This window comes from Pseudarthrobacter sp. rb (genome assembly GCF_056389225.1).
Genome location: NZ_JBWJAR010000002.1, coordinates 156,349 through 211,661 on the forward strand (window position 1 = coordinate 156,349; position 55,313 = coordinate 211,661).

General features: G+C 66.4%; 56 protein-coding genes and 1 pseudogene (1 of these 57 running past the window's edge). 29 read left to right on the forward strand and 28 right to left on the reverse strand.

Going from position 1 to position 55,313, the window contains the following annotated elements; all coding sequences use genetic code 11:
* Nucleotides 1–141: 141 nt before the first annotated feature.
* Nucleotides 142–1,023 (reverse strand): KPN_02809 family neutral zinc metallopeptidase, encoded by an 882-nt coding sequence (gene ypfJ, locus ACWRN3_RS03380; RefSeq protein WP_255172184.1) that lies wholly within the window; start codon nt 1,021–1,023, stop codon nt 142–144.
* 57 nt (nt 1,024–1,080) lie between these two features.
* Between ypfJ and ACWRN3_RS03385 the strand changes: the two genes are divergently transcribed.
* Both ACWRN3_RS03385 and ACWRN3_RS03390 read left to right on the forward strand, forming a co-directional pair.
* Nucleotides 1,081–2,487, forward strand: coding sequence for a class I adenylate-forming enzyme family protein (locus ACWRN3_RS03385; RefSeq protein WP_476739870.1), 1,407 nt, complete (start codon nt 1,081–1,083; stop codon nt 2,485–2,487).
* Nucleotides 2,450–3,655, forward strand: a complete 1,206-nt coding sequence (locus ACWRN3_RS03390) for a thiolase family protein (RefSeq protein ID WP_476739871.1) — start codon at nt 2,450–2,452, stop codon at nt 3,653–3,655. The genes ACWRN3_RS03385 and ACWRN3_RS03390 overlap by 38 nt, the downstream gene beginning before the upstream one ends.
* Nucleotides 3,656–3,677: 22 nt before the next feature.
* Here ACWRN3_RS03390 and ACWRN3_RS03395 read toward each other — a convergent pair whose 3' ends face one another.
* The 4 genes from ACWRN3_RS03395 to ACWRN3_RS03410 all read right to left on the reverse strand — a co-directional run bounded on the left by ACWRN3_RS03395 (nt 3,678) and on the right by ACWRN3_RS03410 (nt 5,989).
* A complete protein-coding gene (locus ACWRN3_RS03395) occupies nt 3,678–4,301 on the reverse strand; it encodes an energy-coupling factor transporter transmembrane component T family protein (protein WP_476739872.1) in 624 nt (207 codons plus the stop codon).
* Complete coding sequence (locus tag ACWRN3_RS03400) at nt 4,298–5,029, reverse strand: energy-coupling factor ABC transporter ATP-binding protein (protein ID WP_255172188.1); 732 nt, start codon at nt 5,027–5,029, stop codon at nt 4,298–4,300. Before ACWRN3_RS03400 ends, ACWRN3_RS03395 begins: the two co-directional genes overlap by 4 nt.
* Nucleotides 5,030–5,038: 9 nt before the next feature.
* Nucleotides 5,039–5,683: a biotin transporter BioY gene (locus ACWRN3_RS03405; protein ID WP_476739873.1), complete on the reverse strand. Its 645-nt coding sequence runs from the start codon at nt 5,681–5,683 to the stop codon at nt 5,039–5,041.
* 138 nt (nt 5,684–5,821) lie between these two features.
* Entirely contained in the window at nt 5,822–5,989 is a 168-nt protein-coding gene (locus tag ACWRN3_RS03410; protein WP_255172190.1) for a hypothetical protein, read from the reverse strand.
* Between the two features lie 279 nt (nt 5,990–6,268).
* On the opposite strand from ACWRN3_RS03410, the gene ACWRN3_RS03415 reads away from it, so the two are divergent.
* The 4 genes from ACWRN3_RS03415 (at nt 6,269) to ACWRN3_RS03430 (ending at nt 9,087) form a co-directional block, all read left to right on the forward strand.
* Nucleotides 6,269–7,267, forward strand: a complete 999-nt coding sequence (locus tag ACWRN3_RS03415; protein ID WP_476739874.1) for a Vgb family protein — start codon at nt 6,269–6,271, stop codon at nt 7,265–7,267.
* Nucleotides 7,268–7,304: 37 nt separating this feature from the next.
* The gene (locus ACWRN3_RS03420; protein ID WP_476739875.1) at nt 7,305–7,814 is read left to right on the forward strand and encodes a DEAD/DEAH box helicase family protein; all 510 of its coding nucleotides are present in this window, start codon (nt 7,305–7,307) and stop codon (nt 7,812–7,814) included.
* A 78-nt stretch (nt 7,815–7,892) separates the two neighbouring features.
* The gene (locus ACWRN3_RS03425; RefSeq protein ID WP_255172193.1) at nt 7,893–8,456 is read left to right on the forward strand and encodes a dihydrofolate reductase family protein; all 564 of its coding nucleotides are present in this window, start codon (nt 7,893–7,895) and stop codon (nt 8,454–8,456) included.
* Between the two features lie 100 nt (nt 8,457–8,556).
* The gene (locus tag ACWRN3_RS03430; protein WP_369693220.1) at nt 8,557–9,087 is read left to right on the forward strand and encodes a GNAT family N-acetyltransferase; all 531 of its coding nucleotides are present in this window, start codon (nt 8,557–8,559) and stop codon (nt 9,085–9,087) included.
* Here ACWRN3_RS03430 and ACWRN3_RS03435 read toward each other — a convergent pair.
* Nucleotides 9,035–9,172 (reverse strand): annotated as a pseudogene (locus ACWRN3_RS03435) (three-helix bundle dimerization domain-containing protein); the annotation flags it as partial. The gene ACWRN3_RS03430 and the pseudogene ACWRN3_RS03435 overlap by 53 nt on opposite strands.
* Before the next feature lie 182 nt (nt 9,173–9,354).
* Between ACWRN3_RS03435 and ACWRN3_RS03440 the strand changes: the two are divergent.
* On the forward strand, nt 9,355–9,792 hold the full coding sequence (locus ACWRN3_RS03440) for a VOC family protein (protein WP_476739876.1): 438 nt from the start codon (nt 9,355–9,357) through the stop codon (nt 9,790–9,792).
* A gap of 96 nt (nt 9,793–9,888) precedes the next feature.
* On the forward strand, nt 9,889–10,902 hold the full coding sequence (locus tag ACWRN3_RS03445) for a DUF808 domain-containing protein (RefSeq protein ID WP_476739877.1): 1,014 nt from the start codon (nt 9,889–9,891) through the stop codon (nt 10,900–10,902).
* A 24-nt stretch (nt 10,903–10,926) separates the two neighbouring features.
* Here ACWRN3_RS03445 and ACWRN3_RS03450 read toward each other — a convergent pair whose 3' ends face one another.
* A complete protein-coding gene (locus ACWRN3_RS03450) occupies nt 10,927–11,991 on the reverse strand; it encodes a spore photoproduct lyase family protein (protein ID WP_476739878.1) in 1,065 nt (354 codons plus the stop codon).
* 211 nt (nt 11,992–12,202) lie between these two features.
* Here ACWRN3_RS03450 and ACWRN3_RS03455 point away from each other — a divergent pair, with 211 nt between their 5' ends.
* Nucleotides 12,203–13,801, forward strand: coding sequence for an ABC-F family ATP-binding cassette domain-containing protein (locus tag ACWRN3_RS03455; protein WP_159632029.1), 1,599 nt, complete (start codon nt 12,203–12,205; stop codon nt 13,799–13,801).
* Here ACWRN3_RS03455 and ACWRN3_RS03460 read toward each other — a convergent pair.
* Genes ACWRN3_RS03460 through ACWRN3_RS03475 form a run of 4 tightly spaced genes read right to left on the reverse strand, consistent with a single transcriptional unit; the run spans nt 13,798 to nt 15,848 of the window.
* A complete protein-coding gene (locus ACWRN3_RS03460; RefSeq protein ID WP_255172198.1) occupies nt 13,798–14,274 on the reverse strand; it encodes a YbaK/EbsC family protein in 477 nt (158 codons plus the stop codon). The genes ACWRN3_RS03455 and ACWRN3_RS03460 overlap by 4 nt on opposite strands.
* A gap of 3 nt (nt 14,275–14,277) precedes the next feature.
* Complete coding sequence (locus ACWRN3_RS03465; protein ID WP_476739879.1) at nt 14,278–15,156, reverse strand: SURF1 family cytochrome oxidase biogenesis protein; 879 nt, start codon at nt 15,154–15,156, stop codon at nt 14,278–14,280.
* Nucleotides 15,157–15,420, reverse strand: a complete 264-nt coding sequence (locus ACWRN3_RS03470) for a hypothetical protein (RefSeq protein WP_255172200.1) — start codon at nt 15,418–15,420, stop codon at nt 15,157–15,159.
* Nucleotides 15,417–15,848, reverse strand: coding sequence for a DUF3099 domain-containing protein (locus ACWRN3_RS03475; protein WP_255172201.1), 432 nt, complete (start codon nt 15,846–15,848; stop codon nt 15,417–15,419). The genes ACWRN3_RS03470 and ACWRN3_RS03475 overlap by 4 nt, the downstream gene beginning before the upstream one ends.
* A gap of 151 nt (nt 15,849–15,999) precedes the next feature.
* Here ACWRN3_RS03475 and ACWRN3_RS03480 point away from each other — a divergent pair, with 151 nt between their 5' ends.
* Both ACWRN3_RS03480 and ACWRN3_RS03485 read left to right on the forward strand, forming a co-directional pair.
* Nucleotides 16,000–16,725 carry a beta-ketoacyl-ACP reductase gene (locus ACWRN3_RS03480; RefSeq protein ID WP_159632026.1) on the forward strand — a complete coding sequence of 242 codons (726 nt, stop codon included), beginning with the start codon at nt 16,000–16,002 and terminating at the stop codon, nt 16,723–16,725.
* A 140-nt stretch (nt 16,726–16,865) separates the two neighbouring features.
* A complete protein-coding gene (locus ACWRN3_RS03485; RefSeq protein WP_476739880.1) occupies nt 16,866–17,630 on the forward strand; it encodes an SDR family oxidoreductase in 765 nt (254 codons plus the stop codon).
* A 78-nt stretch (nt 17,631–17,708) separates the two neighbouring features.
* On the opposite strand, the gene serB is transcribed toward ACWRN3_RS03485, so the two are convergent.
* Nucleotides 17,709–18,602, reverse strand: coding sequence for a phosphoserine phosphatase SerB (serB, locus tag ACWRN3_RS03490; RefSeq protein ID WP_476739881.1), 894 nt, complete (start codon nt 18,600–18,602; stop codon nt 17,709–17,711).
* Nucleotides 18,603–18,727: 125 nt separating this feature from the next.
* Here serB and ACWRN3_RS03495 point away from each other — a divergent pair, with 125 nt between their 5' ends.
* The 5 genes from ACWRN3_RS03495 to ACWRN3_RS03515 all read left to right on the forward strand — a co-directional run bounded on the left by ACWRN3_RS03495 (nt 18,728) and on the right by ACWRN3_RS03515 (nt 22,763).
* Nucleotides 18,728–19,513 (forward strand): ABC transporter ATP-binding protein, encoded by a 786-nt coding sequence (locus ACWRN3_RS03495; RefSeq protein ID WP_159632023.1) that lies wholly within the window; start codon nt 18,728–18,730, stop codon nt 19,511–19,513.
* Between the two features lie 19 nt (nt 19,514–19,532).
* A complete protein-coding gene (locus ACWRN3_RS03500) occupies nt 19,533–20,318 on the forward strand; it encodes a sulfite exporter TauE/SafE family protein (protein WP_255172205.1) in 786 nt (261 codons plus the stop codon).
* Nucleotides 20,319–20,325: 7 nt separating this feature from the next.
* A complete protein-coding gene (locus ACWRN3_RS03505) occupies nt 20,326–21,135 on the forward strand; it encodes a TrmH family RNA methyltransferase (RefSeq protein ID WP_255172206.1) in 810 nt (269 codons plus the stop codon).
* Between the two features lie 175 nt (nt 21,136–21,310).
* A complete protein-coding gene (locus ACWRN3_RS03510) occupies nt 21,311–21,568 on the forward strand; it encodes a type B 50S ribosomal protein L31 (protein ID WP_018761303.1) in 258 nt (85 codons plus the stop codon).
* 88 nt (nt 21,569–21,656) lie between these two features.
* A complete protein-coding gene (locus ACWRN3_RS03515) occupies nt 21,657–22,763 on the forward strand; it encodes a lipoate--protein ligase family protein (protein WP_476739882.1) in 1,107 nt (368 codons plus the stop codon).
* Between the two features lie 48 nt (nt 22,764–22,811).
* Here ACWRN3_RS03515 and pepN read toward each other — a convergent pair whose 3' ends face one another.
* Both pepN and ACWRN3_RS03525 read right to left on the reverse strand, forming a co-directional pair.
* Complete coding sequence (gene pepN / locus ACWRN3_RS03520; RefSeq protein ID WP_476739883.1) at nt 22,812–25,490, reverse strand: aminopeptidase N; 2,679 nt, start codon at nt 25,488–25,490, stop codon at nt 22,812–22,814.
* Between the two features lie 33 nt (nt 25,491–25,523).
* The gene (locus ACWRN3_RS03525) at nt 25,524–26,582 is read right to left on the reverse strand and encodes a YeiH family protein (protein WP_476739884.1); all 1,059 of its coding nucleotides are present in this window, start codon (nt 26,580–26,582) and stop codon (nt 25,524–25,526) included.
* A gap of 113 nt (nt 26,583–26,695) precedes the next feature.
* On the opposite strand from ACWRN3_RS03525, the gene ACWRN3_RS03530 reads away from it, so the two are divergent.
* The 3 genes from ACWRN3_RS03530 to ACWRN3_RS03540 all read left to right on the forward strand — a co-directional run bounded on the left by ACWRN3_RS03530 (nt 26,696) and on the right by ACWRN3_RS03540 (nt 30,102).
* A complete protein-coding gene (locus ACWRN3_RS03530) occupies nt 26,696–28,252 on the forward strand; it encodes a circularly permuted type 2 ATP-grasp protein (protein WP_476739885.1) in 1,557 nt (518 codons plus the stop codon).
* Nucleotides 28,253–28,327: 75 nt separating this feature from the next.
* Complete coding sequence (locus tag ACWRN3_RS03535; RefSeq protein ID WP_141160461.1) at nt 28,328–29,254, forward strand: alpha-E domain-containing protein; 927 nt, start codon at nt 28,328–28,330, stop codon at nt 29,252–29,254.
* Nucleotides 29,251–30,102, forward strand: coding sequence for a transglutaminase family protein (locus tag ACWRN3_RS03540; RefSeq protein WP_324641945.1), 852 nt, complete (start codon nt 29,251–29,253; stop codon nt 30,100–30,102). The genes ACWRN3_RS03535 and ACWRN3_RS03540 overlap by 4 nt, the downstream gene beginning before the upstream one ends.
* Before the next feature lie 46 nt (nt 30,103–30,148).
* Here the strand turns inward: ACWRN3_RS03540 and ACWRN3_RS03545 are convergent, their stop codons facing one another.
* The 3 genes from ACWRN3_RS03545 to glgC all read right to left on the reverse strand — a co-directional run bounded on the left by ACWRN3_RS03545 (nt 30,149) and on the right by glgC (nt 33,584).
* Entirely contained in the window at nt 30,149–30,616 is a 468-nt protein-coding gene (locus ACWRN3_RS03545) for a pyridoxamine 5'-phosphate oxidase family protein (protein ID WP_255172211.1), read from the reverse strand.
* 18 nt (nt 30,617–30,634) lie between these two features.
* A complete protein-coding gene (locus tag ACWRN3_RS03550; RefSeq protein WP_324641946.1) occupies nt 30,635–32,086 on the reverse strand; it encodes an SDR family NAD(P)-dependent oxidoreductase in 1,452 nt (483 codons plus the stop codon).
* Nucleotides 32,087–32,174: 88 nt separating this feature from the next.
* Nucleotides 32,175–33,584, reverse strand: a complete 1,410-nt coding sequence (gene glgC / locus ACWRN3_RS03555; RefSeq protein ID WP_324641947.1) for a glucose-1-phosphate adenylyltransferase — start codon at nt 33,582–33,584, stop codon at nt 32,175–32,177.
* Nucleotides 33,585–33,686: 102 nt separating this feature from the next.
* Here glgC and glgA point away from each other — a divergent pair, with 102 nt between their 5' ends.
* Entirely contained in the window at nt 33,687–34,892 is a 1,206-nt protein-coding gene (gene glgA / locus ACWRN3_RS03560; protein ID WP_476739886.1) for a glycogen synthase, read from the forward strand.
* 89 nt (nt 34,893–34,981) lie between these two features.
* On the opposite strand, the gene ACWRN3_RS03565 is transcribed toward glgA, so the two are convergent.
* Together ACWRN3_RS03565 and ACWRN3_RS03570 are read right to left on the reverse strand one after the other, a co-directional pair.
* Entirely contained in the window at nt 34,982–37,093 is a 2,112-nt protein-coding gene (locus ACWRN3_RS03565) for an acyl-CoA dehydrogenase family protein (protein ID WP_476739887.1), read from the reverse strand.
* Between the two features lies 1 nt (nt 37,094).
* Nucleotides 37,095–37,823, reverse strand: a complete 729-nt coding sequence (locus tag ACWRN3_RS03570) for a TetR/AcrR family transcriptional regulator (protein ID WP_324641950.1) — start codon at nt 37,821–37,823, stop codon at nt 37,095–37,097.
* A gap of 61 nt (nt 37,824–37,884) precedes the next feature.
* On the opposite strand from ACWRN3_RS03570, the gene ACWRN3_RS03575 reads away from it, so the two are divergent.
* Genes ACWRN3_RS03575 through ACWRN3_RS03585 form a run of 3 tightly spaced genes read left to right on the forward strand, consistent with a single transcriptional unit; the run spans nt 37,885 to nt 41,495 of the window.
* A complete protein-coding gene (locus tag ACWRN3_RS03575; protein WP_476739888.1) occupies nt 37,885–39,237 on the forward strand; it encodes an acetyl-CoA C-acetyltransferase in 1,353 nt (450 codons plus the stop codon).
* Nucleotides 39,238–39,246: 9 nt separating this feature from the next.
* Nucleotides 39,247–40,587, forward strand: coding sequence for a 3-oxoacyl-ACP reductase (locus ACWRN3_RS03580; RefSeq protein WP_476739889.1), 1,341 nt, complete (start codon nt 39,247–39,249; stop codon nt 40,585–40,587).
* Entirely contained in the window at nt 40,584–41,495 is a 912-nt protein-coding gene (locus ACWRN3_RS03585; protein WP_476739890.1) for a MaoC family dehydratase, read from the forward strand. Before ACWRN3_RS03580 ends, ACWRN3_RS03585 begins: the two co-directional genes overlap by 4 nt.
* Here the strand turns inward: ACWRN3_RS03585 and ACWRN3_RS03590 are convergent, their stop codons facing one another.
* The 5 genes from ACWRN3_RS03590 to ACWRN3_RS03610 form a co-directional block, all read right to left on the reverse strand.
* Complete coding sequence (locus ACWRN3_RS03590) at nt 41,496–42,596, reverse strand: FUSC family protein (RefSeq protein WP_255172219.1); 1,101 nt, start codon at nt 42,594–42,596, stop codon at nt 41,496–41,498.
* Between the two features lie 93 nt (nt 42,597–42,689).
* Nucleotides 42,690–43,799, reverse strand: a complete 1,110-nt coding sequence (locus ACWRN3_RS03595; protein ID WP_476739891.1) for a serine hydrolase domain-containing protein — start codon at nt 43,797–43,799, stop codon at nt 42,690–42,692.
* A 44-nt stretch (nt 43,800–43,843) separates the two neighbouring features.
* Entirely contained in the window at nt 43,844–44,932 is a 1,089-nt protein-coding gene (locus ACWRN3_RS03600) for a glutathione S-transferase family protein (protein ID WP_476739892.1), read from the reverse strand.
* Nucleotides 44,933–44,970: 38 nt separating this feature from the next.
* Nucleotides 44,971–45,702, reverse strand: a complete 732-nt coding sequence (locus ACWRN3_RS03605; protein ID WP_255172222.1) for a M50 family metallopeptidase — start codon at nt 45,700–45,702, stop codon at nt 44,971–44,973.
* Between the two features lie 203 nt (nt 45,703–45,905).
* On the reverse strand, nt 45,906–46,208 hold the full coding sequence (locus ACWRN3_RS03610; protein ID WP_018761323.1) for a DUF4193 domain-containing protein: 303 nt from the start codon (nt 46,206–46,208) through the stop codon (nt 45,906–45,908).
* A 206-nt stretch (nt 46,209–46,414) separates the two neighbouring features.
* Here ACWRN3_RS03610 and ACWRN3_RS03615 point away from each other — a divergent pair, with 206 nt between their 5' ends.
* The 4 genes from ACWRN3_RS03615 to ACWRN3_RS03630 all read left to right on the forward strand — a co-directional run bounded on the left by ACWRN3_RS03615 (nt 46,415) and on the right by ACWRN3_RS03630 (nt 49,187).
* Nucleotides 46,415–47,557, forward strand: coding sequence for a glycosyltransferase family 9 protein (locus tag ACWRN3_RS03615; RefSeq protein WP_324641960.1), 1,143 nt, complete (start codon nt 46,415–46,417; stop codon nt 47,555–47,557).
* Entirely contained in the window at nt 47,554–48,525 is a 972-nt protein-coding gene (locus ACWRN3_RS03620; RefSeq protein ID WP_324641962.1) for a glycosyltransferase family 9 protein, read from the forward strand. The genes ACWRN3_RS03615 and ACWRN3_RS03620 overlap by 4 nt, the downstream gene beginning before the upstream one ends.
* 75 nt (nt 48,526–48,600) lie before the next feature.
* Nucleotides 48,601–48,831 (forward strand): hypothetical protein, encoded by a 231-nt coding sequence (locus ACWRN3_RS03625; protein WP_324641963.1) that lies wholly within the window; start codon nt 48,601–48,603, stop codon nt 48,829–48,831.
* 164 nt (nt 48,832–48,995) lie between these two features.
* A complete protein-coding gene (locus ACWRN3_RS03630) occupies nt 48,996–49,187 on the forward strand; it encodes a three-helix bundle dimerization domain-containing protein (protein ID WP_142133845.1) in 192 nt (63 codons plus the stop codon).
* Between the two features lie 14 nt (nt 49,188–49,201).
* Here the strand turns inward: ACWRN3_RS03630 and ACWRN3_RS03635 are convergent, their stop codons facing one another.
* The 3 genes from ACWRN3_RS03635 to ACWRN3_RS03645 form a co-directional block, all read right to left on the reverse strand.
* Nucleotides 49,202–50,227, reverse strand: coding sequence for an NADPH:quinone reductase (locus ACWRN3_RS03635; RefSeq protein ID WP_476739893.1), 1,026 nt, complete (start codon nt 50,225–50,227; stop codon nt 49,202–49,204).
* 87 nt (nt 50,228–50,314) lie between these two features.
* Nucleotides 50,315–50,806, reverse strand: coding sequence for a DM13 domain-containing protein (locus ACWRN3_RS03640; RefSeq protein WP_476739894.1), 492 nt, complete (start codon nt 50,804–50,806; stop codon nt 50,315–50,317).
* A 29-nt stretch (nt 50,807–50,835) separates the two neighbouring features.
* The gene (locus ACWRN3_RS03645; protein WP_476739895.1) at nt 50,836–52,443 is read right to left on the reverse strand and encodes a phospholipase D family protein; all 1,608 of its coding nucleotides are present in this window, start codon (nt 52,441–52,443) and stop codon (nt 50,836–50,838) included.
* A gap of 181 nt (nt 52,444–52,624) precedes the next feature.
* Here ACWRN3_RS03645 and ACWRN3_RS03650 point away from each other — a divergent pair, with 181 nt between their 5' ends.
* Entirely contained in the window at nt 52,625–53,086 is a 462-nt protein-coding gene (locus ACWRN3_RS03650) for a GatB/YqeY domain-containing protein (RefSeq protein WP_476739896.1), read from the forward strand.
* Nucleotides 53,087–53,293: 207 nt separating this feature from the next.
* Nucleotides 53,294–53,638 carry a hypothetical protein gene (locus ACWRN3_RS03655; protein ID WP_476739897.1) on the forward strand — a complete coding sequence of 115 codons (345 nt, stop codon included), beginning with the start codon at nt 53,294–53,296 and terminating at the stop codon, nt 53,636–53,638.
* 31 nt (nt 53,639–53,669) lie between these two features.
* Here the strand turns inward: ACWRN3_RS03655 and ACWRN3_RS03660 are convergent, their stop codons facing one another.
* Nucleotides 53,670–55,313: the 3' portion of a hypothetical protein gene (locus ACWRN3_RS03660; protein ID WP_476739898.1), read on the reverse strand. The gene runs 663 nt beyond the window's last position; only the last 1,644 of its 2,307 coding nucleotides appear in the window; its start codon lies off the right edge, out of view; its stop codon occupies nt 53,670–53,672.

Genomic DNA, 55,313 nt, shown 5'->3' on the forward strand with positions numbered 1-55,313 from the left:
CACCCCCCAACTCCCCCGCGGCCGGGCCCCCTTCCCCGCCAGGGTGCCCGCCCGTCGTCGTCGGTTCGTCGATTGCTCCGTAACCGCCGTTTTGGGGTGCCAAAAGGGCCGTTACGGAGCAATCGATGGGGGTGAACCGGGTTAGAGGGTTGCGGCGCTGAACGTGTCGCACTGGTTGATGTCGCCGGACTGGTAGCCCCGCGAGAACCAGCGCTGGCGTTCCTCGCTGGAGCCGTGCGTCCAGCCTTCGGGGGAGACACGCCCGGTGGCGGCCTTCTGGATGCGGTCGTCACCCACCGACGCGGCGGCGGACAATGCGTCGTTCACATCCTGCGGGGTAAGGGGCTCCAGGTACGGCTGCCCTGTGGCCGGGTCCGGCGTGGTGGACGCGTACTTGGCCCACAGCCCTGCGTAGCAGTCAGCCTGCAGTTCGGTCCGCACGGAACCGGATTCCGGACCCTGCGGATCCTGCTGCGCCCGCTTCAGGTCGCCGAGCAGGTTCTGGACGTGGTGGCCGAACTCGTGTGCCACCACGTACTCCTGCGCCAGGGGGCCGCCAGAGGACCCAAAGCGGTCCACGAGTTCCTGGAAGAACCCGGGATCGAAGTACGCCGTGGTGTCCGTTGGGCAGTAGAACGGGCCCACCTCTGAGGTCGCGGCACCGCATGCGGTGTTGGTGCCGCCGCTGAAGATGACCGCCTCCGGGCGGGGGTACTGCACGTTGTACTGCTTCAGGTAGCCGGGCCAGAAGGCGTTGAGGCTGTTCACGGTGCCCGTGATCCGGCAGTCCAGCCGGGCGTCGGCGTCGGCGCCCGTGTTGCAGGCCGGCGCCGTACCCTGCGACTGCCCGGCATTGCCGCCGTCGGTCAAGCCACCAAGCATGTTGGGGTTGATGCCCAGCAAAAGCGCAACGAGCAGGACCAGGCCGCCGCCGATGCCGCCGCCGACTTTCACCCCGGTGCCCATGCCCCGGCGGTCCTGGACCTGGGAGGGATCCAGCTGAACGTTGTCATTGAAACTCATAACGTCACATTACCCGCGGGCCGGGCGCTCAATCCTCCCGGCAAGTAAAGTTGGTCCGTGCCTTTCCTCGACAAGCTCCAGCGCTGGGCCGGGCAGCGGCCGCACGACACCGCCGTCGTGATCGCCGGACGCCGCCTGGACTGGGAGCAGCTGCGGGACGCCGCCGCTGAACTGGTGGCCGGGACCAAGTCCGTCACCGCGCTGTGTGAGGCCAACTCCGTGGATTTTGCGGTGAAATTCGCAGCCGCCGTTGCGGGCGGCCGGCAATGCGCCGTCCTGGATCCCGCGTGGTCCGCCCCGCTGCAGGAAGACATCGTCCGGCGGGTGGAAGCATGCGCCGATCCGGCCCCGGTGTCCCCGGATGACCAGCTGGCCGACGGGCCGCCGGACTCCAGCTTCCTGATCGGCCTCACCTCCGGAACCACGGCTGTACCCAAGGCGTTCACCCGCTCCCGGCAGTCCTGGCAGCAATCCTTCGACGCCTCGATCGAGTTCTTCGGGCTTCGGCAGGATGACGTGACCCTGGCACCCGGTCCGCTGGCAGCCAGCCTGAACCTCTACGCCCTGGCTGAGTGCCTGTACGCCGGTTCGGAGTTCCAGACGCTGGAGACGTTCGACGTCGGCGACGTCCATGCGGCCATAACCCACGACCGTGTCACCCGCCTGGTCCTGGTGCCCACCATGCTGCGGATGCTCAGCGAACGCGGAATGACCGGATGCGTCGATGCCTCCGGCGTGCGGACCATCATCTGCGCCGGTTCCAAACTTGATGCCCGCACCCTTGAGGCGGCCAGGCGCTGGGCCCCCAATGCCACCATCTACGAGTACTACGGCGCCTCCGAACTGAGCTTCGTGTCCGGCCTGGGCCTGGCACCCGGCCAGGCTGCCGCCGCAGGCGGCACCGGAATCGGCCGGCCGTTACCGGGGGTCGACGTCCGGATCCTGGATGACGACGGCGCACCGGTCCCCGACGGCGGCTACGGCAACATCTGCGTCCGCAGCGGCATGGTGAGCAACGGTTACCTGTGGGGCGATGACGGCGAAGCGCTGCGGTCGTTCGGCGACTGGTACACGGTGGGGGACCAGGGCTACCTGGCGGACGGCGGGCTGCACATCCTTGGCCGGCGTGCCGACATGATCCTCACGGCGGGGAGGAACGTCTACCCGCATGAGGTGGAACTGGCGCTGGCGGCCGTTCCCGGAGTTGCGGCAGCAGTCGCCGCGGGGATGGCCGATGATTTGCGCGGCCAGCGCGTGGTGGCAGGCGTGGTGCCTTCCCACGGCGGAATCAGTGCCACCCAGCTGCGGGCCGGCCTGGAGGACATCCTGTCGCGGCACAAGCGGCCCTTGCAGTACTACCTGCTCCAGGAGCTTCCCACCACGGACCGGGGAAAGGTCAGTCGGAACCTCCTGCTGGAGTGGATCAATGCCCGCGACCCCAGGGTGCGTGCCCTTGGTGCCTGACCTCCTGCCGCCCGAACGCCAGCCGGTCATCATCGACGCGCGGCGGACCCCTGTCTGCCCCGTCAACGGCGCCCTGCGGAGCCTGCGCGCCCACGAACTCCTGGCTCCGGTCCTCCGGAAGCTGGTGACCGCAGTGGCGCTCGACCCCGGGTCCGTCACTGACGTCGTTATCGGCAACGCCGTGGGCGGCGGCGGGAACGTAGCCAGGCTGGCCCTGCTGGCGGCCGGACTTCCGGTCTCGGTGCCGGGTATCACCGTGGACCGGCAGTGCGGGTCAGGACTGGATGCGATCGTGCTCGCGTCGCGGCTGGTGGGGGCCGGCGGCAACCCGGTGTACCTGGCAGGGGGAGTGGAGAGCACCAGTACTGCGCCCCTGCGGGCGCACAGGAAGGACAACGGCGCCCCGGAGTTTTACCGCCGCGCCCAGTTCGTGCCGGACAGCTTCGGGGACCCGGACATGGGCGTGGCCGCGGAAACGGTGGCCAAAGAGTACGGTGTTGCCCGCGAACGCCAGGATGATTTCGCGCTGGCCAGCCACCGGAAAGCCCTCGCTGCCATCCGGGACGGACGCTTCACCGACGAACTCGTGCCGCTGGAGACCCCGGCCGGGGCCGTCTCTTCGGACGGCGGCCCGCGGGCCGGCCTGACCCCGGCTGTCATGGCACGGTTCCCGGCCGCCTTTGTGCCGGGAGGAACTGTCACCGCCGGGAACTCCTGCTTTGACGCGGACGCCGCCTCCGCCGTCGTCGTAACGTCCCTTGCCCGGGCCCGCCAACTGGGGGTGCGTGATGGCCTGCTGGTGCGCGGCACGGGTACCGCCGGGGTGGCTCCGCAGGTGCTGGGGATGGGCGCTGTTCCGGCTGCCAGTGGTGTGATGGCTGCTGCAGGCGTGAAAGCTGACGAGCTGGACCTGGTGGAATTCAACGAGGCGTTCGCTTCGCAGACACTCGCGTGCCTCGAACAGCTGGGCATCGACCCCGGCCGTGCAAACCTCGACGGCGGGGCGCTGGCGCTGGGGCACGCCTACGGTGCGTCGGGTGCCGTGCTGGTCACCCGGCTGCTGGCCCAGGCGCGGCGGGCGGACACCGAGGGTGCCCTGGGGCTGGCGATGATCAGCATGGCCGGTGGCATGGGCACGGCGGCGCTCCTGGAGTACCGGCGGCTGTAACGCCGCCTGGCGTCCCAGCCCGTCAGTCTTCCGCTTCGCCCAGGCCGCGGGCGGCCAGTGCCTCACCTGTTTGGCGGGCGTAGGCCACGGACGTGATGAAGACCGGCAGGACCAGCGCGCGGGGGTTGCGCTCAAGTCCCCGGGCCTTGGCGGAGTCGCGCACGTCGGCGAAGGTTCCGGCGATGAAGGGGATGCTGCGGAGCATGATGCCGATGGTCAGCGCGAAGCGTTCGGGATCGGCGCCGAACCTTTTGAAAGGGCGCGCCAGGTGGACCACACCGTCCAGGAGCCGCTGGATCGGCGTGGTGGCGGTGAGCAGGGATGCTGCCACGACGCAGACCAGGATGTTCAGCACGATCCGGCCCGCTGTGGGGCCGCCAAGCTGCCACCACTGGAAAAGTCCAATGACCAGGAGCACGGGGGCCAGCGGGCAGACGGCGTGCCACAGCCGCTTCGCCCCCGCGCCTGTGGCGAGGAACAGGCCGCAGAGGACGGCCAGGATCACCCCGGAAATGCGCCAGTCCACGATGAGGAAGGAAAGCAGGCCACAGCCGATGACCAGGAGGAACTTCAGTGCCAGCGGGGCCCGGTGTACCAGTGAGGTGCCGGGCACGTAGTTGGCCAGGAGGAAGCCGTGGCCCCTCATGGGGAATCCCGCCTTGTGGCGTCGAGCCCCTGCAGGCACCATGAGCGGTAGGCCGCCACGGCGTCCGCCGGGGCGCCGTCGAAGGCCACGCGGCCCTGGTCGATGACCAGGACACGGTCCATGTCCAGTGCCAGGTCAAGGTCGTGGGTGGACATGATGATCTGCTGGTCCAGATCCGCCAGGGTCCTGCGGAGCAGCTCGCGGTTGCGCAGGTCCAGGAGCGTGGAGGGCTCGTCCAGCACCAGCACCCGGGGGTTCACGGCAAGCACAGCGGCGAGCGCCATCAGCTGCCGTTCACCGCCGGACAGCTCGTAGATGCTTTGGTCCGCCAGGTGCAGCAGGCCCAGGCGTTCGAGGGCTTTGTCTGCCAACTGCCGCCGCTCCGAACCGTTTTTTGTTGAACGGCGGAGAGACAGTTCCACGTCTTCCCGGCCGGTGGGCATCACCAGCTGGGACAGGGGATCTGTGAAGACGAACCCCACGTTGCGCCTGACCTTCCGGACGGCACCCACCGTGTCGTCGCCGTCGACCGTGACGGTGCCGCTGGTGGGCTGGATGAGTCCGTTGATGAGGCGCAGCAGCGTGGATTTGCCGGATCCGTTGGCACCGATGACGCCCACCCGTGCTTCGTCCAGCCTGAGGCTGACCGCGTCCAGGAGGACCTTGGGCTGCGGGGAGTTTTCGCTTTCGACGGCGACACCCACCTGGTCGAACGTTACTGCCGGCATGCGTTGTCCCTAGGCGCTTTGTGTGGGCTGGGTGCGGCGGCGCACGCGGCGGACCAGGACGTCGGGGAAGGCCCGGTGGAGGGCGACAGCGACGGCGGCGGCGAGGAGGTTCTTGATGATGTCTCCCGGGTAGAAGACCAGGTCGCTGAGGAAGGCCTGCTCCAGGGTGGCCTTGGAGTTGAGGGCAATTCCCAGGACGCCCAGCGTGTGCACAAAGACAACGCTCGTGACCGTGGCGGCCAGGAAGAACCACAGGGCGCGCGCCTTCGTGGTCCGCCGGATGACCACAGTGGCCAGCCAACCCACTACTGCGGCGGCGATGGGGAAGGCGATGATGTAGCCGGCCGAGGGCCCGGCAAGGATGGCCAGGCCGCTGCGGCCCTGGCTGAAGATGGGCAGGCCGGCCAGGCCCAGGAGGGTGTAAAGTCCGACGGCGGCGAATCCGCGGGCGGGGCCCAGCACCAGGCCGGTGAGCATCACGGCCAGGGTCTGGAAGGTGATGGGGACGCCGAAGCCGTTCAGGGCCAGCCCCGGCACCAGGGCTGCGCCGGCAACGAGGGCGGCGAAGACGGCGATCAGTCCCAGGTCGGTGCCGTTCCAGCGGCGGCGCTCCGTCCGTTTGCCGGTTTCTGGGGTGGTCTCGGTGTTGCTCATGATGGTCCTGTCGGGGTTGTACAAGCGGAATCTAATGTACAGCCGACGCTACCGGGGCGGAATGGGGACCATTTTGTAGGGGTCCTACTAAGGGAGGGTGTGGGTGCTTTCGGGTGGGCACAAGCGGGCCACGCAGCGCTATCCGTCCGTTGTTATGGAGCGGAGCACGGACTGGAAGCCTGGACTGACGTGGACGGTGAGCGTGCCGTCGTCGCGCACGTGGGTAAGTTGCCCGTCACCCGTGCCGTTCCACCAGTAGACGTGCGGGCTTCGCGGTGGCGGCAGACAGGCCGGCACTATGCTCATCTGAGGATTTTCTTTCAATATCGGTTTGGGGGCAGGTATATGCGGTTTACCGCGGGCGTGGCAGCGGGTGTCGCTGGGATCATCTTGTTGACTGGTGGTGTCCCTGCAGCAGCCTCGGGGGACCTGATTTACGTTGGTCGAGAGCCTCTCAGCGTCGTCATCGACGCGGAGGGGACCGCGTATATCGGCAATTACTCCCCCGGTGGAGGGGTCAGCGTTCTTCCTGCGGGGGCGGGTCAACCAGCCACGACCCTGATACCCGGTTTCAGCCCTGCCGGCATGGCCTTGTCTGGAGACGGGACCTTGTTTGTCGAAGGGTGGGATTACACCCAGCAGGAGGAAAGGCTCGCCGTGATCCCGAAGGGCTCCTCTGAGGTTGCCCGTACCATTCCCCTCAGTCGAGGTGCCCACCTTATAGCCGCGTCCCCGGACGGTACTGTCTTTGTTCCCAACCCTAACCTGGGCACAGTCTCGGTCATCCCTCCCGGAGCAGGCGCACCAGCTTACGCGATTACCGTCGGAGGTAATCCCAAGGAAGTGGCCGTGGCCAAGGACGGCACCGCCTATGTGACCAACCAGAACGACGGAACGGTCTCGGTCATCCCTCAAGGTGCCGGCAGGGTTTCACGCACCATTGATGTCAGCCCGAACCCCGGTCAAACCGGTAACCCGCACGGGATCGCGGTCGGCCCGGACGGCGCCGTCTATGTCACCAACATCACCACTAACGACGTCGCCGTTATCAAGCCCGGAGACTCGGCCGTCGCTTACCGCGTGGCGGTGCCAGGCGGCCCCAAGGAAGTCGCCGTGGGCATCGACAGTACGGTCTATGTCCTTTACGAGGCCAACGGCCTCTCCGTCATCAAACCCGGCGGAACCAACGTTTCACTCGGCCTGCCCACAGGTAAAAATCCCGGACACCTCGCCATCGCTCCCAACGGGTCTGTCATCGTAACCAACACCGCCGATGCATCTGTAACTGTCTTCCCGGCCCAGGACCTACGCGTATCCGGGCCGCCTGTGACCACAGCACAAGCGGAACAGCCTGAGGTCAAAGAAGCAGGACCCACGGCCCAGGCCACGTCCGGGAATGACGGGACCGATATCGGGTTCGACGTTCCCTTATTCTTCGGCGTATTGGCCGCAGCCATGCTGTTGGGTGCCGCCGCACTGGTCCTTGCAGCCGGACGGCGCCACCGTTCACAAACTGCCGGGGAAGAAGCACCGGCAGAGGATCTCGAGGACATGCATGCGGTCCCGGATCAGAGGCAGCGTTGACAGGTTATGTTCCTGCGCTGACTGGGAGGATCGGGTCATGGATTCAATTTTCGTCAATGGAACCGTCGGTGCAGGAAAGTCCACCCTTGCTGATGCGCTAAGCGCGGCTGAACGGGGACGTCACGCTGTCATCGATCTGGACGCAATTCGGAGGCTGGTCCCCGCGCCCGAAACGGACCGGTTCAACCATGAACTCGCACTGCTCAATCTCCAGAACCTCACGAACAACTATCGGGCTGCGGGAGCAACTCGGTTCATTCTCGCAGGGGTCATCGAGTCAGAAGCTGAAATACCCCGCTACGTCGCAGCCCTGGGTTCCGTTCGAATGTTCGTCTGCCGTCTCGTGGCTCGTCCAGAGGTGCTGGAGTCGCGCTTGCGCTTCCGCCATCGGGACGATCCGGAAGGCCTCGCCTGGCACCTGGACCGCGTCAACGGATTGTCAAAAATCCTTGAAGCTGCAGAGACCGATGATCTGGTACTGGACTCCTCCGACATTCCTGCCGTAGAGCTGGCGGTGGCTGTTCGGCGGGCTGCCGGCTGGGACTGATCCCGGGAGCGCCGGCCCCACCGAACACGAACTCTGCTGGTCTGTACAGAGGCTGCCGGCGCACGGGAGACTGGCGCCATGCGGAAACTGACCTTCGCCATGAATGTGAGCGTGGACGGCTACATCGCAGCGCCCGGCGACGACCTCGGCTGGAGCGTACCGAGCGATGAGCTGTTCCAATGGTGGTCCGACCGGGTCGCAGCGACGGGCCTGGCGCTGTACGGCCGCAAACTCTGGGAGACCATGAGCTCGCACTGGCCGACCGCCGACCAGCAGCCTGGCGCCACACCGGCGCAGATCGAGTTCGCCCACCGCTGGCGGGACATGCCGAAGGTGGTGTTCTCCTCGACGATCAGCACCGTCGACTGGAATGCACGCCTGGTCACCGGCGATCCGGTCGCCGAAATCATCCGCCTCAAGGCCGGCGAGGGCGGTCCCATGGACATCGTCGGCGCCACACTCGCCGCGGCGGCCATGCGCGCCGGGCTGATCGACGAGTACGTGACCGTCACTCATCCGGTCCTGCTGGGAGGCGGCACACCGTTCTTCACGGCCCTGGAAGGCAGGATGAACCTGGGCCTGGTGGAGACCCGGACATTTCCCGGTGGCGTGATCCTGACCAGGTACCAGGCCAGGCGCTGAGTTCCCCGCGTCTCATCCAGCAAGGGCCGCGACCGGTTGAGCTCCCGGCTAGGCTCGGTGCGTGGAGATACGCGAGGCGACGCTGACTGATCTGCCGGCTGTGAATGCAATTTGTGATGCGAGCGGCCGCCCACACTGGAAAGCGGAGGCGTTTGACCACTCAGGTGACCGGGCCATCCTGGCAGCGGCCGTACGGGGTGAAATTGTCGGGATGGCCAAAACGCACTTTCATGGCGAGCCTGATGCCGACGTCCCCGCGGGGCACTTCCTCGGCGGGATTGAGGTCGCCCCGGATTTCCGGCGGAGGGGAATTGGCTCCGCTCTCACTCGGGCACGGATGGATTGGATCTGGGCCCGCGCCACCAGCGTTTTCTACTTTGCGAACGAGCACAACACCGCGTCAATCGCGATGCACGAGGCTTTGGGCTTCCGGCCGGTTGGCCGCTTCCCGTCGATTCACGGGGTGACCGCGGACGACGGCCGGTCCGGGTTAATCCTCTTTGCAGCCTCACGCCGGGGGATAGAGGCCGGACGTCCCGGAGACACCTTTACAGCAGTCCGCCTTCCAGACGCTTGGTGGCAGCACGTTCCACAAGGATGGGTACCAAGCTCCGCACGGGGCCGGCGTTGAAGACCGAGTATTCCTCGCAGACGGCGTCTTCGACGTCCGTCCGGGAACGTCCGGGAAACTTGCCCGGAACGTGTTGATGACGGATATCAGTGCTTGTTGTTCCTCACCGCGCTCCATGCCCACCTCTTCGTCGGATTCCAACTTGCCTAGACTGTCTAGTATTTAGGGTGTCAAGCAAAAAGTCGAACAGCAAGGTCCCGCACCACACCAACTTCCCGTGGGGGCAGGCCTCGACCCGGACAATGCGGCCTTGGTAGCGTGTGGCCCATGCCCATCAAAATCGAGAATGTAGGCATCGCGGTCCGCGATTTGGAAGAGGCCATCGCCTTCTTTATCGACCTGGGGCTCACTGTCCTGGGCCGGCAGACTGTGAGCGGGGAATGGGCCGATACCGCCGTCGGGCTCGACGGCAACCACGCCCGGATAGCCATGCTCCAAACGCCGGACGGCAACGGCCGCCTCGAGCTCTTTGAATACATCCACCCCGACGCAATCGAGACTGAGCCCACCCTGCCCAACGAGATCGGCATGCACCGCGTTGCCTTCTCGGTTGACGACATTGGCCAGGCTCTCGAGATCGCCGCACGGCACGGCTGCCATCCCCTGCGTGGCGTCGCAACGTACGAAAACGCCTACAAGCTCAGCTACGTGCGGGGCCCCAGCGGCATCATTGTGATGTTCGCGGAGGACCTGACGAAGGGCTGAGCCTGCAGGCGGCCTGCAATATACTCCGAATATGCCCATCACGCACCCAGCCCCCAATGCTCAACGCCCTGATCACAAGATTCGCGGGGGCCAGCTGTGAGCGGCGGCCTCGTAGCCTTGCTGGATGACGTCGCAGCCCTGGCGCGCATCGCGGCAGCATCAGTGGACGACGTCGCAGCCGGTGCAGCCAAGGCAGGGGCCAAAGCTGCCGGCGTCGTCATCGACGACGCCGCGGTCACACCGCAGTACGTCTCAGGTGCGGACCCGTCACGCGAACTGCCGATGATCAAGAAGATCTTCTGGGGCTCCATCCGGAACAAGCTCCTGATCATCCTGCCCGCCTTGCTGCTCATCAGCGCCTTCATCCCCTGGATCATCCCGTTCATCCTCATGCTCGGCGGCACCTACCTCTGCTACGAGGGCGCCGAGAAGGTCTGGCACAAGCTCCGCGGCGGCCACCACGAGGAGGAAGAAGCGCCGGCGGTGGAACGCGGGCACGACGCCGAGGCCAAGGTCGTCAAAGGCGCCATCACCACCGACTTCATCCTGTCCTGCGAGATCATGGTCATCTCCATGAACGAGGTGGCGACAGAATCCATCTGGGTCCGTGCGTTCATCCTGGTCCTGGTGGCATTCGCCATCACGGTGCTCGTGTACGGCGCCGTCGCGCTCATCGTCAAGATGGACGACATCGGTGTGCACTTGGCTGCCAAGGACTCTCCCCGCTCCAAGCGGTTCGGGAGGTTGCTGGTCAGGGGAATGCCCGCCGTGCTGGCCACCATCACCTTCGTCGGAACGATCGCCATGCTGTGGGTTGGCGGCCACATCATGCTGCAGGGCGCGCATGACCTCGGCTGGCACACACCCTACGACCTGGTCCACGCGCTTGAGCACCCGGTGGCCGCGGTCGCGGTTGTCGGCGGTCTTTTGGCCTGGCTTGTCAACACCCTGTGCTCAACGGTCGTCGGGCTCGCCTGGGGCCTCATCGTCATGGCGGTGGTGGGCCCGCTTCTGAAAGTGCTGCCGTTCGGCAAAGCCAAGGGCGGCCACAATGAGGCGGCCGCGCCTGCCGGGAACGGCGGACACCGGCCCGCCGAGCACAAAGACTGACAGGTGCCGCATCCGCCGCGCGTTTCAGAACGCGTAGCGGATGCGGCAGTACGGCGCGATGTCCTGAATGAGCGCGGTCAGCTGCCGCACATAGCCTGCCTTGGCCCGTGACCGGTAGCGGACGTTGTTGAAACCGTTGGACGAGGTTTTCGACTCCTGGAGGTCGGGACGCCACAGGACGTTCTCAGCCTGCGGATGCCAGCCCAGGTTGACCTCGTGCAGCTGCTCGTTGTGGGTCAGGAAAATGACCTCCGCCGCGAGCTGGGCCTTGGCTGCCTCCGTCAACGTCGCGTCGAGTTGGCGGAGCAGCGCCTCCCAGTCGGCCAGCCAAGTGTCGGTGATGATGACGGGGGAGAAGTTCACATGCACTTCGTAGCCGGCCTCGACAAACTCGTTGATCGCTGCCATCCGTTCCGCCACGGGCGATGTCCGGACGTCAATGGACTTGGCCAGGTCCGCCGGCATCAGGGAGAAGCGGATCCGGGTGTGCCCGCCATGGTCCCACCCCAGCATCTCCGGATTGATGAACTTGGTGGCGAAGGACAGCTTGGCGTTGGGCAGGTCGCGGAAAAGCCCCACAAGCTCCTCGACGTTGGGGCTGATCAGCGCATCCACCGAACAGTCGCTGTTTTCGCCGATGTCGTAGACCCACAGCTCCGGGTCGCACTGGTTGGGCTCCAGCTTGAGCCCCTGGCGGGTGGCGTGCCGCTCCAGCGTCGCAGCGATCTGGTCGATGTTGGCGAACACCGTAATTGGATTGCTGTAGCCCTTGTGCCGGGGAACGTAGCAGTAGGCGCACGCCATGGCGCAGCCGTTCGCCGTGGAAGGTGCAATGAAGTCCGCCGAGCGGCCATTGGGTTTGACGGTCAGCGACTTTTTGATCCCCAGGACCAGCGCCTCCGTCTTGATCCGTGACCAGCGCGGCACGTTGGTTTCGTCACCGTGCAGGTCCGGGATGTTCCAATGGCTGTCCACCAGTACGACGTCGGCGTCCGGCCAGCGCGCTACGATCTGCCGGCCCCGGGGCAGCTCCAGGGCGGCTGGCTGTGCGTAAATACGCCGGATCTGGAGCAGCCGATCGAATTCCATGACCCCATTCTGCTTGAACCTCCGGGGCGCAGCCGGCCGTTAAGCCCACGGCACCAAGCACCGGACTGCCGGAAGTTTCTGCTGCTGAAACTGGCGTGGCCCGCCGGACGGTAGACTGGACTGTGCCGTTCTCCGGCCACTCTGCCCCAGCGTCCCTTCGCACACAGTGCGCGGACCGTGGCGTTCCCTGTTGTGAAAGGCCTTACCTGCTGTGATTACTGTCCAGGATCTTGAACTGCGCGCCGGTGCCCGGCTCCTCATGGACCAGGTGAGCTTCCGCATCGATAAAGGGGACAAGATCGGCCTGGTGGGCCGGAACGGCGCTGGCAAGACCACGCTGACCCGTGTCCTCGCGGGCGAAGGCCTGCCCGCCGCCGGCAAGGTGACCCGCAGCGGCGAAATCGGGTACCTGCCCCAGGACCCACGGACCCCCGACATGGAACAGTTGGCGCGGGACCGGATCCTTTCCGCCCGCGGCCTGGACATTGTCGTCGGCAAACTGCGCAAGGCGCACGACGAAATGGCAAGCGAGGACGCCGACGTCCAGCGCAAGGCCATGAACCGGTACGACCGGCTGGAATCCGAGTTCCTCGCCGCCGGCGGCTACGCGGCCGAGGCCGAAGCAGCCTCCATCTGTTCCAACCTTGCCCTCCCTGACCGGCTGCTGAACCAGCCGCTCAAGACGCTTTCCGGCGGACAGCGGCGCCGTGTGGAGCTTGCCCGCATCCTGTACTCGGATGCCGAGACCATGCTCCTGGACGAACCGACGAACCACCTCGACGCCGATTCCATTGCCTGGCTGCGTGACTTCCTGAAGAACCACCAGGGCGGCCTGATCGTGATCAGCCACGACACGGACCTGCTGGAAGCCACCGTGAACAAGGTGTTCCTGCTCGATGCCAACCGTGCCCAGATCGACTTTTACAACATGGACTGGAAGCGCTACCTGCTGCAGCGGGAAACTGACGAGCGGGCCCGGAAGCGTGAACGGGCCAACGCCGAAAAGAAGGCACAAGTCCTCATGGACCAGGCCAACAAGATGCGGGCGAAGGCCACCAAGGCCGTCGCCGCGCAGAACATGGCCAAACGCGCCGAGCGGCTGCTCAGCGGACTGGAAGCTGTCCGCGAACAGGACCGCGTGGCAGCCCTGCGGTTCCCGGACCCGTCACCCTGCGGCAAGACCCCGCTCACCGCGGACGGGCTCAGCAAGTCCTACGGGTCGCTGGAGATCTTCACGGACGTGGACCTGGCCATCGACCGTGGCTCCAAAGTGGTCATCCTTGGCCTCAACGGTGCCGGCAAGACCACCCTGCTGCGCATGCTCGCCGGTGTGGACACCCCCGACACCGGTGAGGTCATCCCGGGGCACGGCCTCAAAGTGGGCTACTACGCCCAGGAACACGAAACCCTGGACCACAACCGCACCGTGCTGGAGAACATGCGCTCGTCCGCACCGGACATGAAGGACGCCGAGGTACGGGGCATCCTGGGCTCATTCCTGTTTTCCGGTGACGACGTCGACAAGCCCGCAGGCGTGCTCTCCGGTGGTGAGAAGACCCGCCTGGCCCTCGCCACCATCGTGGCCTCAAGCGCCAACGTCCTCCTCCTCGACGAGCCCACCAACAACCTGGACCCCGCCAGCCGCGCCGAGATCCTCGGCGCCCTCCGCAACTACACCGGCGCCGTCGTCCTGGTCAGCCACGACGAAGGTGCTGTCGAGGCCCTGAACCCCGAACGGGTTGTCATGCTTCCGGATGGCGTTGAAGACCTCTGGAACGAGGACTACCTGGACCTGATCACCCTCGCCTAGCGCACCGTCAGTTCCAGGGCCCCGGTCATGCGGAGCAGCTCCTGGTAGGTGATGCTGAACATCGAGTTGTGGTCACCTGCTCCAGCCCACAGCAGCCCGTGGGCCTGCAGGGTTTCGTCCAGCAGGGTCCGGATTCTCTGTGGGTGGCCTACAGGGGCGACCCCGCCAACTTCCTGCCCGGTATGGTCCAGGACGAAAGCGGGGGAGGCGCGGCGGATTTTGCCGGTGCCAAGCTGGGCCGCCACCAGCGCAGTGTCCACCCTGGCCGCCCCGCTGGCGAGGATCAGCAGGGGTACGCCGCCGACGTCGAAGATGAGGCTGTTGGTGATGGCCGCAAGATCGCATTCGAGCGCCTGCGCTGCTGCCGCCGCCGTGGGAACTCCGGCCGGAAAGGTCCGCACAGTATCCCCGACACCGGCCTCCACCAGGGCCGAGCGCACCAAGGCGACCGGGCCGCCGTCGTACGTTGCCATGCTTTAGTACCCCTGCGCGTCCAGGAGGGCGTCTTCTTCTTCCTCCGCTGTCGCCTTCCGGCGCTTGCGCGGAGGTGCCGGCTGGCGGCGGGCCGCAGGGACAGCGGAGTGGACCGCCCCGTCCAGGACCATCTCTTCCTGGTCCTCGGCGTCGATGGCTGCGTTGCGTGCCTGCTGCCGCGCCGCATAGCCGAAGCCCACGAACATCAGCACCCCGAAAGCGAACCACTGCAGCGAGTAGGACAAGTGCGTCCCCTCATCCGTGGACGGCTTGGGGAAGGCAACCGGCATCTCCGCCGGTGCCGGCGTTTCCGAGGCCAGCTGGCCGTACGCACCCGTCATCAGGGGATAACCCAGCTGCGACGAGTAGGTGGGAAGGTCAATGGATGCCAGCTGCCCCTCGGGCGCCCCGCGCTGCAGTTCCGGCTCGCCATGCTTCAAACGTACGACGGCGGTCACGTCACCGGGGGGCGGGGCCGGCACGGAGTCGGGGCTGCCTGGATTCTTGTTGCCGATGGGCAGCCAGCCGCGGTCAATGACAACGGTTTCACCCGTGGTGAGGCGGAACGGGACCACCACCTCGTACCCGGGCTGCCCATTGAGCGGCCGGTTGCGGACAATCCGCTGCCCGGCGGCATCGTAGGAGCCTTTCAGCTCGACCTGGGTCCATTCCTTGGCCGGGTCCAGCTGGGTGAACTGGTCCCGTGCCTGGGCAAAGGGAATGGGAGTCGCCGAGTAATTGCTGACGACGCGGTTGATTTCGGCCAGGGTCTCCGCGCGCCGGTCCATCTGCCAGCGGCCCAGGAAAACGCACGCGGTGGCAAAGATGGCGGCCAGCAGGAGATAGCCCAGCCACTTGCTGGAAAAGAGGAAACGGTACATTCAGATGTCCTGCTCCAGCGGGGCGTCCCCGGCGGCTTCCAGCGGGAGGGTTTCCTTCCACAGGCCACGCGTCTGCAGGTAGTCCTCCAGCCATTCCCGGTGGTCGGCGCAGGCCAGCCAGGTTTTGCGCCGCTCAGGAGCATGGATTTTCGGGTTGTTCCAGAGAAGCTGCCAGGACGCCTGGGCCCTGCACGCCTTCCGTGAGCAGACGGCGGCAGCCTCCGATGCCACGTCCGTTCCTGCTGCGAAATCGAAAATGCTCATGATGCCTGCCGCTCCTCCCCGTGCTCCGGGTCCTCGTCCTTCACCAGTTCGCCCTGCAGCACGGCGCTTCCCGGTTCCTCATCCGCCACCGGAGGGGCAGGGCTTTCCAGCTCGGCCAGCGGCGCGGAATCCAGCAGCAGGTCACTGGGCGTTTCTGCCTTGTCGCTGCCGTTGGCAATCACCACGGCGAACCACGGCAGGAAGACTGCGCCCGCCACCGCAATGATCTTGAACCAGCCGTCCACCACGAAAATGAGGATCAGGCAGACCATGCGGATGCCCATGGCCAGGGCGTACTTGATCATCCGCTGGCGCATATCCTCCGAATGGGCGGCGGCGGCATCCGTAATGCTGTGGACCTCGCTGTCGCCGGAGAACCGGCCCGGTTCTTCGGGCGCCGGACGTCCCGCATGGTTTTCAAGGGTCACGGTGAATGATCACGCTCCAAAGGCTTCCCTTAATTCTCGCACCATCGGCAGTGCTGCCCAAACCCGCGGCAGGGCTGCCGCTAAGATCGGTTCCAGCCAAACCACACCCTCTACCGCGGCGCAGCCAGCCGCAGAATCCCGGAGCACCTCCATGACTGAAGCAGTTACCGCACCGCGCAGCGTCCTCATCACCGGCGGCAACCGCGGTATCGGGCTGGCCATCGCGCAGGCGTTCCTCGCCAACGGCGACAAGGTGGCTGTGACCTACCGCAGCGAAACCCAGCTGCCCGAGGGCATCCTCGGCGTCAAGGCCGACGTCACCGACGAGGCTTCCGTGGATGCCGCCTTCAAGGAAGTGGAAGCTGCCCACGGTCCGGTGGAAGTCCTCGTGGCCAACGCCGGCATCACCAAGGACACCCTGCTGCTGCGCATGAGCGAGGATGACTTCACCTCAGTGATCGACACCAACCTGACCGGCGCCTTCCGCGTGATCAAGCGTGCCTCAAAGGGCATGATCCGGCTGCGCAAGGGCCGCGTGGTCCTCATTTCCTCGGTCTCGGGCCTGTACGGTGCGCCGGGACAGATCAACTACTCCGCCTCCAAGGCCGGCCTGGTGGGCATCGCCCGCTCCCTCACCCGCGAACTGGGCTCCCGGGGCATCACCGCCAACGTGGTCGCACCCGGATTCATCAACACGGACATGACCGCCGAACTCCCCGAGGCCACCCAAAAGGATTACCTGGCCAGCATCCCCGCCGGCCGTTTCGCTGAAGCTGCCGAGGTAGCCAACGTGGTCCGCTGGATCGCCAGCGACGAGGCCGCGTACATCTCCGGTGCCGTCATCCCCGTGGACGGCGGCCTGGGCATGGGCCACTGATCCTTCAGCCTCCGCCGCTGCAGGAAACTAGCCCCGCGGTCCTTATTTGTCGAAGTCAGACAACGGATATTGGCCATGGCCACTGGCATGATGGACTGCAGGCCAGAACGATTTAGATGTTTCGAACAAAGGAAGCTCGTATGAGACTGCTGGACAACAAGACGGCGATCGTCACCGGATCATCGCGGGGCATTGGCGCCGACGTAGCCAAGATCCTCGCCTCGGAGGGCGCCGCCGTCGTGGTCAATTACCGCCAGAAGGCGCCCCGCGCCAACAAAGTGGTACAGGGCATCGAAGCCGATGGCGGGCGGGCCGTCGCGGTCGGCGCGGACCTCACCACGCAGGAGGGTGTGCAGGCCCTGGCCAGCGCCGCCATGGAGAACTTCGGGTCCCTGGACATCCTGGTCCTGAATGCCTCCGGCGGCATGGAGACCGGGATGGGGGAGGACTACGCGCTCAAGCTGAACCGCGACGCGCAGGTGAACATGCTCAACGCGGCGGTGCCCCTGATGAAGGAAGGCTCGCGCGTGGTCTTCGTGACCAGCCACCAGGCCCACTTCATCAACACCGTCCCCACCATGCCGGCATACGAGCCGGTGGCCCGCAGCAAGCGCGCCGGCGAGGACGCACTCCGGGACCTGATCCCCAACCTGGCGGAGAAGGGCATCTCCCTGGTGGTGGTGTCCGGCGACATGATCGAGGGCACGGTCACCGCCACGCTCCTGGACCGCTCCACCCCGGGCGCCATCGAAGCCCGCCGCGCCGAAGCCGGGAAGCTTTACTCGGTGGAGGAGTTCGCGCAGGTTGTAGCCGGAATGGCAACGGCCGACGTCGAGTCCGGCCACACGGAGTACGCCGGCGGTGCCGACTACTTCGGCAAGAGCGCCGGGCAGGCTTCCAGCTAAGCAGCAGCGGGCAGATGGCCCCCGCCGCCGGGTAATCCGGCGGCGGGGGCCGCCTTTGTTATGAGGCGTTGCGGGGGCTTAGACCCCGGCGATGTGGCGGACGGCGTCCAGGTACGGCATGTTCAGGGCGGCGTCGGCCACGGCGCGCACGGCGGGCTTGGCGTTGAAGGCCACCCCGATCCCGGCGGCGCCGAGCATGTCCAGGTCGTTGGCGCCGTCGCCCACGGCAATGGTGTGCTCGAGCGCGATGCCTTCGGCAGCAGCCCACTCCCGCAGGTACTTTTCCTTGGCTGCCCTGTCCACGACCGCGCCCAGCACCTTGCCGGTCAGCGCGCCGTCGACGATTTCCAGTTCGTTGGCCTGCCAGTAGTCCAGGCCCAGGTCCCCGGCAATCGGCTCAAGGATCTGGTTGAAGCCGCCGGATACCACAGCCACCGTGTGGCCGGCGGCTTTGAAAGCGGCCACGAGCTGATCGGCACCTTCGCTGAGCTTCACTTCTTTGCGGACGGAATGGACGACGTCGGCGGGCAGCCCCGCGAGTACCGCCACCCGGGCGTGGAGGCTTTGGGCAAAGTCGAGTTCGCCGCGCATGGCAGCTTCCGTTACGGCTGCCACTTCCTCGCGCTTGCCGGCGTAGGCGGCCAGGAGTTCGATGACCTCCTGCTGGATGAGGGTGGAGTCCACATCCATGATCAGCAGCTTTCGGGCCGCAGAGCGGAGCCCGGCGGGCACCAGGGCCGTGTCAAAACCATCGGTTGCGGCATCCGCCACGGCCCGGCGGAGCGCGGCCAGGCCGGCCGCGGTGGCATCGGGAAGGGCCAAGTCAAGGACCTGGACCCCGTACCGGCTGTCACCGGCGGAGGATTCGGACAGCACCTCTGCGCCACGTGAGGCGAGGACGGAACGCAGCTGCTCCAGCCCGGCGGGGGTCATATTCAGGCCATAGCTGACCGCAGTCACGTTCGAAGTCATGCCTGCAATCTTAGTCAGCGCGGGTGGGGTGTCCTGAATTCGTTGCGGACGGCCGCGGCCGAACCCTTAGGGAGCCTTCACACCGGTTATCAGTCATCTTCTGTTTTGTCCTAGTGTCTACTCCTATGAGTGATGTTCTGGAACTGGACTCCGTCAGCGTTGTCCGTGGTAAGAAGACCCTGCTGGACAAGGTTGACTGGCAGGTCAACGAGGGCGAACGCTGGGTCATCCTGGGACCCAACGGGGCCGGCAAAACCACCCTTCTCCAGATCGCGGCCGCGCGCCTCCACCCCAGCAGCGGCACCGCCGGCATCCTCGACGAAGTCCTGGGCCGTGTTGACGTCTTCGAACTCCGGCCCCGCATCGGCCTTTCCTCGGCAGCCCTTGCCACCCAGATTCCGGAGCACGAGAACGTCCTCAACGTGGTGGTCACGGCCGCCTACGGCGTCACGGGCCGTTGGCGCGAGGGCTACGAGCGCGATGACGAACGGCGCGCCTTCCGGCTCCTGAACGACTGGGGCATGGGCCCGCTGCTGAACAGGACGTTCGCGACCCTGTCCGAGGGCGAGCGCAAGCGTGTCCAGATCGCCCGCGCCCTCATGACGGACCCCGAACTGCTGCTCCTGGATGAGCCCGGTGCGGGCCTGGACCTGGGTGGCCGCGAGGAGCTGGTCCACAAGCTGGGCGAGCTGGCCCGGGACGAGTCGGCTCCGGCCATGGTCCTGGTCACGCACCACCTTGAAGAAGTCCCGCCCGGCTTCACCCACGCCATGCTGCTGCGCGACGGCGGCGTGGTGGCCGCCGGCCCCATCACCGAGGTACTGACCGAAGAGCACCTGAGCACCACCTTCGGGCTTCCTTTGGATGTCTCCGAGAACGCGGGACGCTACACCGCCACAGCACGCCGCTAGAGGGGCCTGCGCTACTACCTTGGAACTCTTCAGCAGCATCATTGTGTTCATCGCCGGCCTGTGGGCCGGCACCATCAACGCGGTGGTGGGCTCCGGCACGCTTGTGACCTTTCCGGTGCTCATCGCCCTGGGCGTGGCACCCGTCACCGCCTCCATGAGCAATGCCATGGGCCTGGTCTTCGGAACGGGCGCCGGGGCCTTCGGATACCGCCGCGAGCTGGCCGGCCGGGGACGGCAGGTGCTGCGTCTCCTTCCCGCCTCGGTCCTGGGCGGCGTCACCGGCGCCTGGCTCCTGCTGCACCTGCCGGAGAAGGTCTTCCACTACGTCGCCCCTGTCCTCCTGGTCCTGGCCCTGCTGATGGTGGTGTTCCAGCCCCGGCTCCAGGACTGGGTGCGCAACCGCGAGGCCAACCCCGAACACGCAGTCCGGGACAAACGCCACGGCGTCCTCCTGGTGGTCCTGGTCTACCTGGCCGGCGTGTACGGTGGCTACTTTGTTGCGGCGCAGGGAATCCTGCTGGTCGGCATCCTGGGCATATTCCTCACGGGCACCATCCAGAACGCCAACGCCATGAAGAACATCCTGGTCCTCGGCGTGAACATGGTGGCCGCCATCTCCTACCTGCTGTTCGCCTTCGACCGGATCAACTGGCTGGTGGTGCTGCTGATCGCCATCAGCTCCACCATCGGCGGCCTTATGGGTTCGAAGGTAGGGCGGAAACTCTCGCCGCGCGTCCTGCGCGCCGTGATCTTCAGCCTGGGCATCGTGGCCCTCGGCGTGATGATCGCCAACCTGCTGAAATAATCACCCGGTGACCTTCCACTACCTCGAATCCGCCGATGACCCGCGCGTCAGCGACTACACCACCCTGACCGACGTGCACCTGCGCAAGCTCCGTGAACCCGCCGAGGGGATGTACATCGCCGAGTCCTCGCGGGTCCTGCGCCGGGCCCTTGCAGCAGGGCACCAGCCCCGGTCATTCTTCCTCGCCGAGAAGTGGATGGCGGACCTCGACGACGTCTTCCAGGCGTACCCGGACGTTCCGGCGTTCATCGGTTCGGCTGCCCTGCTGGAAGAAATCACCGGCTTCCACCTGCACCGCGGCGCCATGGCGGCCATGCAGCGCCCGGCTCCGGTGCCGCTGCCCGACCTCCTCGCCGGGGCGCGCCGCGTGGCTGTGCTGGAAGACATCGTGGACCACACCAACGTGGGCGCCATTTTCCGCTCCGCGGCGGCGCTGGACATCGACGCCGTGCTGGTCTCGCCACGCTGTGGCGACCCGCTGTACCGCCGCAGCGTGCGCGTCAGCATGGGCACCGTGTTCCAGGTTCCCTGGGCACGTCTGCAGGACTGGCCCGGGGACCTCCGGGTGCTCAAGGACCACGGCTTCACCGTCGCGGCCCTGGAACTGACACCGGATGCAGAGGATGTCGACGCCGTTGCCTCCCGCAACGTGGACAAACTCGCCCTGGTGCTTGGCACCGAAGGTGCCGGCATGAGTCCGGAGACGCTCGCCGCCGTCGACCTCGCCGTCAAAATCCCCATGCGCAACGGCGTGGATTCACTGAACGTGGCCGCTGCCTCGGCCGTCGCCTTCTGGGAGTTGCGCGCCCGGGACTGACCTGCGGCGCCACCACCTGCCGCCAGGGGTGCTGGTTCGTCAGCCCCGTACGGATCGGCTATGATTGATAGCTGGTTGTCCTGCTTTTTCGGCTTCGGCTGATGCGACAGACCGCAGCCATCCCATTCATACCTGGCAGCTGGCAAAATCCAGTTGCGCGAACAAAGGTCCCATTATGAAGTCTGATACCCACCCGAAGTACGAAGCTGTTGTCTTCAACGACCTGGCCTCCGGCACCAAGTTCCTGACCCGCTCCACCGTGTCTTCCTCGAAGACCATCGAGTGGGAAGACGGCAACACCTACCCGGTCATCGACGTCGAAATCTCTTCCGAGTCCCACCCGTTCTACACGGGCAAGCAGCGCATCATGGACTCTGCAGGCCGCGTCGAGCGCTTCAACGCTCGCTTCAAGGGCTTCGGCGGCAAGAAGTAATTCCTTCGCCAAGCTTGTTTGCAGAAGGCCCGCACCGGAAACGGTGCGGGCCGTCCGCGTTAACCGCGCACCGGTTTTCTGGGGCAGGATGGGAAGCATGAGCGAGTCCGGATTTCCTGCCAGCAATGCCGACAGCAACCAGCGCCTGCACGGGGAGTACAAGGTTCCCGGCGGCAAGCTGGTGGTCGTGGACCTGGCCCTGGTGGACGGCGCACTGGCGGACGTCTCCGTCAGTGGGGACTTCTTCCTGGAGCCGGACGAGGCCCTGGAGGACATCAACCGGGCGCTGACCGGGCTTCCGGACACCACACCTGCCGCAGACCTCGCCGCCGCCGTCACAGGCGCCCTGCCGGCCGGAGCGGTGCTGTTCGGCTTCTCCGTGGACGCCGTTGCCGTGACGGTCCGGCGTGCCCTGGCCAAGGCGACCTCCTGGGGAGACCACCAGTGGAACGTCATCGCGCCCACCGTGCTTCCCACGGAAATCAACGTTGCCCTTGACGAGGTGCTCACCGAGGCCGTGGGTGCGGGGGCGCGCACGCCCACCCTGCGGTTCTGGGACTGGCAGGAACCGTCGGTGGTCATCGGTAGCTTCCAGTCCGTGCAGAATGAGGTGGATCCCGAGGGCGTAGCCAGGCACGGCATCAATGTGGTCCGCCGGATCAGCGGCGGGGGAGCGATGTTCATGGAGGCCGGCAACTGCATCACCTACTCGCTGTACCTGCCCCAGACCCTGGTGGACGGACTGAGCTTCGCGGACTCCTACCCGTTCCTTGACGCCTGGGTCATGGCCGCGCTGGAAAAACTCGGCATCAATGCCTTCTACATCCCGTTGAACGACATCGCCACGGACCAGGGGAAGATCGGCGGCGCCGCGCAGAAGCGCCTTGCCAACGGCGGCATGCTGCACCACGTCACCATGAGCTACGACATCGACGCCGACAAGATGGTCGAGGTCCTCCGGATCGGCAAGGAGAAGCTGTCCGACAAGGGCACCCGCAGCGCCAAGAAGCGGGTGGATCCGCTGCGCCGCCAGACCGGCCTGGCCCGCACGGCCATCATCGAGGCGATGATCGGGGTCTTCAGCGAGCGTTACGGTGCAACCCCGTCGGAGCTGGCGGGACACGAGCTGGCGGCAGCCGAGGAACGGGTGGCGGCAAAGTTCGGCACCCCGGAATGGCTGCACCGCGTCCCCTAGACCCATCGACTGCTGAGTAGCTGCCGTTTTGGGGCCCCAAAACGGCAGTTACGGAGCAATCGATGGCCGGTGGGGAACGACGGCGGCCTGTGCCGTGAGTGCGCGCAGCAGGTGGCTGCGCTGCTCCACGATGATCCGGCGCAGTGCGTGCGGCGCGTCCGCGTTGGCGTCCAGCCAGGCATCCGTCCGCCGGACCACGGGGTGGTCTTTGGGCTCCATGCTGTCCGCGAGGTCCTGGGCTGCAGGGTAGAGGCCCCGGACAATCCGGCTGGCGATCTCGATGCTCCGCGAGTCCCACGCAGCGCGCAGGCAGTCGAAGTAGGGCTCCACGTAGGGTTCCAGCAGCGCCGCTGGCGCGGTGGTGAACCCGCTGATGGTGGCTGTCAGAAGCTGGTTGGACAGCCCGGTCCCGTGGACGGCCGCATCCCAGGCGGCAGCCTTGACGTCGCGGTCGGGACGGGACGCCGTGGCTGTTGCGTGCCCTGCCCGGCCGGAGGCGGTGGTGTCGCGGGCCAGCTCGGCGTCGAGCTCGGCCGCGGAGGCGTGGCCATTGGCTGCCAAGGCATGCCAGAGGTGCCAGCGGAGCTCGGCGTCCACCGCCAGCCCCTCGACGGCGGACGTTCCGTCCAGCAGGCCACGGAGCCGGGGGAGCAGGGCACCGTCCTGCCTGCTGAGCGTGCCGAGGGTGCGGGCCCACGCGAGCTGCTGGTCCGAGCCCGGGGCGGCCTGGTCCAGTTCGGCGGCGGCAGCCGCCAGGAAGGACGCGCGCACCCTGCCGCGGGTGGCGGCGGGCGTATAGCGTTCGACGGCGGTCGCGGCGTTGTCGAGGACGTTCAGGAGGACGCCGATGCCCGTCTCAGCCGCAGCGAAGGCTGTCACGGCGTCCACGTACATGGGTGCGGGGCTTTCGCCGTCCCGCGCCGAGTTCCACAGCGCCGTCCAGCACAGGGCCCGGGCCATGGGATCGGTGATGTGGTCCAGCGAGGCACGTACTGTGGCTTCTGACACCGGATCCAGCCGCACCTTGGCGTAGGTCAGGTCGTCATCGTTGACCAGCAGGAGCGCGGGCCGCGGCTGGCCGGCAAGCTGGGGGAGTTCAGTCCGGGCACCGGCCACGTCGGTTTCGATGGTTCCGGTCCGCACCAGGGCGCCGTCGGTGTCGAAGTCGTAGGAACCGACGCGGAGGCGGTGCGGGCGCAGCTCTTCCCGTCCCGTGACCGGGTCCACCGCTTCCTGGACGATCGCCACCTGTCCCAGCACGCCGTCGTCGCCCGTTGCTGCTCTCTCCAAGGCGGGGTCCTTGGACGAGCCGTCCACGGTGGAAATATCCAGGTACAGCATCGAGATGCCGGACGTCTGAAGCCACTGCCGGGCCCAGCCGGACAGGTCACGGCCCGAGGCCGCATCCAGGGCCACCAGGAGGTCGGCCAGCGACGTGTTCCCGTAGGCGTGTTTCCGGAAGTACTCCCGGGACCCTGCGATGAACGAATCAAAACCCACATACGCCACCAGCTGCTTGAGGACCGAGGCGCCCTTGGCGTAGGTGATGCCGTCGAAGTTCTGCTTGGCCGCTTCAAGGTCGGGGATGTCAGCCACGATGGGATGGGTGGTGGGGAGCTGGTCCTGCACGTAGGCCCAGGCCTTGCGTTTGTTGGCGAAGTTGACCCAGGCGGTCTCCCAGTTTGTTGCCCGGTCCACGCCAAGGGTTCCCATGTAATCGGCGAAGGATTCCTTGAGCCAGAGATCGTCCCACCACTGCATGGTCACCAGGTCGCCGAACCACATGTGCGCCATCTCGTGCATCAGGGTGTTGGCGCGCGCCTGGTACTGCGCATCCGTGGCGCGGGAGGTGAACACGTAGCTCTCGGTGAACGTCACCAGCCCCGGGTTCTCCATGGCGCCCAGGTTGTACTCGGGCACGAACGCCTGGTCGTATTTGCCCCACGGGTAGGGGTAGTCGAAGAGGCGGTTGAAGAAGTCCAGACCCTTTTTCGTGAGGGCAAAGAGGTCTTCCGTGTCGAAGGAATCCGCCATGGACGCCCGGCAGTAGAGGGCCAGCGGGACGTCCAGGCGCGTGCCGTCGCCGAGCGTTGCCTGCCACCGGTCCTCGGCGCTGAAGTAGGGCCCGGCCAGGATGCTGGTGATGTAGGTGGACATCGGCAGGGTGGTGGCGAAGTCCCAGCAGGCAGTGGCAGGATCGCTGGTCAGCAGCGTGCGGTTCACCTCTGCGCCGTTCGAGGCCACCTTCCACTCCGCCGGAGCCATCACGTGGAAGGTGTAGGTTGCCTTCAGGTCGGGCTGTTCGAAGTTGGCGAAGACCCGGCGCGCGTCAGCCGGCTCGTACTGGGTGTACAGGTAGCACTGGCCGTCGGCGGGGTCCACGAACCGGTGCATGCCCTCGCCGGAGCGGCTGTACAGCGCCGTGCCGGTCACGGTCACCTGGTTTTCGGCCCGCAGGTTCTCCAGCATGATCCGTGCGCCGTCCACCACGTCCCCAACAGGCAGGCTCTTGCCGTTGAGGATCACACTGTGGACGCTGCCGCCGATGAAGTCCAGGAAGGTGCTGGAGCCGGGTTCTGCGGTGAAGGTGATGACGCTGCGGCTGGTGTAGCCGGGAACCGCCGGATCTGCTGCCTGCCGCACATCGAGCGAGACGTCGTAGCTGGTGGTGCTGATCAGGGCTGAACGTTCGGAGGCTTCGCTGCGCTGCAGATTCTCATGTGACACCCGGCTATCTAATCACGCGGCCGGTGCGTCCGCTCAGCCCGCGATCAGGAAGGCAGCCGCCAGGCCCAGCACGGCAATCAGAAGCCAGGATGCCAGCGCCGCCAGGAGCGCCTGCCCTCCTGTATGGAGCAGCGTTCTGATCCTGACGGCCGAGCCCAGCCCGAACAGGGCCGCCCCCAGGAGGATGTCCTGCAGCGTGGCGCTGGTATCGAGCCAGGCCGGGGCCAGCCAGCCGGTGGAGCGGAGAGCCACCATGGCCACGAAGCCCAGCACGAACAGGGGCACCACCGGCGGCATTTTCGAGGTGGTGCCGTTGGCGGCGCCCAGGGCGCGCGCACCGTTCCTGTGGTGCGCGCCGGCCGCGGCAACAATGGGCGCCAGCAGCAGCACACGGGTGAGCTTGACGACGACGGCGATCGCCAGGGCGGCGGTCCCGGCGGTTTGCGCCGTGGCCACCACCTGGCCCACGTCGTGCACGGACGCGCCGGTCCAGGCACCGAACACCGTGGCCGTCAGGCCCAGGGGGTGTGCGAGGAGGGGCAGGACGCCGATGGCGAGCGTTCCGCAGAGCGTCACCAGGGCCACCGGCAGGACAGTTTCGGCGTGTCGGATGCGGCGGACGGCGGCCATGGCGCCGATGGCCGATGCGCCGCAAATGGAGAACCCGGTGGCCACCAGGAGCGAGGTTACCGGCGGGAGGCGGAACAGCCGCGAGATTGCGTAGGTGCCGCCGAAACTGGCCGCGACGACACCCACGATCAGGACCAGGGCCGGCCACCCGAGGTTGAGGACATCCATGACGCTGACTTTCAGGCCCAGCAGCACGATCCCGCCGCGCATCAGATGCTTGCCCGCGAAGTCGAGCCCTGCACGGGCCCGGCCCCCGGTCCAGCTGCCGGCACCGGGCAGGTTGGCGGCCAGGACACCCAGGACCACAGCCATGGTCATCGCAGGCAATGCCGGCAGGATCCCGTGCACCAGGAAGGCAACTGCCACGGCGGCCGCCGCCGTCAACAGGCCTGGAACCAACCGCGCCACAAGGACCCGGAACCTGCCGTGGCCCGGCACGGGGAGGCTTCTGCTGCTTGGCACTCACCTACTGTGCCTGAAGAGGCCAGTAAAGTACGAACCGGGCTGCCGGCGACAACACGCCAGAATGGATGGCAGTAATGAACTCGAAACAAAAAGATGGTTGGCTATTGGACATGTCAGACCTATTCCAGGATTACTCCGAGGCCGCGGGCCGCACCGGAGCCTACGACGAGATGTTTGCCCCCGGGCAACAGGCCAGGGACTCGTACGGGCAGGTGGCGGAGGCGCTCCGGAAGCTCTCCCTGGCGGATGTGAGCGCACGCGCCGACTCCATGGCCCGCACCTTCCTGGACCGGGGAGTGACGTTCGACTACGCGGGCGAGGAACGGCCCTTCCCCCTCGACATCGTGCCCCGTGTCATCCCCGCGGCTGAGTGGGATGTCCTGGAACGCGGCGTGGCGCAGCGCGTCCGCGCCCTGGAAGCGTTCCTGAACGACGTGTACGACAAAATGACCGTGGTCTCCGACTGCGTGATTCCCCGCCAGCTCGTGACCACCAGCGCCCACTTCCACCGGCAGGTCCACGGCTTTGAACCCGCGGGCGGGGTGCGGGTCCACATCTCCGGCATCGACGTCGTCCGCGACGCCGCCGGCACCTTCCGCGTCCTGGAGGACAACGTCCGCGTCCCTTCCGGTGTCAGCTACGTGCTGGAAAACCGGCGCGCCATGGCCAAGGGCCTGCCCGAGGCATTCGGCCAGCAGCTTATCCGGCCCGTGGAAGAGTACCCCCGGCGGCTGCTCTCGGCCCTGCGCAAAACCGCGCCCGCCGGCGTGGACGATCCCACCGTCGTCGTCCTGACCCCCGGCGTGTTCAACAGCGCCTACTTCGAGCACACCCTCCTGGCCGGCCTCATGGGCGTGGAACTGGTGGAGGGCCGCGACCTCATCTGCCGCGGAAACCGCGTCTACATGCGCACCACGGCCGGCGAACAGCGCGTGGACGTCATCTACAAGCGGATTGACGACGACTTCCTGGACCCGCTGCAGTTCCGGTCCGACTCAATGCTTGGCTGCCCCGGCCTGGTCAACGCCGCCCGTGCCGGCGGCGTTACCATCGCCAACGCGGTAGGCAATGGCGTGGCAGACGACAAACTGGTTTACAGTTACGTGCCTGACCTGATCCGCTACTACCTCAGCGAGGAGCCCATTATCGCCAACGTGGACACCTTCCGCCTCGAGGAAAAGGAGGCCCGGGAGTACACCCTGGACAACCTGGCGGAACTGGTGGTCAAGCCGGTGGATGGCTCCGGCGGCAAGGGCCTGGTCATCGGTCCCGATGCCTCCAAGGATGAACTGGACGCCCTCCGCCAGCGGATCATCTCCGATCCCCGCGGCTGGATCGCCCAGCCGGTGCTGCAGCTCTCCACCGTTCCCACCCTCGGTGGTGACAAGTTCGGGCCCCGCCACGTGGACCTGCGGCCCTTCGCCGTGAACGATGGTGACGACGTCTGGGTGCTCCCGGGCGGCCTGACGCGCGTCGCGCTGAAGGAAGGGTCCCTGATCGTAAACTCCAGCCAGGGCGGTGGGTCCAAGGACACCTGGGTCCTTGCCGACTCACCCCAGATGCCGGTGGAAACCGTTCCACGCCAGTCCGTCACGGTCCGCGAACGCGTCTCTGTGTGGCCGGTGGAAAGCAACTGGCGCGACCGCCAGTCGGAGCAGCAGCAGTGAGCCCGGCACTTGAAGACCTGGCCGCCGTCGCACATTTCTTTGATAACGTTCCGGGCGCGCAGGAGGTAGCCGCGAATGCTTAGCCGTATTGCCGAGTCCCTGTTTTGGATCGGCCGCTATGTGGAGCGGGCGGACGGTACCGCCCGCATTTTGGATGTCCACCTGGAACGCCTGAACCACCTCCCCATGGAGGAGCGGAAGAGCGTGGCACAGGAACTCCTGGCCGTCATGGGCGCCAAGCCGCAGAGCGAGGATTTCGGTCTGCCGGAACTGCTCCACGCCCTGGCCTATGACAAGACCAGCGCCACGTCCATTGCCGGTTCCTTGGGTGCCGCCCGCGAGAACGCCCGCCGTGCACGCGAGACCGTGTCCTCCGGGCTGTGGGAAAGCCTGAACACCACCTACTACGGGCTGAGCCAGCACCGCAAGGACGTGGTGGGCACCTACCGTTTCTGCAACTGGACCCTGGAGCGCACCGCCATGGTCAGCGGCCTTGCCGATACCACCGTGAGCCATGACGAGAGCTGGCTCTTCCTGGTCCTTGGCCGTTCGCTGGAGCGTGCCGACATGACGGCGCGGATGCTCTCCACCCGGGACGTCCTCTCCGCAGGCATGTCCTGGGTGAACATGCTCCGGTGCGCCGGCGCGTACGAATCCTTCCTCCGCACCCGCCGCGCTGCGTTCGGAGACCAGCACGCTGCAGAGTTCCTGCTCCTGGACCGGCTGTTCCCGCGGTCCATCGTCTATGCCCTGCGGGACGCGGACGAGTGCCTGGCCAAACTTGACCCGTCCGCCCAGCGCGTGGGTTTCATCAACGATGCCCGCCGCATCGTGGGCCAGGCCCGGACCTTCCTTGAGTTCCACCGCACGGATGACCTCATGTCCGAACTGCCGGAGCACATGGAGCGGGTGCAGAAGGCGGTGTCCCAGGCCTCGGACGCCATTTCCCGTAAGTACTTCAATCAGGCGGACGAACTTGCCTGGGTGGGAGAAGTGTCATGACCCGGTTGAGCATCGTCCACAGGACGGCCTACAAGTACAACAAGCGGGTGACGCTGTCCTACAACGAGGCACGGATGACGCCGCTGACGGATTCACAGCAGGTGGTCCTGGAGTCCGTGGTGAAGGTCTCCCCGTCGCAGGCTGCCGTGAGCACCTACCGCGACTACTGGGGGACCAGGGTCACGGCCTTTGACATGCAGATGCCGCACGAAAACCTTGAGGTGGTCTCCAACATCACCGTCGAGGTGCACCGGGCTGAGAAGATCCCCGCCGAGGCCGACATCGTGGGCTGGGATGAGCTGGCGTCGCCGGAGACGCTTGACGCGTTCAGCGACTGGCTGCCGCAGTCCCGGCTGAGCGGCCCGGGGGACGAGGTCCTGGGCATCATCCCCGGCGTCGTGGCAGGGAAGAATCCGCACGACGCTGCCATGGCGGTCTTCGCCTGGATGCGCGGGGAGATGACGTACATGTCCGGCTCCACTGCCGTCACCACCAACGCGGAGGAAGCCTGGGGCCAGCGCCAGGGGGTGTGCCAGGACCTGGCGCACCTGGCCATCGGTGCACTGCGCAGCTGTGGCATTCCGGCGCGCTACGTCTCCGGCTACCTGCACCCGCGCTCCAGCGCCGGAATCGGTGAGACCGTGGCCGGGCAGTCGCACGCATGGCTGGAATGGTGGGACGGGGACTGGCGGAGCTGGGACCCCACCAACCACAAACCCGCCGGTGACTTCCATGTCACGGTGGCCAGGGGCCGCGACTATCGGGACGTGTCTCCGCTGAAGGGCATCCTGTCCGGCGGCGGCGGCTCCGCCCTGAAAGTCAGCGTGGAGATCACCCAACTCGCCTGACGGACCGGGTTCCCCGGCCTCCGTGGCCGGGGAACCCGCCGTCGGCCTATTCCGATGCCGACCTGGCGGAACTGCTGATCTGCGTCCACCACGTCATCGGGTCGGTGACCTTGAAGCGGCGGCCCGTGACACTGTCCGGGGAGATGCGCACAAACGCGTCCTTCCGTCCCGCCTGCCAGGGGAAGAGGTACAGGCGGGAAGTCTCCAGCACTTCCTCAGTGCTCTTGACCAGGGCAGCGGTGCCCTTGATGACCACGCTCCATGCCAGCCCCGTGTCAGGGTCCACTCCGTCCGCCTCCACCGCCACCGGGGCATCCCCGGAGGCCGCCGACAGCTTGGTTCCCTGGCTGGTGCGGAACACCAGCGTGCCGCCGTCCACGGTGAAGTTGACCGGGAAGATGTCCGGCCGGCCCTCCACGAGGACCGCCAGCCTGCCCACGGACACCGTCCGCAGCAACGCCCAGCATTCGTGGTGTTCGAGATTCTGCACTTGGGTGGATGACTCGTTGCTCATGCCGTGAGCATACCCGCATCACCAGGGGCTGGGCTTGTAATCCTTCAGGAAGACGCCGTACTGGTCCTCGCCCTTTTCACCCATGACGATCGGATCGTAGACCCGCGCCGCACCGTCCACCAGGTCGAGGGGTGCATGGAAGCCTTCCTCCATGAGCCGGACCTTGGTGAAGTGCGGGCGCTCGTCCGTGATCCAGCCGGTATCCACGGCCGTCATCAGGATGCCGTCCGTGTCCAGCATCTCCTGGGCGCTGGTGCGGGTCATCATGTTCAGCGCCGCCTTGGCCATATTGGTGTGCGGGTGGCCGGGGCCCTTGTAGGCGCGGGAGAACTGTCCCTCCATGGCAGAGACGTTCACGATGTACTTGCGCCGCGCCGTGGACCGCTTCATGGCGTCCCGGAGCCGGCTGACCAGCAGGAAGGGGGCGGTGACGTTGCAGAGCTGGACCTCGAGCATCTCCAGGGGATCCACTTCGTCCAAAACCTGAGTCCAGCTGTTGATCGTGGCAAGGTCCGGGACCAGGCCGCCCGCGTCAATCGCGGTACCGGAGGCGATGCGTTCCAGTGACGCAGACCCGGTGGAGAGCGCCAGCGAGGTGATAGCGTCGCCGGCCAGGACCGGGTGTTCGGTGACGCTGCCGGCAAGGGCCAACGGGTGCTTGTCATGGGCGTGGCCGAACGTCAGGAGCTCAGGGCCGCCGTTGGCCTGCTCCAGGGCCGCCGGAAGCGGCTCGTCCTCTGCGTCCACCAGCGGCTTGTAGGCGTTGCCGGACCGGCGCACGGTCTGGGCCGCGTTGTTGATGATGATGTCCAGCGGTCCGGCCTTATCCAGGGAGTCAGTCAGGGCCATGACCTGGGCAGGATCGCGGAGGTCGATTCCCACAATACGGAGCCGGTGCAGCCAGTCCCCGCTGTCTTCCATCGCCGCGAAGCGCCGGGCCGCGTCCTTGGGGAACCGGGTGGTGATGGTGGTGTGCGCACCATCCCGCAGCAGCCGGAGGGCGATGTACATCCCGATCTTGGCCCGCCCGCCCGTGAGCAGGGCCCTGCGGCCGGTGAGATCGGTCCGGGCATCACGCTTGCTGTGGCTGAAGGCCGCGCACTCCGGGCACAGCTGGTGGTAGAAGGCGTCCACCTGGGTGTAGTGCTGCTTGCAGATGTAGCAGGGACGGGACCGGATGAGGTGGCCGGCGATCTTCCCGGTGGCGGACGGCGCGAGCTTGTTGCCGCGGGTCTCGTCGTCGATCCGGTCAGGGGCGGCCGTGGCTGTCTGGGCAATCACGGCCCGGTCGGCATCGGCGATTGAATCGCGCTTGGTGACCCTGCGGTGGCGCTTGACCGCCTTGAACATTTTTCCGGTCGCACGGCGCACCGCGACGTAGTCCGGGTGCTCCTCGTCGTACGCGTGGATGGTGTTCAGGACCTTGAGGCAGGCCTGGATGTCCTCAGGGGTCAGATCGGGGGAGCTCATTGGGAAAATTTTACAGCGTACGCGGCAGGCCGGGGCACCACTGGTGGTGCCCCGGCCTGCAACTGCCGTTGGGGAATTTACCTGCGGATCAGCGCAGCCTGGCGCCGGGCGCGGCTTCCGCTGCTGCGGCGGCGTGGGCGCTGGCCACCTTGTCCGCGGCCTCGCGCATGTCGGGGTACTGGTCAGCAGCCGCCTTAACGGCAGCGGGCAGCTGGCTCAGGTGCCGTGCGGAGAGCCGGCGCTCCTCGTCTCCGGGTTCCGGGACCTGCTGGCCCTTGGCGAGGACGGTGATGCCGGAGTCCGTGACCTTGAACCCGCGAGACCTGTCCAGGTCCGCGTCGAGGCCGATGGCGGCACCGGCAGGGACCTTGACGTTCTTGTCGAGGATGGCGCGGTTGATGACTGCCCCTTCGCCCACCTGCACTTTGTCCATCAGGACAGAATCGATGACCCGGGCGCTGGTTGCGACGTAGACGTCGTTGGACAGTACTGAGCCCTCCACCACGCCACCGGAAATCACCACGCCGTTGGCCACGATGGAGTCCAGCGCCGTGCCCACGGTGTTGTTCTTGCCCCGGACGAACTTGGCGGGCGGGGAGATGCTCTGGCGGGTGTAGATGGGCCACTCGGAGTTGTAGAGGTTGAACACCGGCAGCGGGGAGATGAGGTCCATGTGGGCGTCGTAGAACGAGTCGATGGTGCCCACGTCGCGCCAATAGGTGCGGTCGCGCTCGGTGGAGCCCGGAATGTCGTTGAGCGTGAAGTCGTAGACGCCGGCCTCGCCCCTGTTGACGAAGTAGGGGATGATGTCCCCGCCCATGTCGTGCTTGGTGTCCAGACGCTCGGCGTCCACATGCAGCGCAGCAACCAACGCATCGGCGTCGAAGACATAATTGCCCATGGAGGCCAGGAACTGGGAGGGGTCTGCAGCAAGCCCGGGGGTGCTGGAAGGCTTCTCCACGAATGCTGCGATCTTCTGCGGATCGTTCTGGTCCACCTCGATGACGCCGAACTGGTCCGCCATGTGCAGCGGCTGCCGGACGGCCGCCACGGTGGCTTTGGCCCCGCTGAGCACGTGTTGTTCCACCATCTGGGCGAAGTCCATACGGTACACGTGGTCTGCGCCAACGACGACGACGATGTCGGGGTTGGCGTCGTGGATCAGGTTCAGGGACTGGTAGATGGCGTTTGCGCTGCCCAGGAACCAGCTCTTGCCTACGCGCTGCTGTGCGGGAACGGAGGCGACATAGTTCCCCAGCTGGGTGGACATCCGCCACGCTTCGGATATATGCCGGTCGAGGCTGTGGGATTTATATTGCGTGAGGACCACGATCTGCAGATAGCGGGAATTCACCAGATTGGAGATGGCGAAATCGATAAGGCGGTAACTGCCGGCAAACGGCACGGCAGGCTTGGCCCGGTCTGCCGTCAGTGGCATCAGCCTGTTTCCCTCGCCGCCTGCGAGGACAATGGCCAGGACTTTTTTGGTCAACGGCATAATGGTCGCTCCTGTACGCCTTCGTAACTCCCCAAGACAGTCCGGTAGGCCCGGACTCCTTCACACTAGAACAGTTATCCGTGAACGACTACCTTGGGTCTTGTGCGAATAGACATTGTGACTAAAGAGTTCCCGCCCGAGATCTACGGTGGCGCCGGAGTGCACGTAGCCGAACTGAGCAGGGTGCTTAGTAAGCACGTTGACCTGCAGGTTCGTGCTTTCGGTGCTCCCCGCGACGCCGACTACCACGGTGCCACCGTGACGTCGTACCAGGTTCCCGAGGACCTTGGCGGGGCCAACGCGGCCGTGCAGACCCTCGGCGTGGACCTGCGCATCGTGCCGGATGTGCAGGGCGCGGACCTGGTCCATTCGCACACCTGGTACGCCAACATGGCCGGCCATCTGGCCTCTCTGCTGCACGGAATTCCGCACGTTCTCAGCGCCCACAGCCTTGAGCCGCTGCGGCCCTGGAAGGCCGAGCAGCTGGGCGGCGGCTACGCGCTGTCCTCCTGGGTGGAGAAGACGGCCTATGAAGCGGCGGCGGCGATCATCGCCGTGTCCGAGGGCATGCGCCAGGACATCCTGCGCAGCTACCCCAACGTTGACCCGGAAAAGGTCCGGGTAGTCCACAACGGCATTGACGTGGAGCTTTGGCAGCGTGACGAAAACGACGACGCCGTCCGCGCCCTGGGCATCGACCCCGCCAAGCCGAGCGTCGTCTTTGTGGGAAGAAACACACGCCAGAAAGGCGTTCCCTACCTCCTGCGCTCTGCAGCGAAACTTCCGGCTGACGTCCAGCTGGTCCTGTGCCTGGGCGCGGCGGACACCCCGGAACTGGCGGCCGAAACCGCAGCGCTCATCGACGATCTGAAAAAGCAGCGCACAGGCGTGGTGCTCATTGAGCGGATGCTGCCGCGGCACGAGCTGATCCAGGTCCTCAGCCACGCCACCGCCTTCGCCTGCCCCTCCATCTACGAACCGCTGGGCATCGTCAACCTTGAAGCCATGGCCTGCGGCGCCGCAGTGGTGGCCAGTGCCACCGGCGGCATCCCCGAGGTGGTCCAGCATGGTGAAACCGGCCTGCTGGTGGATCTGGAACAGGTCACCGACGGCACCGGAACGCCCCTGGACCCGGAGAAGTTCGTTACCGAGTTCGCAGCCGCCCTCACCGAAGTGGTGTCCGATCCCGCACGTGCCCGGGCTATGGGGCAGGCAGGCCGCGAGCGCGCCGAAAAGCACTTCTCGTGGGAATCGATCACGGAAACCACCCTCGAGGTGTACCGCTCGGTGCTGCCGGCCGGAGCCTGAGCGTCCCGGCAGTAGAAACAACGACGGCGCTGCTCCCCTTGGCTGGGGGAGCGGCGCCGTCGTTGTTTGCCCGGTTGGTGTCGGCCGGGTTAGGCCTTCCGGCCCGCCGTCCTGGCGATCAGGACTTTCTCGTCCACCGGGGCCTGCCCGCTGGCCCGTTCACTGCGGAAGTGCGCACGCGCCTCGTCCTGGCGGCTCTTTTCGGCGCCTGTGGCGATGACCGCGCGGACGTGTTCCTCGCCGTACCCGAAGGCCTCCACCAGGTCCAGGGCGTGCGGGCGGATCTTCTCCAGCAACCTGTTGATGTAGCCGCCCACCGTGCGGGCCCGCTGCATGGAGAGGCGGCCGTTCATGAGGTACCAGGACAGGTTCTTCTCAATCAGGGACAGGCCGAAGAGGTCACGCAGCCAGGTGAGGACCGTCCTGGTACCCGCATCTTCCACCTCGCGGAGGGCGTCCGTGAACGCCTCCCACTGCAGCAGCTCAGCGTGCGCCTGGGCGGCGTCGATGAGTTCATTCTGGTGTCGGTTGAACAGGGCCGCGCCCTTGTCCTGCGACATGCGCTTGCTGCCCTTCAAAGCTGCACCGGCCTCAGCCACCATGGTCTGCACCCGGTCAGTGAGCAGGGCGCGCTGGCCTTCCTCGTCACGGAGGGCGATTGCGGCCTTCTGGACCGACCCCGTGTCAGCCATGAACTGGGCCACCTGGCGCAGGCCGGTGCGGTGCACGGCAGCTCCGGCGGCCTGGTTCACCACATAACGGGCCAGCACTCCGAAGTCCACGTTCCGGAACTCCTTGGCGTAGTCGGCCAGCAGGCGCTTGGCTACCAACTGGAGCAGCACCGTGTTGTCTCCCTCGAAGGTGACGTACACGTCGAGGTCGGCGCGCAACGAGGCGAACCGGTTTTCGATCAGGAAGCCGGCACCGCCGCAGGCTTCACGGCATTCCTGCAGGGTGTCCAGGGCGTGCCAGGTACTGAGGGGCTTCAGCGCTGCGGCCAGGGTTTCCAGGTCCTGGCGGTCTGCGTCAGTGTCGTGGGCGCCGGAGAAGACGTCGTCGAACTTCTGCAGCAGCTGCTCGTGCGCAAAGCTGGCCGCGTAGGTGGTGGCCAGACGGGTGAACAGGCGCCGCTGGTGCCGCTGGTAGTCGAGCAGGACTTCTTCCTCGGTGTGCGAGGACGCGTTGAACTGGCGGCGTTCGGTGGCGTACTGGATGGCGGCTTTCAGGGCCACCTTGGAGGCGGCCACGGCCGCGCCGTCCAGTGACACGCGGCCCTGGACCAGGGTGCCCAGCATCGTAAAGAAGCGCCGGCCGGGGCTGGCGATGGGCGACGTGTAGGTTCCGTCCGCGTCGACGTTGCCGTACCGGTTCAGGAGGTTTGTCCGGGGGACCCGGACGTTGTCGAAGTGCAGCCGGCCGTTGTCGATGCCGTTCAGGCCGCCCTTGACGCCGTCGTCCTCCCCGCCGATGCCGGGCAGGAACGCCTTGGTCTCCGGATCCCGGAGGTCCACGTAGAAGGCGTGGACGCCGTGGTTGACGCCGCGGGTGACCAGCTGGGCGAACACGACGGCGCCGAGGCCGTCATTGGCCGCGTTGCCGATGTAGTCCTTCCAGGCGGCGCGGAACGGGGTGTGGATGATGAACTCTTCGGTGGCAGGGTCATAGGTTGCAGTAGTGGCAATGCTGGCCACATCCGAGCCGTGGCCGGTCTCGGTCATGGCGAAGCAGCCGGGGATTTCCAGGCTCATGATTCCGGGCAGCCACTTGGTGTGGTGCTCCGCGGTCCCCAGGTGCATCACGGCGGATCCGAAGAGCCCCCACTGGACCCCTGCCTTGATCTGCAGCGACGGGTCCGCCACCACCAGTTCCTCAAAGCCGGCGATGTTGCCGCCGTGGTCGTCCGAGCCGCCCAGTTCTGACGGAAAGGCCCGGTGCACCGCCTCATTGTCCACGAGGTATTTGAGCTGGCCGAACACGCGGGCACGGTGTTCCGTGTGTGTCAGGCCTTCGATCTTGTGAAGCTCCGACCTGGCGGCCAGATCCCGTGCCTGGAGCCGTACATCGGCCCACTTGCCCAGGAGTTGCCTGCCCAGTGCCTCGACATCGACGGCGGGCGCGGGGCTTTCGTCCACGGGCTTGGCTGCAGGGGTTGCGGCGGGACGGAGCCCCTTGCGCGCGGGGCGGTCCACTACGTCAGTCATGTCACAGTCCTTCTTTGGCGGATAACTTGGTGGTCGGTGAAGCGGGAGTGAGTTCGGGGACGATGCCCACGCACAGCCACGCCGTGATCTGGCGGGCCATGGTCTCCTGGTCAGGTTTGGCAGCGGAATCCGGGGTGCTCAGCCATTGTTCGCCGGCATTCCGTACCAGGCCGATTGCCGCCTTTGGCCAATAGCCGATGACGGTTTCCCTGACGTCGCCGAGGTGTGACCGCATGGGAGTGGCGATCATGTCCGCGATGGCGTCAAAAAAGGGGCCCAGCGGTCCGCCGGGCGCCGCTGGGTGCGCGGGGCCGGCGGTATCACCTGGCGCGTAGCTGGTGACGAAGGTGTAGACGTTGGGGCTGGTATCAGCCATCTGGAGGTAGGCCGAAACCATGGCGAGCAGGCCCTCCCGTGGCGTGAGGGCACTTTGGGCGGCCTCCTGGATACGGTGTTGCATCTGGCTGAGCACCACCTCACCCACCGCCTGCTGCAGCCCTGCCTTGTCCCCGAAGTAACGGTAGAAGACGGACTTCGACGTTCCGGCTGCCGTGGCGATGTCCTCCATGGAAGCGTCGCTGCCCAGGACGTGCACCGCGCGGCGGGCCTGCTTGATAAGTTCCCTGCGCCGTTCCTCGCGGTGGCTCTGCCAGCGGGAAGAACGCCCGTCGGGGCTGGCCGGCGAGGGCACTTCGATGGTGAGGGGGGAGTGCGTGTCCTGAAGGTTCACGATACCCAGCGTATCAGGTACGCTGGGTATCGGTAACCACTTGTGACCAGAGGAGCCCTCCATGTCCACAGAAGGACAGTCCATCCCCGCAGGCGGATCGGCCATGCCTGCCGTCCCGGCAACCCGCAGGGCGGTGATCGTCGGCGGCAACAGGATCCCGTTCGCCCGGGCCGGGGGAGCCTACGCCAAATCCTCCAACCAGGACATGCTCACGGCAGCCCTCGATGGCCTGATCGCCCGCTTCGGCCTCCAGGACGAACGCATCGGCCAGGTGGCGGCGGGCGCGGTACTCAAGCACTCGCGTGACTTCAACCTCACCCGGGAAGCCGTCCTGGGATCGGCGCTTTCTGCCGAAACCCCCGTGTACGACCTCCAGCAGGCGTGCGCCACAGGCCTTGAAACCGTGGTTGGCCTCGCCAACAAGATCAAGCTGGGACAGATTGATTCCGCCATTGCCGGCGGTGTGGACTCCGCGTCCGATGCACCGGTGGTGGTCAGTGAGGGGCTCCGCGAGGTCGTCCTGGACCTTCACCGGGCCAAAACCCTTCCCCAGCGGCTCCAGATCCTCAGCCGGCTCCGGCCCAAGGACCTGGCCCCTTTGGCCCCAGGCACAGCGGAGCCGCGTACCGGCCTGTCCATGGGCGAGCACCAGGCCCTGACCACCGCGCAGTGGAAGATCTCCCGGGAAGCGCAGGACGAGCTGGCATTGAACAGCCACCACAACCTTGCTGCCGCCTACGACTCCGGGTTCTTCGACGACCTGATGACTCCCTACCGGGGACTGACGCGTGACGGGAACCTGCGGGCTGACACGTCACTGGAGAAACTCGCGTCGCTGAAGCCGGTCTTCGGCCGCAACCTTGGTGCAGACGCCACCATGACAGCGGGTAATTCCACCCCGCTGACCGACGGTGCTTCCACGGTGCTGCTGGCCTCCGACGAATGGGCTGATGCCCGCGACCTGCCCAAGCTGGCAGCCGTGGTGGACGCCGAAGCCGCGGCGGTTGATTTTGTCCACGGCAAGGACGGGCTGCTGATGGCTCCGGTGTTCGCCGTGCCCAGGCTGCTGGCCCGGCAAAACCTGACGCTGGCCGACTTCGATTACTTCGAGATCCATGAAGCCTTTGCCGCCACCGTCCTCAGTACCCTGGCAGCATGGGAGGACGCCGAGTTCGGCCGCACCCGCCTCGGCCTTGAGGGTGCGTTCGGCAGCATCGACCGTTCCCGCCTCAACGTCAACGGGTCCTCGCTCGCCGCAGGCCACCCCTTTGCCGCCACCGGCGGCCGCATCGTAGGCACCCTGGCCAAAATGCTCCATGCCAAGGCTGCTTCCACCGGGCGGCCGGCCCGGGGCCTGGTGTCCGTATGCGCCGCCGGCGGCCAGGGCGTCGTCGCGATCCTGGAATCTCTGTAGGAGGCGGCCATGGCGGACACATACTCACAACTGGTCAACAGCGGCCTTGGCCGCAACCTGGCAAACAAGCTCGGCCTTCCGCAACCGGCGGTCCTTCGCCGCTACCAGCCCGGGCAGCCACTGGTGACCGGACCCGTCGTCGTCCTCGGTGATACTCCGGGGGCGGACAAGCTCGCTGCAGAACTGCTGTCCTGGGACCTCGACGTCCGGCGGCACGCCGCCCCGGCCGAAAGGCTGGGAGCCATCATCCTGGTCCTTGATGAGCTCGGACATCCGGCAGACCTGGAAAAGCCGGTGCTGGCGGCGGCAGGGTCCCTCCGGGACCTGCGGGCCGGCGGCCGGGTCATCACCCTGTCCCGACCGGCGTCGGAAGCGTCCTCGCCCGCAGCCGCGGCAGCACGGCAGGGGGTGGACGGCTTTCTACGGTCCCTGGCCAAGGAACTGCGGGCAGGTGCAACAGGGAACGGGGTCGTCCTTTCTGACGGCACCACCGCCACCAGCCCCAGCGCCCTGGGCGCCGTGAGGTTCCTCCTCTCCGGCCGGTCAGCGTTCGTTGACGGACAGTTCCTCACGGTGTCAACGGAGGACGGCAGTCTTCCCACAGACCCGGAGCAGCCGCTGTCAGGCAAGGTGGCCGTTGTGACCGGGGCGGCCCGCGGCATCGGTGCCCAGATCGCCAGGACGCTGCACCGCGATGGTGCCACCTTGATCCTGGTCGACATTCCTGCGGCAGGCGACCAGCTGGCCACGGTAGCAAACGGGGTGCGCGGCACCGCGCTGCAGCTCGACATCACCGGCGCGGATGCGGGCCAGCGGATCATCGACCATGCCGTGCAGCGGCACGGGCGGCTGGACATCGTGGTGCATAACGCCGGCGTCACGCGGGACAAGCTCCTGGCCAACATGGACCAGGCACGGTGGAACGCGGTGATCAACATCAACATTGCCGCCCAGCTCCGTATCAATGAGGCACTGCTGGCATCCGAACACTTCCGGGTGGCACCGCGTATTGTTTCAGTGGCCTCCACCAGCGGCATCGCCGGAAACCGGGGACAAACCAATTACGCCGCGTCCAAGGCAGGAGTGATGGGAATGGTGCGTGCCACAGCACCCCTGCTCGCGTCCCACGGCGGCACCATCAATGCCGTGGCTCCCGGATTCATTGAAACCGAGATGACAGCGCGCATCCCCTTCGCCGTCCGCGAGGTGGCACGACGGCTGAACTCGCTGCAGCAGGGCGGCCTGCCGTCCGATGTCGCGGAGACCATCGCGTTCCTGGCCAGCGACGCCGCGGGCGGGATCAACGGGGAGGTGCTGCGGGTGTGCGGGCAGAACCTGGTGGGGGCATGACAGTCCAGCAACCGGTGGTCCTGGCCGAGATGCCGTCATTGTCCAAGCTCTACGTGAATGCGGCCGCGCAGGCGGCACGGCGCAGGCTCCTGGGCACGCATGACTCTTCCGTCCTCCCGGCGGAGAGCCATGAAGTCAGGGACGTCACGGTGGGGGTCGAGAACCTTACGGCCTATCAGCACCTGATCGGCGAGACGGCCAGTGACGTCCTGCCTGCAGGCTTCATCCACGCCATCGCATTCCCGTTGGCCATGAGCGTCATGAACAGGGACGACTTCCCGTTGCCCCTGCTGGGGATGATCCACCTGCGCAACAGCGTTGAGCAAAGATCACCGCTGGTGTTCACCGATGTTCTTGACATGACCGCCCGCGTGGAAAACCTCCGCGGCCACCGTGCGGGGACGCAAGTGGACGTCGTGGCGGAAGTGCGGCGTGCCGGCTCCAGCGATGTGCATTGGTGCGGGGTTTCTACTTACCTGGCCAAGGGAGTGTTCCTGCCGGGGATCGACAAGCCCACAGCCACCCCGCCCAAGGCGGATTTCACGGCACAAGACCCAACGGCCCTGTGGCACCTGGGCGTGGACACCGGCCGTGCGTACGCAGCAGTCTCGGGGGACTTCAACCCCATCCACCTGAGTGTGCTCTCGGCCAAAGCCCTGGGAATGCGGCGGTCGATAGCGCATGGCATGTACCTGGCGTCCCGGGCGCTCGCGGACGTTGGCCCCGCCCGGGGCGACTCGTTCAGGTGGGACGTGGAGTTCGAGGCCCCGGTCTTCCTGCCCTCCCGGGTCGCCCTGGAGATCGCGACGGAACAGGGCGGGTCCGGGGCATGGAAGCGCTCCAGCTTTGACGCCTGGAGTCCGCGGTCGGGGCGGCGCCATTTCAGCGGGACGGTTTCGGCCCTGTAATCACGGCCGTGGAGCCTCGGCTCCGTCTCCAGGACCCGGGCGGCCGGCCTGGTCCTGGGGACGGACCGCCCGGAGGATCCGGTGGAGGCTGAGGAGGACCGATTCCGACGCAGGGACCGTTCCCTGTTCTGCGGGCCTGCGCGCGGTGGCAGCCATACAGGCTTCCACCGCCGCCTTGGCGGCGTCATAGCGGTCCCTCCGGTCCTGGTCGTCACCATCGGTGTCCGTGGACACCAGTTGTCCGGTTGCGGTGATGGCGTCGGCCAGGGGCTCGCTGTCCTGCAACGGGATGGCATACGGCACGTCATCTTCCCAGATCACGTCGGAGAGCACATCCGTCATGTCCTGGATATGGAACGTGACACGCTCCAGGTCCTGCAGGTCGCGAAAGTCCTGGTCCATGTCACGCGGATGGAGCTTCCGGCGGGGGTTGGCCCTGCGGCTGGCATCGGCTTCCTTGACCAGGTGGCGCACTGATCTTGCGGCCTCGGCCAGTTCGTCCGACCTGCGCGACCAGTCTTCGTGCTCAGGAGGCCACTTTTCCTTCAGGGCGGCGCCCATGTCCAGCAACTGCTTGCCCAGGGCGACCCTTAGGTCGGCGAGGCTGGACGCCGCGGCGTTGAGGTGCAGGGGTGGGAAGATCAGGAAGTTCACCGCGATGCCCACCGCCACTCCGGCTGCCATCTGCACAAGGTATCCGTAGGAGAAATCTTCGGCATTACTGCCGCCGACCAGCAGAACCAGCAGGGCCGCCGTCGGAATCCAATCACTGCCTGAACCTATGCCCGGCAAGCCGCCCAGCAGGACGCCCACCCCCATGAATACGGCGACTGTCAGGGGTGAGGGCGCACCGATGCTCACCAGGACGAAGGCAAGGCCGATTCCCATCGCCAGCCCCGCCAGGGCCTGCGCTCCCTGCTTTACGGACCCGGCGACATTGTGATACATCGCCACCAGGGCGCCGAGCGGCGCGTAGTACGCGTAGTGCGAGGCGGCGCCCGGCATAAGGGGTGCGATGGCGAACGCCAGCCCTGCGGCTATGGCTGCTTTCCCTGCCAGTTGCAGCCGCTGCGCCGCGAAGGCAGCAGAAAGCCCCGCCACTGATTGTCTAAGAAGTTGGGTCCCCCGAGCCCACCGTGCATCCGGCCGTGCCTGAGTATTGCCCATCCGGACAACAGTAGGGCCGGGGATGCGTCAGGACAAACCGGCTGCTGAACGCCGGACCGCAGCGGCCAGGCGGTGGGCCCGGCCCGGAGTACGCCCCTCTTCCGCCCGCCGGGGGATGTAGCCGAAGCCCAGGCCATAGGACGGGTCGGCAAAACCAAGGGCCGCGTTGGCCCCCTCGTGGCCGAAGGCGCGATGGCTGCCAAAGTTCCGCGAGGGGTGGGGCTTCATGAAGACGACGGCGAAGGCATTGTCCAGGCCCGAGGACCGGTCCAGGCCCCACACCTGCTCCCGGGTCACGGCTGTGATGGTCCCCGCTGTGAGGAACGGCTCGCTGCCCTCGACGCCGGTGGTGGCTGCCGCATACAACCGCGCCAGCCCGTCGGCGGAGCCCACCCCGCCGGCCGCGGACATGCCGGCGGCGCGCACCGAGCGGATGTTGGGCAGCTCCATGATGGTGCTGACCGGGGCGTTGCCGTTCATGCCATCGAGGCTGAGCGGGTCGACCCACGCCTCCGCCGGGTCTGCTTCATAGAGGACATCCCGGTACCTGACGTCCTGGTCCTCCGGCAGCCCCAGGAAGAAATCCACGTCCTGCGGCTTCCGGATTCTCTGGTCATAGATATCCTGCAGGGCCTCGCCCGTGGTCCGCCGGCACAGTTCCTCCATGAGGATGCCGATGGTGAGCGCGTGGTAGCCGAACTGGCGCCCGGGCTCCCAGGAGGGAGCGGCATCCGCAAGCCGGGCGGCAGCCTTGGACGTGGTGAACTCGTCCAGGCCGAAGCCGCCCTCAACGCCCAGCAGCCCCGCCTGGTGCGACAGCGCCTCCCTGACCAGGAGCCTGTCCTTTCCGTGCGCGGCAAACTCGGGCCAGTAATGCGCCACGGTCTGGTCCAGGTCAAGGACACCGTCCTGGACCAGCAGGGCGATGACCAGCGCGGCGACCCCTTTGGAGCAGGAGTAGGCGCCGGTCAACGTATCCGGTGCCATGTCCGGGCCGCCGGTCAGGCGTACCACCGGGACGCCGTTCCGGTAGGCGGCCAACTGCGCGCTGTAGCGGGAGTCCTCCGCGAGGAAAGACTCAAACAGTGCCAGGACACCCTCGTACCCCGGCGCCACGAAACCCAGAGAAGTCTGCATGCCATCCAGTGTAGGAGGAAAGCGGTTTCTAGCCGTGTTTTGGCTCAGGCGGCTGCGCCGTGTCCCGGGGCGACTTCCTCGCCCGGCCGGACCGGCCCCGGCGGTGTGCCCTCGCCAAACGGCCGCCCGCCCAGCGACTCCCGCCCGTGCTCAGTCAACCACCCGGACAGATCCGGGCCGGCCGGGACGATGCCCGTGGGGTTGATGTCCTCATGCACGACGTAGTAATGCCGCTTGATCTGCACGAAGTCGATGGTGTCTCCGAAGCCGGGCGTCTGGAACAGGTCCCGTCCATATCCCCACAGGTTGGGCATTTCGCTCAGCTTCTGGCGGTTGCACTTGAAATGACCGTGGTACACGGGATCAAACCGTGCCAGCGTGGTGAACAGCCGCACGTCCGCTTCGGTGATGGTGTCGCCCACCAGGTACCGCTGCTGCGAGAGGCGCTCCTCAAGCCAGTCCAAAGCGGTCCACAGCCGCTGGTACGCCGAATCGTAGGCCTCCTGTGATCCGGCGAAGCCGCAGCGGTAGACGCCGTTGTTGACCTCAGTGAACACCCGCTTGTTCACTTGGTCGATTTCTTCGCGGAGATGCACGGGGTAGAGCTGCGGAGCACCCGGCCGGTGGAATTCTGTCCACTCGGTCGAGAAATCAAGGGTGATCTGGGGGAAATTGTTGGTCACCACTTCACCGCTATGTACGTCGACGATGGCGGGCACGGTGATTCCCCTCGGATACCCCGGGAAGCGCTTAAAGTAGGCCTCCTGCAGGCGCTCTATGCCCAGGACCGGGTCCACTCCGCCCGGATCCAGGTCGAAGGTCCAGGAACGCGCGTCGTGGGTGGGGCCGGGCTGGCCCAGCGAAATGGCTTCTTCGAGCCCCAGCAGCCTGCGGACAATGACCGTCCGGTTCGCCCACGGGCAGGCCCTGGCGGCAATCAGGCGGTAGCGCCCCGCTTCCACCGGCCACCCCGGCTCGCCGTTGCTGCCGGGCGAAGCATCCCTGGTGATGCGGTCCTCTATGTAGTTGGTGTCCCGGGTGAATTCGGCTCCGCCTGTCACATAGGCTCCGCGGGTGCTGTGCCCCTTGGTGTGGTCGGTCGCTGCGGTGGTGCTTTCCGTTTCCTGGCTCATGCCACAAGCCTATGCGCCACCCCTGCGCCCTAGGCGCCTTACAGCAGGATTATCGAGATGGGCTGCCAGGCCACCACCCATGCGCCGGCCACCACGAGCGTAAACAGGGCAATCCAGATTCCGGACGGAACAGACGTGGCACGGTACAGGAGATACGCGTCGGAACTGCTGAGACGGTCCCGACGGCGGAGGTGCACGTGGGTGAGTTTGAGCAGGTCCCGCACTGCGGCGACGAGCAGCGCAAGGCCGAAAATGACGGCCACATGCCCCACGGCGGAAGGCGGCGCAAGGAAGGTGAGCGCGCCTGCACCGCCGATGGCAGCGCCGGTAATCACGAACCCGGCAAGGTTGCGGAGGAACAGGAGCGAAACGGCCAGCACCAGCGCACTGACGGCCATGGCTGCGGGTCCCCATCCGTTCAGCCCGCACCACACAAAGGCGGCGCCCGCCAGGGCAGGCACGGGGTACCCCCAGAAGCAGGACCAGGCGGCGGCCAGCCTGCTTCTGCTGTAGGTGGTGGTGGTTCCGGAGTGGTCAAGCCGGAGGCGGATGCCGGACAGCCGCTGCCCGGAGGTCAGGGCAGCGAAAGCATGGCCGAGCTCGTGGGTCGCCGTGGCCAGGAGGCCGAAGTAGCGCCAACTGCGCCGGGGGATGGACAGCACGACGGCGGCCGCCACCGACAGCAGCATTTCCGCCCATGTGACGGTGGGAACGTTCGCCTGGGTAAATGCCGCGGCGAACGTCTCCCATAAGCTGGCGGGGCTGGCCACCGTTGCCTCCTTGCTGCCGGGTGGGCATGGTAGGTACCGACGTCGTCTGTACTGTCCCCAACGCTACCCAGCTGAGCTGGGTGAAGGCTTAAAAGGCCACGGGGACCGGCGGCCGGTTTAGCGCTTAAAGCCGAAAGGCACGCCTGATGCGGCGTGCCTTTCGGGCGGGACCGGCCGAACCTGCCCCTCGGAAAGCTTCTTGACTAGCCTTCGCACTCGGTGCAGTAGCTGTGGCCGTCTTTTTGCCGGGCAATCTGGGACCGGTGGCGGACCAGGAAGCAGGAATAGCAGGTGAATTCATCCTCAGCCTGGGGGATGACCTGGACTACGAGCTCCTCAGCGACGAATTCGCCACCAGGGACCCCGGCGCCGTCCAGCCCGTCAGCCTCGTCCAACTCCTGCACAACACTGCGGGCGTCGGGAGCATTTGCTGACTGGAGCTGCTCGAGTGAGTTGTCCTGCGATTCCTTGACGTCGGAACGCAGTTCATCGTAATCGGTTGCCACTTTGGGTGCTTCTCTTTTCTTTGATTGGCTGTCGGGTATGAAACGTACAGCATCAAGCCGGTATTCCCCAACAGGGAGCGTAGATCCACTGCCGATTGGGTAAAGGATCAAAGGAGCGGCCGCGGGTTTTAAAACCGCTGTGCGGCTGCATGGGCAGTGGAGGGACAGCCGGGGCTGTTCCCTCCCGGTGACGGAAGGGGCAGTTTGTGGAGCAACTCACTGCAGAGTTTGGCGGTGCCGAACAAATCGGGGTGGGCGTCGGTCCCGTGCTGGAAAAGTTTGATGATGTGTCCAGGATCGTTGTCCTGCGCGGAGGCGGCCTGGGGGACCTGATCTTCGCGATTCCGGCAATGGCTGCGTTGAAGGCGGCCTATCCTGCATCGAGGATCACCTTGTTGGGCACGCCGATTCACAAGGCTCTGCTCGGAGCGGTGGAAAGCCCGGTGGATGAGGTAGTTGTCCTGCCGTTCGCGGAAGGCGTACGGCCCGGGGAGGAAAATGCCGGCGAACTGGACCGCTTCTTTGCTGACATGCGCGGGCGCCACTTTGATGTGGCCGTCCAGCTCCACGGCGGCGGACGATACTCGAACCCCTTCCTGCTGAGGCTGGGGGCGCGCCACACGGTAGGGACCCGGACGGCCGACGCCGCAAGCCTTGAGCGCACCGTCCCTTACCTCTACTACCAGCACGAACCCCTCAGGGCTTTGGAGGTGGCCGGCTTCGCGGGCGCCTTCCCCGTGGACCTGGAGGCGCGGCTTGCACCCTCCCCGCTGGCCGCAACCTCCCAAGCCGGCAGCGGCGACCGCGCCCAGCCGCTCGTAGTGATCCACCCCGGCGCCACCGACCCCCGCCGTCGTTGGCCCGCAGCCAAATTCGCGGAACTTGCTGCTGCCTGCGCGGCTGATGGTTCGCGGGTGGTCATCGTCGGCGATTCCAGTGAACAGGAGCTGGCAGCGGAGATTGCCTCCCGGGCGGCCTCCTCAGCAGTTCATTCCGCGGCAGGCGAACTGGAGATGGCAGGCCTGGTGGCGCTGCTGGCGGAAGCCGACGTTGTGGTGGCAAATGACAGCGGACCAAGGCACCTGGCGCAGGCCCTTGGTGTGCCGACTGTCGGCATCTTCTGGGCAGGCAACGTGATTAATGCCGGGGCGCTGGGGCGGAGCCTTCACCGCGTCCACGCCTCATGGGTCACGGCCTGCGCCACATGCGGCATCGACGTCACCCAGGTTGGCTGGACAGCACCGCGCTGCGTCCACGACGACTCAGTGGTGGCCGGTATAGGTGTCACGGAAGTCTACGAGGACGTCCGCAGCCTCACTGCCACGACGTTCCCGAAGCAGAACGCATGAGCGGCCCGGTTATGGCGGAGGAGGCAGGTACTCCGATACCCGCAGACGGCAAACCCGAGCTTTTGGTCCTGCGCGCCTTGAAGCTGGGCGACCTGCTGGTGGCCGTACCGGCGTTGAAAGGCATCCAACGCGCGTTTCCCGGGCACCGGCTGCGCTACGCCGCGCAGGGGTGGTTGTCAGAGGCCCTGGGACTGGTGGGTGGCTACGAGCTGCTGCCCACGCACGGTCTTGACGAGCCGCTGGCGATGGATCCGGGCGTGGTGGACGTGGCCATCAATCTGCACGGCAGCGGCCCGGAGAGCCAAGGGAGGATCGAGGCGCTTAAGGCCCGCCAGACCCTGGGCCATCGAAGCGCTTACCGGGACGGGCCGCCGTGGCGGCCGGAACTGCACGAGCGCGAGCGCTGGGTCCGGCTCCTCGAATGGCATGGAGTAGAAGCCGATCCGCTGGATGTGCAGTTGAACACACCGCACGTCCCCAGTCCCGTCCCCGGTGCAACAGTCCTGCATGTGGGAGCCGCCTACGGCAGCAGGCTGTGGCCGGCGGAGCGGTTTGCCGCGGTGGCGACTGCACTGACGGAAGCCGGACACCAGGTGGTCTTCACCGGAGGCCCTTCCGAGAGGGACCGCGCGGAGGAAGTGTGCCGCCTTGCAGGACTGCCCGGCACTGCCGTACTGGCCGGGGTATTGGGCCTGGCGGAGTTCGCTGCCACGATCGCCGCCGCCCGCCTGGTGGTCTCGGCCGACACCGGGGCTGCGCACCTGGCATCTGCTTACGGCACCCCATCCGTGGTGCTCTTTGGTCCGGCCCCACCCGAGATCTGGGGTCCACCGCCGGGACCCCATGTTGTCCTGACCCGGGCCGAACTGCGGCGTGGGGACACCTTCGCGGCCCAGCCGGACCCTGCCCTGCTCGCTGTCCAGGTCTCCGATGTTATAGCTGCTGTCAAAGGACTGGGCTTGTTCTGAACCCTGTGGGTTTACGCGTCGATGCTGTGGGTCTGCAGGGGTTGGAACCTGCGCCGCGGGCCTAAAATTGAGTGCATGAGCACTGAGCTGGAGATCGCCTTGGTGTTGGGGACGGCGTTCCTATGGGTCACCGTGACGCTGACCATCCTGTCCGCCATCGACCGGCCGGAAAGGAAGGCGCGGCGGCAGGAGCGGCGCGACATCCGGACGGAGAAGCGGCGGATTGAGTACCGTCCGGTGGCGGCAGGGACGCACGCCCAGGGACGGAACCGGCCCCCGCGGTCCCGGAGGCTCCACCCGCACTGACGACGGCGGGACTATCGCGGGTGCGTCGGTGTGGAGCATCTGCCCAAACCTCCGTGCGCAGCCGGCCGCCCGACGTCGTACGCTGCTGGTGGGCGCGCGCTCCACGTCCCGGCCCCCGTTAGTCAAGTCTTGACGGGGTTGGCCGGATCCCTGACACTTCCCCAATGGGAGTGAGCGAAGAGTTGCGGGCGCTGGGCGATGTGGTGGACAGGCTCGCGGCGAAGTTTCCCGCCCTGTCCAGGGAGCACATTGAGGACGTGGTGCAGCAGGAACACAGCCTCCTGGACACGGGCAGGGTCAGGGCGTTCATACCGGTCCTGGTTGAGCACGCAGCCAGGGACCGCCTGTCCCGGTAATTCGCGGTAAGGCCTCAGGTGGCCGGCGCGACGTCGATAAGCACCTTTCCAATGGTCTCCTGTTCCACCGCATCGTGGGCTGCAGGAGTCTGCTCCAGCGGGAAGCGCGTCAGTGGCAGCCCGTGTTCTTCACCCACCCGGAGCGCGCCGGCGGCGAGCGCTTCGGCCACGGCGGCCACGGCGCGCTGCTTCTGTTCGTCGGTGACTGTGTAGGTGAGGATGAACTGGTACCGGACGTTCTTGGTCATGCTTTCGCGGATGGGGAGCGTGAGTGATTCTCCGGGGTTCGCCGCGTAGATGGAGATGGTTCCGCCCGGTTTGAGGATCTCCAGGTCCGTTTCGATGTTGGCGGGCGCGTTGACGTCCACAATGATGTCGACGCCGTCCGTGGCCACTTGGTGGACGGCGTCGACAACGTCGTCCGTCCGGTAGTTGATAACCGTTCCGGCGCCGGCACGGCGGGCAAGCTCAGCTTTGCGGTCCCCGCTGACGGTCGTTATGACGGCGGCACCGGCCCACCGTGCGAGCTGGATGGCCGCATGGCCTACGGCTCCGGCGCCTCCCGTGACCAGGACGGTTCGCCCCGCCAGGGCACCGGGGGAGAGCCGGGCCGGCCCGTCCTCGTTCGAGGTCAGGGCCCGGTGCGCCGTCAGGGCCGGGATCCCCAACGAGGCGCCGGTGTCGAAGGACTCGGCGTAGGGAAGGGCCACTGCTTTGTGGCTCGGCACCACCACGTATTCCTGGGCGGTACCTTCGTTGCCGCCCCAGGCGACGTCCCACAGCCAGACGCGATCGCCCACGGTGAAGCCGGCCACTCCGGCGCCCAGCTGGTCGATGACTCCGGCTCCGTCCTGGTTTGGAACCTTCGGGGCGTCCAGCTTCCTGCTTCCGCTTCCGGACCGCGACTTCCAGTCGGTGGGATTCACTCCGGACACCACCACCCGGACGCGGACCTCTCCCGCTCCTGGCTCCGCCAATGGCTTGTCCTGGAGCTTCAGCACGGATGCGGGCCCAGTTTCCTCGTACACGATTGCTTTCACGTTGTCTCCCATGTCCGGTTGCGGATGCCCTTACCGCTCCAACCTACCGAAAGCGCCGCTTGCGGGCAGCGCCCGGTCCACCGGCGTTCAGTCTTCCTGCAGGTTGGCGGTGCCCAAGGCGGTCTTCCCGGCGTAGTCATAGATCACCACGCTGCGGATAGGTTCCCGCAGGGCGGCCCATCTGGCGGCGTCCATTTCCACCCGCTGGCTGGCCCCCGTGAGCGGCCCCAGTTCGATCAGCCTGGTCGATGACAGTCCGGCGCCGCCGCCCGTCCCTGGGACCAGCGTGCCCGGGCTCAGCATCAGGCGGAGATCGTCGCCGGCGCCGGTTGCAAGGTTCTCCAGCTGCAGGACAGCGCCGGCTTGGGTGATGTGGATCGCCACCGTTCCCGTCGTGACTGCTCCCTGGGACTGGAACTGCCCCCTCAACGTCACAGGCCCCGCAGAGGGGGTAACACCGGGAGGAGTTTCCGCCGTGGGGCTTCCCTGCTCCGGTCCACGCATGGGGCTGGAATCAGTGCAGCCGGTCAGGCCGGCCGCCAGCACTACCGAGAGCACCGCGTACTGTATCAACTTCATTTTTCCCCCAATGTATTGTTTCTGCCTTCCTAGAACCGGGACGTGCCACGCAGCGGGCGCGGCCGGCCATCCGGGTCCACAATGAACCGGTAAACGGGATCGGCCCACAGGCGGTGGAACGGCGGTACGGGCTGGGGTGTGTGGTGACGCACCTGCCCGGCCGGGCGGGGTTCGGAACGGCCGGTGCGGTGCCACTGGTCCAGGCCATCGGCTGCGCTGTTCCACAGCTCCAGTTCGCCCCCGTCCGCAAGGAGCCGCGGGTCGTCCTGGTCAAGGCCCAGATGCTCGGCCCAGAGCTGGAGCCGCACCATCCTCGCGAGCGGGTGGGTCCCTGGTGCGCCCTTGTTATCGCCGGGCGTCCCACCAGCCGATGTGTCGATTACTGCACAGGTGAGCTCGCTGTCGGTTGTCCAGGACCGGCGGTTGAAGTTGTCCGACCCGCAGGTGAACCAGGTGTCGTCGATGATGCAGATCTTGGCGTGGACATAAATCGGCGTCCCCTCACTGTTCTCCAGGTCGAACACCCCCACCCGGTCCGGTGCGGCCCGGCGAAGCATTCCGATGGCACGCAGTTGCCCCAGGCGCCTGGGCGGTCCGCCAAGGAAGCCGTCAGAGTCCGGGTACCGGGGCACCACGATGATGACGTTGAGCCTGCGGTTGCGTTTTAGGGCCTCTGCAATGCCGGCGGCGACCTCTGTTGACCACAGGTACTGGTCCTCGATGTAGATGAGCGAGCGGGCCTGGGCGAAGGCCTTTGCGTACGCCCTGGCTATGCTTCGTTCTCCATTGGGGGCGAACGGGAATGGCGGGTGCTTCACACCGTAGGTGCGCAGCAGTTGAACGGCGTGTGGGCCGGCCGGTGGAGGGGGCGGAGCGGCCTCCGGCAACGGTTTAGGGTGCCTCGGCATGCGGGCCAGGCGCTGCAACAGCATTCGGTATGGGGTTCTGCGGTCCAGCGGGTGGGGGTCGTTCCATCGTTCTGCGAACACGGCAAGCACATCGGCAACTATGGGACCGCGCAGTTCAAGGGCGGCATCGTGCCAGGGAGGCCGCTGCCCGTAGCGGGAATCCATCTTCACTGCCTGCGGGTCTCCCGCATGGCCGGCATCATCGCGGCGGCTGTGTGAAAGGTCGATTCCCCCTACGAAGGCTACGTCGCGGGAGGGGTCGTCACGGCGGCGGATGACCACCAGTTTCTGATGGTGGGAACCGAAGAGACGGACGCGCTGATCCAACAGCGCCTCCCCGCCGGAGTCGTTGATCTGGCGGCTGAGGAGCTCGTTTGAGCGTCCACTGATGGGGGCTGACACCCGCTCGCCGTGTGACCTCCAGACAAGGCCGCGTACTTCGACGCCGGACCGGGCCAGTTCCCCGAGCAACCCGCCAATCGTCGTACCACCGGGTTCCAACTGCTCATCACCGTCGCCGCGCCAGTCGGTGAACCATACCCGGTCTCCAGCCTTCAGGGCGGACAACTCCGCGTGCAGCCTGGAGAAGTAGGCAGCCCCATGCACCAGGGGCCTGACCAGGTTGCCTTCCGACCAGGGTGGTGATTCTGCACCGCCGGCGTGGATCAAGGAAGCCGGGTTTCCGCGCTCGGCCCGATTCAGGAACCACTTGCCAACCGTGCTGTCCACTCGGTGCTCCTTTCGGGGCCCGGGGGACCAGGCCGCTGCGGATTCCAAACTAGCCTATGGCCGCGCGCAAACTGTCTGTCCTCCCGGGGCGGGGAAACAAGCCGCGATGCGGCAGCGGTCCGGCCAGGTGGGAATAGGCTTGTCCCAGGCCGCTTCCAAACCCGTAAGAATGAGGCAAAACATGTCATTGAAGGAAAAGCTGAAGGGCGACGTGGTCGCCCACATGAAAGCCGGCAACAAGGTCGCCCTCACCACGGTGCGCAACGTCCTTGGTGAGATCGAAACCCGGGAGAAATCAGGAAAGACCCCGGTTGAGCTTGATGACCTTCAGGTCACGGCGTTGCTGCAGAAAGAGGCCGCCAAGCGCCGTGACACCGCCGCCACCTATTCCGCCGCCGGGCACGACGACCGGGCACAGGCCGAAATCGCCGAGGCTGAGGTCATCGAGGCCTACCTGCCCAAGGCCCTGACCCGCGAGGAAGCCGAAGCGATCATCGACGGGGTCATCGCGGACATGGGAGCGGGGGGAACCGCGCTGACAATGCGTTCCATGGGTGCGGTCATGAAATCCCTAACCCCCAAAATCGGCGGACGCTTCGACGGCAAAGCCGTCAGCGAGATCGTGAAGGCACGCCTGGCTTGATGGCAGGCTTCCGATGCAGTCCGGAAACGACGTATTTCCCGCGCCCCTGCGCATAATTAGGCCATGGGGTTCCGGGCTCACCGAGCCGATACGTCGCGGAAAGGCGTGGCAGTGATGGCCACGGCCGGGGTGCTTGTGTCGTGTCTTTCATCCGCCTGCGGCGGGTCCTGGCAAGGAGAGCCGCCCTGTTTGCCTCCAAGCTATGCCGTGAACCCGGCCGTCGCGAAACCGGGTGACGCCGTCTCAGTGCACGCGGCCGACGCTGACTGCAATCCCCGGTACGGACAGAACGCCCGGATTTACGTCTCGGTCACCGATGCCGCCGGCCACGCCTTCATCAGCACGACTGCCGCGATGAACGACGCCGGCGGGTTTTCTTACCAGTTTGAGGTGCCGCTGACGGCAGCGCCGGGGGAGGCCAGCGTTGAGGCCTACCCTTCCGGCATGGATTGGTGTGACGATACCGGGACGAATAACCGTGTTCGCCATGCGGAAGGTTTCAGCCGGGTGTCGTGCGCTGCAAGGACAAGGCCGCTGACAATTACCCCCTAGGCGCACAGGGATCGCATCCCCGTGACGGGGTTCAGGAGGGGCCGTAGTCGATCCTGGCCGCGCCGTCCTTGGGAACGGTGATCCGTCCGCCCTGGAAATCCTGGACGGTGCTGCCGTCTGCCGTCACGTAGTTGTCCGTGGTCGGGTAACCAAGCCTGCCCCACTCGAAACCGGTCCCTGCCCAGGCGTCGCGGGTCTTGCCGACGGAGAGGCGAACTCCGGTGGCCGGGCTGGAGATCAGGGCGCCCTTCTGGAAGTTGATGAAGGAGCCACCGTCCTTCAGCCCGGTCACCCGGTTGGTTCCGGGAAACCCCAAGGTGGTTAAACCGTTCACAGCATCGAATTTGGTGCTGAACTCTGACGGCATGGAGAAGGCCCCGAGGGCTGCGGTCCAGTAGATGGATCCACCCTGGTAGGTCTGTTTGACACCACCGCTGACCGGGATTTCATCACTCGTTGGGTAGCCGAGGAACCCGTTCTCGTATCCGGCCTGGGCCCAGGCTCCACGGGTTGCACCAATGGACACGTGCGCGCCGGTCGCAGGGGACCAGAGGATGGAGCCGTTCTGGAAGTTCTGGTAAAGGCCACCGTTCTTGATGGCCACCTGGGGGCTGACGGCAGCGCCGAGTGAGCGGCCCATTGCCTCATGCTTTGTGAAGATGGCACCGGATACCGCGTAGGTTCCGACGTTGGGCACGAAGTAGATGACCCCGCCCTGGTAGTTCTGGGCAACACCGCCTCCTGACGTGCCGTACTCATCCGTGATGGGGTAGCCGAGGACACCGTGCTCGAAGTTCTGTCCGGCCCAGACGTTGCGGATGGCTCCCACGGAGATGATGCCGCCGTTTGCCGGGGTCCACAGGATGGAGCCTCCCTGGTAGTTCTGGAAGGCACCTCCTTCCTTTAGCCCGGTGATCACATCGGTGACCGGGTAGCCCAGGCTGCCCCACTCGAAACCGGTGGAGGCCCATTTGTCACGGATCGGGCCGGCGCTGACTGCAGCTCCGGACGCTGGGGAAAACATGATTGCCCCGCCCTGGAAGCCCTGCCAGGAGCCGCCATTGCGGAGCCCGCGGAACTCATCGGTTGTTGGGTATCCCAATGGGCCACCATCAGCTCCCTGGGAGCGCCACTTGCCGTAGATGCCAGCTGTGACGGCGTGCGTTCCCGCAGCGGGTGAGGAGAAGATCGCTCCATACTGGTACGCCTGGTAGGAGCCGCCGTCCTTGAGGCCGGTGATGACGTCACTGACGGGGTATCCCAAAGCACCGTTTTCAAAGCCGGTTTCTGCCCACTTGTCCCGGATTGGCCCGAAAGACGAAAGGTACGCGCCGCTGGCGGGGGAAAACATGATGACGCCGCCCTGGTACACCTGGTAGACACCCCCACCACGCAGCCCTCCAACTTCGTCAGTGACCGGGTAGCCGAGGGGGCCGTTTTCATAACCGAGGGAGGCCCACTTGCCGCGGGTGGCTCCCCACGAGAAATGGGCTCCGGAGAGGGGAGACCAAATGATGGCTCCTCCCTGGTAGTTCTGGAAGGCGCCACCGTCCCTCAGTCCGCCCACCTCGTTGGAGACCGGGCTGCCAAGCTGGCCGGCCGGCCCTCCGCCCTGGCTGTATTTCTGCGTGATGGCGCCAAAGGGATCCGCTGAATACGGGGTGAAGATGTCATC

Excerpts from the sequence above, each read along its gene's own strand:
- ACWRN3_RS03485 (WP_476739880.1), top strand. The coding sequence starts at position 16,866 with ATGAGACTGCTGGACAACAAGACGGCGATCGTCACCGGATCATCGCGG.
- ACWRN3_RS03510 (WP_018761303.1), top strand. The coding sequence starts at position 21,311 with ATGAAGTCTGATACCCACCCGAAGTACGAAGCTGTTGTCTTCAACGAC.
- ACWRN3_RS03595 (WP_476739891.1), bottom strand. The coding sequence starts at position 43,799 with ATGCAGACTTCTCTGGGTTTCGTGGCGCCGGGGTACGAGGGTGTCCTG.
- ACWRN3_RS03415 (WP_476739874.1), top strand. The coding sequence starts at position 6,269 with ATGGCCTTGTCTGGAGACGGGACCTTGTTTGTCGAAGGGTGGGATTAC.
- ACWRN3_RS03515 (WP_476739882.1), top strand. The coding sequence starts at position 21,657 with ATGGGAAGCATGAGCGAGTCCGGATTTCCTGCCAGCAATGCCGACAGC.
- ACWRN3_RS03545 (WP_255172211.1), bottom strand. The coding sequence starts at position 30,616 with ATGAGCAACGAGTCATCCACCCAAGTGCAGAATCTCGAACACCACGAA.
- ACWRN3_RS03420 (WP_476739875.1), top strand. The coding sequence starts at position 7,305 with ATGGATTCAATTTTCGTCAATGGAACCGTCGGTGCAGGAAAGTCCACC.
- ACWRN3_RS03395 (WP_476739872.1), bottom strand. The coding sequence starts at position 4,301 with ATGAGGGGCCACGGCTTCCTCCTGGCCAACTACGTGCCCGGCACCTCA.
- ACWRN3_RS03620 (WP_324641962.1), top strand. The coding sequence starts at position 47,554 with ATGAGCGGCCCGGTTATGGCGGAGGAGGCAGGTACTCCGATACCCGCA.
- ACWRN3_RS03405 (WP_476739873.1), bottom strand. The coding sequence starts at position 5,683 with ATGAGCAACACCGAGACCACCCCAGAAACCGGCAAACGGACGGAGCGC.
- ACWRN3_RS03460 (WP_255172198.1), bottom strand. The coding sequence starts at position 14,274 with ATGGCAACGTACGACGGCGGCCCGGTCGCCTTGGTGCGCTCGGCCCTG.
- ACWRN3_RS03425 (WP_255172193.1), top strand. The coding sequence starts at position 7,893 with ATGCGGAAACTGACCTTCGCCATGAATGTGAGCGTGGACGGCTACATC.
- ACWRN3_RS03550 (WP_324641946.1), bottom strand. The coding sequence starts at position 32,086 with ATGAGCTCCCCCGATCTGACCCCTGAGGACATCCAGGCCTGCCTCAAG.
- ACWRN3_RS03410 (WP_255172190.1), bottom strand. The coding sequence starts at position 5,989 with ATGAGCATAGTGCCGGCCTGTCTGCCGCCACCGCGAAGCCCGCACGTC.
- glgC (WP_324641947.1), bottom strand. The coding sequence starts at position 33,584 with ATGCCGTTGACCAAAAAAGTCCTGGCCATTGTCCTCGCAGGCGGCGAG.
- ACWRN3_RS03495 (WP_159632023.1), top strand. The coding sequence starts at position 18,728 with ATGAGTGATGTTCTGGAACTGGACTCCGTCAGCGTTGTCCGTGGTAAG.
- serB (WP_476739881.1), bottom strand. The coding sequence starts at position 18,602 with ATGACTTCGAACGTGACTGCGGTCAGCTATGGCCTGAATATGACCCCC.
- ACWRN3_RS03535 (WP_141160461.1), top strand. The coding sequence starts at position 28,328 with ATGCTTAGCCGTATTGCCGAGTCCCTGTTTTGGATCGGCCGCTATGTG.
- ACWRN3_RS03625 (WP_324641963.1), top strand. The coding sequence starts at position 48,601 with ATGAGCACTGAGCTGGAGATCGCCTTGGTGTTGGGGACGGCGTTCCTA.
- ypfJ (WP_255172184.1), bottom strand. The coding sequence starts at position 1,023 with ATGAGTTTCAATGACAACGTTCAGCTGGATCCCTCCCAGGTCCAGGAC.
- ACWRN3_RS03630 (WP_142133845.1), top strand. The coding sequence starts at position 48,996 with ATGGGAGTGAGCGAAGAGTTGCGGGCGCTGGGCGATGTGGTGGACAGG.
- ACWRN3_RS03640 (WP_476739894.1), bottom strand. The coding sequence starts at position 50,806 with ATGAAGTTGATACAGTACGCGGTGCTCTCGGTAGTGCTGGCGGCCGGC.
- ACWRN3_RS03400 (WP_255172188.1), bottom strand. The coding sequence starts at position 5,029 with ATGCCGGCAGTAACGTTCGACCAGGTGGGTGTCGCCGTCGAAAGCGAA.
- ACWRN3_RS03540 (WP_324641945.1), top strand. The coding sequence starts at position 29,251 with ATGACCCGGTTGAGCATCGTCCACAGGACGGCCTACAAGTACAACAAG.
- ACWRN3_RS03465 (WP_476739879.1), bottom strand. The coding sequence starts at position 15,156 with ATGTACCGTTTCCTCTTTTCCAGCAAGTGGCTGGGCTATCTCCTGCTG.
- ACWRN3_RS03440 (WP_476739876.1), top strand. The coding sequence starts at position 9,355 with ATGCCCATCAAAATCGAGAATGTAGGCATCGCGGTCCGCGATTTGGAA.
- ACWRN3_RS03565 (WP_476739887.1), bottom strand. The coding sequence starts at position 37,093 with ATGACTGACGTAGTGGACCGCCCCGCGCGCAAGGGGCTCCGTCCCGCC.
- ACWRN3_RS03585 (WP_476739890.1), top strand. The coding sequence starts at position 40,584 with ATGACAGTCCAGCAACCGGTGGTCCTGGCCGAGATGCCGTCATTGTCC.
- ACWRN3_RS03580 (WP_476739889.1), top strand. The coding sequence starts at position 39,247 with ATGGCGGACACATACTCACAACTGGTCAACAGCGGCCTTGGCCGCAAC.
- ACWRN3_RS03470 (WP_255172200.1), bottom strand. The coding sequence starts at position 15,420 with ATGAGCATTTTCGATTTCGCAGCAGGAACGGACGTGGCATCGGAGGCT.
- ACWRN3_RS03390 (WP_476739871.1), top strand. The coding sequence starts at position 2,450 with ATGCCCGCGACCCCAGGGTGCGTGCCCTTGGTGCCTGACCTCCTGCCG.
- ACWRN3_RS03530 (WP_476739885.1), top strand. The coding sequence starts at position 26,696 with ATGTCAGACCTATTCCAGGATTACTCCGAGGCCGCGGGCCGCACCGGA.
- ACWRN3_RS03600 (WP_476739892.1), bottom strand. The coding sequence starts at position 44,932 with ATGAGCCAGGAAACGGAAAGCACCACCGCAGCGACCGACCACACCAAG.
- ACWRN3_RS03575 (WP_476739888.1), top strand. The coding sequence starts at position 37,885 with ATGTCCACAGAAGGACAGTCCATCCCCGCAGGCGGATCGGCCATGCCT.
- ACWRN3_RS03650 (WP_476739896.1), top strand. The coding sequence starts at position 52,625 with ATGTCATTGAAGGAAAAGCTGAAGGGCGACGTGGTCGCCCACATGAAA.
- ACWRN3_RS03480 (WP_159632026.1), top strand. The coding sequence starts at position 16,000 with ATGACTGAAGCAGTTACCGCACCGCGCAGCGTCCTCATCACCGGCGGC.
- ACWRN3_RS03450 (WP_476739878.1), bottom strand. The coding sequence starts at position 11,991 with ATGGAATTCGATCGGCTGCTCCAGATCCGGCGTATTTACGCACAGCCA.